The organism is Corynebacterium sp. HMSC035E02, assembly GCF_001836065.1.
GTDB lineage: Bacteria > Actinomycetota > Actinomycetes > Mycobacteriales > Mycobacteriaceae > Corynebacterium > Corynebacterium hiratae.
The window spans coordinates 1-56511 of sequence record NZ_KV827376.1 but is presented as its reverse complement, the minus strand read 5'-3'; the positions used below and the strand labels follow the sequence as shown (position 1 = coordinate 56511).

General features: G+C 62.6%; 53 protein-coding genes (1 of these 53 only partly in view). 23 read left to right on the top strand and 30 right to left on the bottom strand.

The genetic code is table 11. The features are described from left to right. From HMPREF2635_RS11475 to rsmI, 4 genes are all read right to left on the bottom strand, one after another. A protein-coding gene (locus HMPREF2635_RS11475) for an MFS transporter (protein WP_070821797.1) crosses the window boundary here: on the bottom strand, positions 1–227 show its 5' portion. Its footprint begins 967 nt before the window's first position; only the first 227 of its 1194 coding nucleotides appear in the window; its start codon is at positions 225–227; the stop codon falls past the left edge of the window. A gap of 4 nt (positions 228–231) precedes the next feature. Then, the gene (gene metG, locus HMPREF2635_RS11470; protein WP_049154222.1) at positions 232–2064 is read right to left on the bottom strand and encodes a methionine--tRNA ligase; all 1833 of its coding nucleotides are present in this window, start codon (positions 2062–2064) and stop codon (positions 232–234) included. 75 nt (positions 2065–2139) lie between these two features. Then, on the bottom strand, positions 2140–3981 hold the full coding sequence (locus tag HMPREF2635_RS11465; RefSeq protein ID WP_049154220.1) for a BCCT family transporter: 1842 nt from the start codon (positions 3979–3981) through the stop codon (positions 2140–2142). A 305-nt stretch (positions 3982–4286) separates the two neighbouring features. After that, the gene (gene rsmI, locus HMPREF2635_RS11460) at positions 4287–5135 is read right to left on the bottom strand and encodes a 16S rRNA (cytidine(1402)-2'-O)-methyltransferase (protein WP_046646950.1); all 849 of its coding nucleotides are present in this window, start codon (positions 5133–5135) and stop codon (positions 4287–4289) included. A gap of 43 nt (positions 5136–5178) precedes the next feature. Here rsmI and HMPREF2635_RS11455 point away from each other — a divergent pair, with 43 nt between their 5' ends. Beyond that, on the top strand, positions 5179–6786 hold the full coding sequence (locus HMPREF2635_RS11455) for a dolichyl-phosphate-mannose--protein mannosyltransferase (RefSeq protein ID WP_371326326.1): 1608 nt from the start codon (positions 5179–5181) through the stop codon (positions 6784–6786). A 79-nt stretch (positions 6787–6865) separates the two neighbouring features. Here the strand turns inward: HMPREF2635_RS11455 and HMPREF2635_RS11450 are convergent, their stop codons facing one another. Together HMPREF2635_RS11450 and HMPREF2635_RS11445 are read right to left on the bottom strand one after the other, a co-directional pair. Next, on the bottom strand, positions 6866–7555 hold the full coding sequence (locus HMPREF2635_RS11450; protein WP_070545588.1) for a zf-HC2 domain-containing protein: 690 nt from the start codon (positions 7553–7555) through the stop codon (positions 6866–6868). Beyond that, positions 7542–7955 carry a DoxX family protein gene (locus tag HMPREF2635_RS11445; protein WP_046646952.1) on the bottom strand — a complete coding sequence of 138 codons (414 nt, stop codon included), beginning with the start codon at positions 7953–7955 and terminating at the stop codon, positions 7542–7544. Before HMPREF2635_RS11445 ends, HMPREF2635_RS11450 begins: the two co-directional genes overlap by 14 nt. Before the next feature lie 19 nt (positions 7956–7974). On the opposite strand from HMPREF2635_RS11445, the gene HMPREF2635_RS11440 reads away from it, so the two are divergent. Together HMPREF2635_RS11440 and HMPREF2635_RS11435 are read left to right on the top strand one after the other, a co-directional pair. Continuing rightward, positions 7975–8568 carry a methylated-DNA--[protein]-cysteine S-methyltransferase gene (locus HMPREF2635_RS11440; protein WP_347948602.1) on the top strand — a complete coding sequence of 198 codons (594 nt, stop codon included), beginning with the start codon at positions 7975–7977 and terminating at the stop codon, positions 8566–8568. 44 nt (positions 8569–8612) lie between these two features. Beyond that, positions 8613–9230: a DNA-3-methyladenine glycosylase I gene (locus tag HMPREF2635_RS11435; RefSeq protein WP_080975044.1), complete on the top strand. Its 618-nt coding sequence runs from the start codon at positions 8613–8615 to the stop codon at positions 9228–9230. Between the two features lie 12 nt (positions 9231–9242). On the opposite strand, the gene glpR is transcribed toward HMPREF2635_RS11435, so the two are convergent. The 4 genes from glpR to HMPREF2635_RS11415 all read right to left on the bottom strand — a co-directional run bounded on the left by glpR (position 9243) and on the right by HMPREF2635_RS11415 (position 13731). Then, positions 9243–10493 carry a divisome protein SepX/GlpR gene (gene glpR, locus HMPREF2635_RS11430; RefSeq protein WP_070681889.1) on the bottom strand — a complete coding sequence of 417 codons (1251 nt, stop codon included), beginning with the start codon at positions 10491–10493 and terminating at the stop codon, positions 9243–9245. 193 nt (positions 10494–10686) lie between these two features. Further along, positions 10687–11403 (bottom strand): GNAT family N-acetyltransferase, encoded by a 717-nt coding sequence (locus HMPREF2635_RS11425; protein ID WP_083321308.1) that lies wholly within the window; start codon positions 11401–11403, stop codon positions 10687–10689. 17 nt (positions 11404–11420) lie between these two features. Further along, positions 11421–12713, bottom strand: a complete 1293-nt coding sequence (glp, locus tag HMPREF2635_RS11420; RefSeq protein WP_070821795.1) for a molybdotransferase-like divisome protein Glp — start codon at positions 12711–12713, stop codon at positions 11421–11423. A gap of 88 nt (positions 12714–12801) precedes the next feature. Then, a complete protein-coding gene (locus tag HMPREF2635_RS11415) occupies positions 12802–13731 on the bottom strand; it encodes a UTP--glucose-1-phosphate uridylyltransferase (protein ID WP_070821794.1) in 930 nt (309 codons plus the stop codon). A 70-nt stretch (positions 13732–13801) separates the two neighbouring features. Here HMPREF2635_RS11415 and HMPREF2635_RS11410 point away from each other — a divergent pair, with 70 nt between their 5' ends. From HMPREF2635_RS11410 to mscL, 3 genes are all read left to right on the top strand, one after another. Then, positions 13802–14368 (top strand): 5-formyltetrahydrofolate cyclo-ligase, encoded by a 567-nt coding sequence (locus HMPREF2635_RS11410; protein WP_049154209.1) that lies wholly within the window; start codon positions 13802–13804, stop codon positions 14366–14368. 68 nt (positions 14369–14436) lie between these two features. Next, on the top strand, positions 14437–15081 hold the full coding sequence (locus HMPREF2635_RS11405) for an SAF domain-containing protein (protein WP_070510403.1): 645 nt from the start codon (positions 14437–14439) through the stop codon (positions 15079–15081). Positions 15082–15457: 376 nt separating this feature from the next. Beyond that, a complete protein-coding gene (gene mscL / locus HMPREF2635_RS11400) occupies positions 15458–15886 on the top strand; it encodes a large conductance mechanosensitive channel protein MscL (protein WP_070821793.1) in 429 nt (142 codons plus the stop codon). Between the two features lie 91 nt (positions 15887–15977). Here the strand turns inward: mscL and HMPREF2635_RS11395 are convergent, their stop codons facing one another. The 7 genes from HMPREF2635_RS11395 to HMPREF2635_RS11365 form a co-directional block, all read right to left on the bottom strand. Beyond that, positions 15978–16244, bottom strand: coding sequence for a hypothetical protein (locus tag HMPREF2635_RS11395; protein ID WP_070821792.1), 267 nt, complete (start codon positions 16242–16244; stop codon positions 15978–15980). Further along, the gene (locus HMPREF2635_RS11390) at positions 16244–16837 is read right to left on the bottom strand and encodes a MogA/MoaB family molybdenum cofactor biosynthesis protein (RefSeq protein ID WP_046646961.1); all 594 of its coding nucleotides are present in this window, start codon (positions 16835–16837) and stop codon (positions 16244–16246) included. The genes HMPREF2635_RS11395 and HMPREF2635_RS11390 overlap by 1 nt, the downstream gene beginning before the upstream one ends. A 110-nt stretch (positions 16838–16947) precedes the next feature. Continuing rightward, the gene (locus tag HMPREF2635_RS11385; protein WP_246824887.1) at positions 16948–18495 is read right to left on the bottom strand and encodes a S1C family serine protease; all 1548 of its coding nucleotides are present in this window, start codon (positions 18493–18495) and stop codon (positions 16948–16950) included. A 111-nt stretch (positions 18496–18606) separates the two neighbouring features. Then, positions 18607–20217 carry a HAMP domain-containing sensor histidine kinase gene (locus HMPREF2635_RS11380; RefSeq protein ID WP_049154199.1) on the bottom strand — a complete coding sequence of 537 codons (1611 nt, stop codon included), beginning with the start codon at positions 20215–20217 and terminating at the stop codon, positions 18607–18609. Further along, entirely contained in the window at positions 20214–20912 is a 699-nt protein-coding gene (locus HMPREF2635_RS11375) for a response regulator transcription factor (protein ID WP_070701572.1), read from the bottom strand. Before HMPREF2635_RS11375 ends, HMPREF2635_RS11380 begins: the two co-directional genes overlap by 4 nt. Before the next feature lie 266 nt (positions 20913–21178). Continuing rightward, positions 21179–21352, bottom strand: coding sequence for a 50S ribosomal protein L32 (rpmF, locus tag HMPREF2635_RS11370; RefSeq protein ID WP_010187615.1), 174 nt, complete (start codon positions 21350–21352; stop codon positions 21179–21181). 15 nt (positions 21353–21367) lie between these two features. Continuing rightward, positions 21368–21637: a type B 50S ribosomal protein L31 gene (locus tag HMPREF2635_RS11365; protein WP_005530151.1), complete on the bottom strand. Its 270-nt coding sequence runs from the start codon at positions 21635–21637 to the stop codon at positions 21368–21370. Between the two features lie 521 nt (positions 21638–22158). Between HMPREF2635_RS11365 and rpmB the strand changes: the two genes are divergently transcribed. The 6 genes from rpmB (at position 22159) to HMPREF2635_RS11335 (ending at position 24959) form a co-directional block, all read left to right on the top strand. Continuing rightward, positions 22159–22395 (top strand): 50S ribosomal protein L28, encoded by a 237-nt coding sequence (rpmB, locus tag HMPREF2635_RS11360; RefSeq protein ID WP_010187623.1) that lies wholly within the window; start codon positions 22159–22161, stop codon positions 22393–22395. A 2-nt stretch (positions 22396–22397) separates the two neighbouring features. Further along, positions 22398–22562, top strand: coding sequence for a 50S ribosomal protein L33 (rpmG, locus tag HMPREF2635_RS11355; RefSeq protein ID WP_010187624.1), 165 nt, complete (start codon positions 22398–22400; stop codon positions 22560–22562). A 3-nt stretch (positions 22563–22565) separates the two neighbouring features. Next, the gene (gene rpsN, locus HMPREF2635_RS11350; RefSeq protein ID WP_010187625.1) at positions 22566–22871 is read left to right on the top strand and encodes a 30S ribosomal protein S14; all 306 of its coding nucleotides are present in this window, start codon (positions 22566–22568) and stop codon (positions 22869–22871) included. Between the two features lie 15 nt (positions 22872–22886). Further along, positions 22887–23141 (top strand): 30S ribosomal protein S18, encoded by a 255-nt coding sequence (rpsR, locus tag HMPREF2635_RS11345; protein ID WP_010187626.1) that lies wholly within the window; start codon positions 22887–22889, stop codon positions 23139–23141. Between the two features lie 218 nt (positions 23142–23359). Then, positions 23360–24142 carry a hypothetical protein gene (locus tag HMPREF2635_RS11340; RefSeq protein ID WP_070821790.1) on the top strand — a complete coding sequence of 261 codons (783 nt, stop codon included), beginning with the start codon at positions 23360–23362 and terminating at the stop codon, positions 24140–24142. 100 nt (positions 24143–24242) lie between these two features. Next, positions 24243–24959: a TetR/AcrR family transcriptional regulator gene (locus HMPREF2635_RS11335; protein WP_070821789.1), complete on the top strand. Its 717-nt coding sequence runs from the start codon at positions 24243–24245 to the stop codon at positions 24957–24959. On the opposite strand, the gene HMPREF2635_RS11330 is transcribed toward HMPREF2635_RS11335, so the two are convergent. Further along, complete coding sequence (locus HMPREF2635_RS11330; RefSeq protein ID WP_070821788.1) at positions 24956–25636, bottom strand: hypothetical protein; 681 nt, start codon at positions 25634–25636, stop codon at positions 24956–24958. The genes HMPREF2635_RS11335 and HMPREF2635_RS11330 overlap by 4 nt on opposite strands. 136 nt (positions 25637–25772) lie before the next feature. Then, positions 25773–27020, bottom strand: a complete 1248-nt coding sequence (locus tag HMPREF2635_RS11325) for a serine/threonine protein kinase (protein WP_046646971.1) — start codon at positions 27018–27020, stop codon at positions 25773–25775. 144 nt (positions 27021–27164) lie between these two features. On the opposite strand from HMPREF2635_RS11325, the gene HMPREF2635_RS11320 reads away from it, so the two are divergent. Next, entirely contained in the window at positions 27165–27812 is a 648-nt protein-coding gene (locus HMPREF2635_RS11320; protein ID WP_070821787.1) for a hypothetical protein, read from the top strand. A gap of 6 nt (positions 27813–27818) precedes the next feature. Here the strand turns inward: HMPREF2635_RS11320 and HMPREF2635_RS11315 are convergent, their stop codons facing one another. Together HMPREF2635_RS11315 and HMPREF2635_RS11310 are read right to left on the bottom strand one after the other, a co-directional pair. Next, positions 27819–28682, bottom strand: coding sequence for a hypothetical protein (locus HMPREF2635_RS11315; protein ID WP_246824886.1), 864 nt, complete (start codon positions 28680–28682; stop codon positions 27819–27821). Between the two features lie 17 nt (positions 28683–28699). Continuing rightward, on the bottom strand, positions 28700–29581 hold the full coding sequence (locus HMPREF2635_RS11310) for a hypothetical protein (RefSeq protein ID WP_070821785.1): 882 nt from the start codon (positions 29579–29581) through the stop codon (positions 28700–28702). 226 nt (positions 29582–29807) lie between these two features. On the opposite strand from HMPREF2635_RS11310, the gene HMPREF2635_RS11305 reads away from it, so the two are divergent. Further along, complete coding sequence (locus tag HMPREF2635_RS11305) at positions 29808–30626, top strand: flagellar basal body-associated FliL family protein (protein ID WP_070821784.1); 819 nt, start codon at positions 29808–29810, stop codon at positions 30624–30626. 219 nt (positions 30627–30845) lie between these two features. On the opposite strand, the gene purH is transcribed toward HMPREF2635_RS11305, so the two are convergent. From purH to HMPREF2635_RS11290, 3 genes are read right to left on the bottom strand one after another with little or no spacing between them, the layout of a single operon-like run. Continuing rightward, positions 30846–32378 (bottom strand): bifunctional phosphoribosylaminoimidazolecarboxamide formyltransferase/IMP cyclohydrolase, encoded by a 1533-nt coding sequence (purH, locus tag HMPREF2635_RS11300; RefSeq protein ID WP_070821783.1) that lies wholly within the window; start codon positions 32376–32378, stop codon positions 30846–30848. Positions 32379–32419: 41 nt separating this feature from the next. Continuing rightward, positions 32420–33025 (bottom strand): phosphoribosylglycinamide formyltransferase, encoded by a 606-nt coding sequence (gene purN, locus HMPREF2635_RS11295; RefSeq protein ID WP_046646976.1) that lies wholly within the window; start codon positions 33023–33025, stop codon positions 32420–32422. A gap of 40 nt (positions 33026–33065) precedes the next feature. Beyond that, entirely contained in the window at positions 33066–34727 is a 1662-nt protein-coding gene (locus HMPREF2635_RS11290; protein ID WP_246824885.1) for a cell division protein PerM, read from the bottom strand. Positions 34728–35095: 368 nt separating this feature from the next. Between HMPREF2635_RS11290 and HMPREF2635_RS11285 the strand changes: the two genes are divergently transcribed. The 5 genes from HMPREF2635_RS11285 to HMPREF2635_RS11265 all read left to right on the top strand — a co-directional run bounded on the left by HMPREF2635_RS11285 (position 35096) and on the right by HMPREF2635_RS11265 (position 41139). After that, positions 35096–35848 (top strand): M23 family metallopeptidase, encoded by a 753-nt coding sequence (locus HMPREF2635_RS11285; RefSeq protein ID WP_070515944.1) that lies wholly within the window; start codon positions 35096–35098, stop codon positions 35846–35848. Between the two features lie 188 nt (positions 35849–36036). After that, positions 36037–36579: a PadR family transcriptional regulator gene (locus HMPREF2635_RS11280; RefSeq protein WP_070510433.1), complete on the top strand. Its 543-nt coding sequence runs from the start codon at positions 36037–36039 to the stop codon at positions 36577–36579. Next, entirely contained in the window at positions 36576–37292 is a 717-nt protein-coding gene (locus HMPREF2635_RS11275) for an ABC transporter ATP-binding protein (RefSeq protein WP_070515946.1), read from the top strand. Before HMPREF2635_RS11280 ends, HMPREF2635_RS11275 begins: the two co-directional genes overlap by 4 nt. Position 37293: 1 nt before the next feature. Then, positions 37294–39984: an FtsX-like permease family protein gene (locus tag HMPREF2635_RS11270; protein WP_070821781.1), complete on the top strand. Its 2691-nt coding sequence runs from the start codon at positions 37294–37296 to the stop codon at positions 39982–39984. A 399-nt stretch (positions 39985–40383) separates the two neighbouring features. Further along, positions 40384–41139, top strand: coding sequence for a M23 family metallopeptidase (locus HMPREF2635_RS11265; protein WP_070821780.1), 756 nt, complete (start codon positions 40384–40386; stop codon positions 41137–41139). A gap of 4 nt (positions 41140–41143) precedes the next feature. On the opposite strand, the gene pcrA is transcribed toward HMPREF2635_RS11265, so the two are convergent. Then, on the bottom strand, positions 41144–43651 hold the full coding sequence (gene pcrA / locus HMPREF2635_RS11260) for a DNA helicase PcrA (RefSeq protein WP_070821779.1): 2508 nt from the start codon (positions 43649–43651) through the stop codon (positions 41144–41146). A gap of 112 nt (positions 43652–43763) precedes the next feature. Between pcrA and HMPREF2635_RS11255 the strand changes: the two genes are divergently transcribed. The 3 genes from HMPREF2635_RS11255 to pgi all read left to right on the top strand — a co-directional run bounded on the left by HMPREF2635_RS11255 (position 43764) and on the right by pgi (position 46832). After that, a complete protein-coding gene (locus HMPREF2635_RS11255) occupies positions 43764–44126 on the top strand; it encodes a chorismate mutase (RefSeq protein ID WP_070510536.1) in 363 nt (120 codons plus the stop codon). Positions 44127–44193: 67 nt separating this feature from the next. Beyond that, positions 44194–45096 (top strand): trypsin-like serine protease, encoded by a 903-nt coding sequence (locus HMPREF2635_RS11250; protein ID WP_070821778.1) that lies wholly within the window; start codon positions 44194–44196, stop codon positions 45094–45096. A gap of 101 nt (positions 45097–45197) precedes the next feature. Further along, on the top strand, positions 45198–46832 hold the full coding sequence (gene pgi, locus HMPREF2635_RS11245; protein WP_070821777.1) for a glucose-6-phosphate isomerase: 1635 nt from the start codon (positions 45198–45200) through the stop codon (positions 46830–46832). A 159-nt stretch (positions 46833–46991) separates the two neighbouring features. On the opposite strand, the gene HMPREF2635_RS11240 is transcribed toward pgi, so the two are convergent. The 5 genes from HMPREF2635_RS11240 to HMPREF2635_RS11220 form a co-directional block, all read right to left on the bottom strand. After that, positions 46992–48059, bottom strand: coding sequence for an HNH endonuclease signature motif containing protein (locus HMPREF2635_RS11240; RefSeq protein WP_070821776.1), 1068 nt, complete (start codon positions 48057–48059; stop codon positions 46992–46994). Between the two features lie 52 nt (positions 48060–48111). Then, positions 48112–48525: a YccF domain-containing protein gene (locus tag HMPREF2635_RS11235; protein WP_046646988.1), complete on the bottom strand. Its 414-nt coding sequence runs from the start codon at positions 48523–48525 to the stop codon at positions 48112–48114. Positions 48526–48535: 10 nt separating this feature from the next. Next, positions 48536–49357, bottom strand: a complete 822-nt coding sequence (locus HMPREF2635_RS11230) for a DNA-formamidopyrimidine glycosylase family protein (RefSeq protein ID WP_070510449.1) — start codon at positions 49355–49357, stop codon at positions 48536–48538. Positions 49358–49384: 27 nt separating this feature from the next. Continuing rightward, the gene (locus HMPREF2635_RS11225) at positions 49385–50653 is read right to left on the bottom strand and encodes an alpha-hydroxy acid oxidase (RefSeq protein WP_070510451.1); all 1269 of its coding nucleotides are present in this window, start codon (positions 50651–50653) and stop codon (positions 49385–49387) included. Between the two features lie 87 nt (positions 50654–50740). Continuing rightward, positions 50741–55681, bottom strand: coding sequence for an Lhr family ATP-dependent helicase (locus HMPREF2635_RS11220; RefSeq protein ID WP_070821775.1), 4941 nt, complete (start codon positions 55679–55681; stop codon positions 50741–50743). A 34-nt stretch (positions 55682–55715) separates the two neighbouring features. Between HMPREF2635_RS11220 and HMPREF2635_RS11215 the strand changes: the two genes are divergently transcribed. Beyond that, positions 55716–56474 carry a 3'(2'),5'-bisphosphate nucleotidase CysQ gene (locus HMPREF2635_RS11215; protein ID WP_198531364.1) on the top strand — a complete coding sequence of 253 codons (759 nt, stop codon included), beginning with the start codon at positions 55716–55718 and terminating at the stop codon, positions 56472–56474. Positions 56475–56511: the final 37 nt, after the last annotated feature.

The window sequence follows — 56511 nt, the reverse complement described above, 5'->3', positions numbered from 1 at the left end:
CCGCCCCGCCGAGCAATGGGCACGGCGGCCAAACCCATGGCCGCGAAGCACAGGCCAGGAAGCGCGGTCAACAAACCTGCCTGCCCAGAACTGATCCCAAAGAAATTCTGGATCTGCCCCAGCACCGGTGCCACCGAAGCGATACCGGATCGCAGGTTCAGCGCGGTGAGGCAAACAACGGAAAAGAGCAGGAAGGGCGCAAGCGAGCGCCGAAACGCCGAGCCCACGCCTTTACTTCTGAACCGGGGCCCACTCCGGGCCGGTCTCACCAAGCTCCGGGTCGAGCTTAGCCACCAGCGGCTTGGGCTTCTGCAGCGTCGTCCCCGGCGTAATGTCGACACGCTTCCACGCAGCCTGCTGCGCCGCGTAGTCACCGGTGATGATCGGGTACGGGTGATTCTCCGGCGGGAGGTCTACGCCAACGAGTTCGACCGGCATATCATCCACCACGTCTTCAATGCGCGGCTGTGCGGCCCAGACGCCCTCACGTCCCAGGGTCTCGTGCACCTTCTGTGCGGTGAAGGGCAAGAACGGGGTCAACATTACGTTGCAGTCGGAGACCACCTGCAGTGCGGTCCACAGCACGGTGGCCAGACGCTCGCGCTGGGTTTCATCCTTGGCCAGCTTCCACGGCTCCATCGCCGCGACATAGGCATTGGCCTCGCCGACGACGTGCATGATGGCGGTCATGGCCTGCTTGAACTTGGACTGCTCGAGGAAATTCGCGGCGGTGGTGAAGGTCTCCTCCGCCAGTGCCAGGATGTCCTTGTCTGCCTGCTCCAGCGCGGCCGGGGCCGGGACCTCGCCGAAGTTCTTGTGGGCCATCGACACGGTGCGGTTGACCAGGTTGCCCCAGCCGTTGGCAAGCTCGTTGTTGATACGGCGCACGAACTCATCCCAGGTGAAGTCAGTGTCATTGTTTTCTGGGCCGGCAACGGCGATGAAGTAGCGCAGTGCGTCTGGGCCGAACTCCTCGAGGAAGTCCTTGACGTAGATAACGACGCCCTTGGAGGAGGAGAACTTGGAGCCGGACATGGTCAGGTATTCCGAAGACACAATCTCCGTGGGCAGGTTGAGCTCACCGTAGGTGTGCAGCTCACCGCCCTTGGAGCCCTTGCCCGCGTAGCCCAAGAGCTCTGCTGGCCAGATCTGGGAGTGAAAGGTGATGTTGTCCTTGCCTTGGAAGTAGTAGTGGCGTGCCTGCGGGTTCTGCCAGTAGTCCTTCCAAGCCTCCGGGTTGCCGGTGCGGTGGGCCCACTCGATGGAGGAAGACAGGTAACCAATCACCGCGTCGAACCACACGTAGAGCTTCTTCGCGCCGTTATCCTCCCAGCCTTCGACCGGAATGGGAATGCCCCAGTCGATGTCACGGGTCATGGTGCGCGGGCGCATATCCTCCAGCAGGTTGAGGGAGAACTTGAGAACGTTGGGACGCCAGTCCTCGCGCGTCTTCAGCCACTCTTCGAGGACGTCCTTGACCGCAGGAAGATCCAGCAGGAAGTGCTCGGTATCGATGAACTTCGGGGTTTCGCCGTTGATCTTGGACACCGGGTTGATGAGATCTACCGGATCGAGTTGGTTGCCGCAGTTATCGCACTGGTCACCGCGCGCGCCATCGGCACCACACAGCGGACAGGTTCCCTCGATATAGCGGTCAGGCAAGGTACGGCCCGTGGACGGCGAAATGGCGCCCTGGGTGGTCTCCTTAATCATGTAGCCGTTCTCGTACAGCCCCTTGAACAGCTCCTGCACCACCGCGTAGTGGTTGCGAGTGGTGGTGCGGGTAAAGAGGTCATAAGACAGGCCGAGCCCAGCCAGGTCGGTGACAATCTGGCGGTTGTAGCGATCCGCCAATTCACGAACCGTCACGCCTTCCTTATCCGCCTGCACGAGCAACGGGGTGCCATGCTCGTCGGTACCGGAAACCATGAGGACGTCGTTGCCACGCATTCGCTGGAAACGGGCGAACACGTCGGAAGGAACACCGAAACCCGCCACGTGTCCGATGTGGCGGGGTCCGTTGGCATAGGGCCAAGCAACATTAACGACAACTGTCTCAGTCATGGCCCCTACTCTATCGAACACCCCCTCACCGGCAATGCAGTGAGGGGGTGTATGAGAGAAATGCTCGCGCCAGAACTAGTTCTTGTGGCTGTGCTGGCGGCGGCGGGCCTTGTAGGCCTGTTCGCGCTGGAACTCGCGGTGCAGGCGACGCTCACGCGCCAGCTTGCGCTGGAAGGCCTGGGACTCGCGGTACTCGCGGTAAATTACGTCGTTGCTCAAGTCCTTGTAAATAGCGAACATGAGGCCGACGAGGATGAAGAGGAATGGCAGCGCCGCCACGATGGTGACGTTCTGCAGGTTCGACAGGGCATTCTCGCTCGACAGCAGCAAGGTCAGGCCGACAGCCGCAGTGAGCACACCCCATGCCGCGGACAGCCACGGCTTGGCGGTGGTAGCGCCAGACTGGGACATCGAGCCCATGACTGTCGACGCCGAGTCGGCCGACGTAATGAAGAACGTGGCAAGGAGCAGGGCGGCGACGATGCCCGCGATGAAACCACCGGGGAGGTTCTGCAGCAGGTTGAACAGCTCCTGCTCGGCAGACTCACCGGAGATGGAGTTGCCGTTCTGCTCCATGTGGATGGCGGTACCGCCGAAGATGGCAAACCACACCGTGGAGACACCAGCCGGGACGAGAAGCACACCAACGCAGAACTCGCGGACGGAACGGCCGCGCGAAATGCGGGCGAGGAACATGCCCACGAACGGCGACCAGGAAACCCACCAAGCCCAGTAGAAAATGGTCCAGGTAGATAGCCACTCGCCAGCGTTTCCGTTATCGGACTCAGCGGTACGAGCGATCATCTCGGTGAAGTTCGCCAGGTAGTTACCAATGGAGCCTGGGATCTGGTTCAAAATCGACACGGTTGGGCCGAAGACGAACACGAAGATGGCCAGCAGAGCCGCCAAGACCATATTGGTGTTAGAGAGGTACTGAATACCTTTGCCTACACCCGACATGGCCGACAGAATAAAGGCCAAGGTCAGCACGAGAACGATGCCGATGACGACGTTCTGCGTGGGGTTCTCAATAATTCCGGAGGCCTGCAGGCCTGCCTGAATCTGCATCGCGCCGAGGCCCAGCGAACAAGCGGTGCCAAAGACGGTGGCGAAGATGGCCAAGATATCAATGATCTTGCCTGCGAATCCGTCGGCGGCGCGCTGGCCAATGAGCGGCACGAAGGCCTGGCTCAACAACTGCTTGCGGCCAATACGGAAGGTGGAATAAGCGATGGCAAGCCCCACGATGGCGTACACGGCCCATGGGTGCAGGGTCCAGTGGAACATGGCCGTGGCCATTGAGGTTCCTACCTCATTCTCACCATGGCCCGGAACGCCGTTCTTAAAGTAGTTGAGCGGCTCGGAAGCACCATAGAACATCAAGCCGATGCCCATGCCGGCAGCGAACATCATCGCAATCCAAGAGACCGTGGAGAATTCCGGTTCCTCGTTAATCTTGCCCAAACGAATGGTGCCGAACTTCGAGGCCGCAACGCAGATAACGAAAACCACAAAAATGGTCCCGAAGAGCACATAGGCCCAGCCAAAGTTATTCACCACGAAGCTCAGAGCATTGCTGGAGAAGGAGGCAAAGCTCTCTGGAGCGGCCAAGCCCCATGCCACAAAGGCGGCAACGAGCAGGCCGGCGATTCCCACAATGGTCCAGTCGATCGGTGAATCAATGCCGCCTGGGCCAAATTTCTCGTCCTCTTCCTCCTCCACTGGCGCGGGAGCCGCCTCAGGATTGAACGCCTTGTTGGTGAGCATATCCTGAAGCTGGCTCGTGGCCGAGGAAGCCTCGAGGCGCTCGTCGACGGTGCGGTATTCCTCTACCGCGGCCGGCGAGCTCTCGCCTTGGGGCACAGCCGAAGACACCCCCGTATCCTTTACATTGTCTGCATTCGTCGAGTCTGTCATACCTCCCGACCTTGGTGCTGTCTCATCAACTAGTCAAACTAAAACGGAAACAAAAAGACTATTCACCACATGCATTTCGGGCATATAGCGTTCCTAAAGCGTCTCTCACGAGCTTCTTTGAACGACCGCTATTCCACCGCAGCTGCCGAATCTGTACCGCAACTGTGCAGCTTGCCAGCTTGTTCGGAGGCATTTCCGAGGTATGGCATCCCTACCGCGCATGCCGCGGCCACGCCGGGTCACATAACGATGCCATAACGATTGGCCCAAAAGAGACGGGCATCACCAGAATTTATTGTTAAAGCTCAGCCGCGCGCGGCGAGGTATGCATCATAGAGTTCGCGGTTGGACCACTCGGTTCCCGCTGCTGCCTGCTTGCAGGCATCCTTGGCCCGCACGCCCCGCTCAACCTCCGCACGGACCTGCTCCACGAGGGCCTCCAACGACACGGGTGCGGCATCCCCGCCCTCGATGACGACGGTGATTTCACCCCGCGCATTCTCCTGCGCCCACTCGGCAAGCTCGCCCAAGGTGCCACGCTTGATTTCCTCGTAGGTCTTCGTCAGCTCACGGCAGACCGCAGCGCGGCGCTCCGCGCCGAGGATCGCTGAGGCGTCGCCAAGCGTCTGCGCTAGACGGTGCGGGGATTCAAAGAAAGCAATGGCACGGCGCTCCCCCACGAGGGACTCCAGCCAGGCTTTACGCGGTCCGGGTTTGCGCGGCGGGAAGGCATCGAAGAGGAAATGCCCCACCCCCAGTCCGGAAAGTGCAAGCGCAGTCGGCACCGCCGAGGGCCCCGGAAAACAGGTCACAGGCACATCCGCTTCCACCGCAGCGGTGACGATGGAGTGCCCAGGATCGGAGACCAGCGGCATGCCAGCATCCGACACCACGAGAACCGTGCCCGTCCGGGCAGCGTTGACGAGCGCGCGCGAGCGCTCCTCTTCGTTGTGGTCGAAATTGGAAACCACCTTGCCGCGGATCTCTACCCCCAGCGCCTGGGCCAGGTTACGAACGCGGCGGGTGTCTTCCGCAGCGATCACATCCGCGTGGCCCAACGCCTGCATCAATCGGGCAGAAGCATCACCGGGATTTCCCAGCGGCGTGGCGGCCAGGATGACTCCACGCGGCAGGGGTTCAAGCTGAAGACTCATACCCCCAGCATGGCACACGCACGCTAGACTCTTCCGCGTGAGTATCGCAATCCTTACTGATCGATCTGGCCGCACCAGCCGCGCGCGCGTCCCCGCCGCCCGCGGCATCCATAGCCGGCCAGCTCCCCCTGCTCCCCGGCACTACACCTGGACCAAGGCCGACACGATCAGCACCGCCATCATCGCTGTGCTGGCATTCATCACGCGGTTTGCAGGTCTCGCCGCACCGGTCTCCGAGGGAACTCCCGTCTTCGACGAGAAGCATTACGTGCCGCAGGCATGGGACATGGTCACCAGCTGGCACAACCTCTTCCTCGGCGGCATCGAGTCCAACCCGGGCTACGGCCTGGTTGTGCACCCACCGCTGGCCAAGCAGATTGTCGCGATATCGGAGGCCATCTTCGGCTACACCCCACTGGGCTGGCGGGCCATGGCCGCGCTCTTTGGCGTGGGCACCGTGCTACTCACCATGGCGCTGGCACGCCGCTTGTCCGGTTCCTGGCAGGTGGGCTTCCTCGCCGGCCTGCTCGCCGTGTGCGACGGCGTGCTGCTCGTGGCCTCCAAGTTCGGAATGCTTGACATCTTCCAGGTCTTCTTCATCGTCGCCGCTGCCTGGGCCTTGGCGCGGGATCACCAGCAGATGCGCGAGCGCCTGCACGCCGCCTTCCTGTCAGGCACGATGGGGGACTCCGACTTCGGCCCCAGATTTGGTTTCCGGTGGTGGCGTTTTACTGCCGGCGTTTTCCTGGGGCTAACGCTGGCCGTGAAGTGGTCAGGCCTGTACTACATCATGTTCTTCGGTCTCATGAGCGTTTTCTCGGATCTCGCTCTGCGCCGCTTGTATGGCGTACGCCGCTACATCGTGGGCACGCTGGTACGCGATACCCCAGCAGCCCTGGCCTCACTCGTTGCGGTCCCCGTAGCCCTGTATGCGTGGTCTTGGCGCGCTTGGTTTGCCGATGAGACCGCCGTCTACCGCCACGCGAAGGTTGACGGCACGATCGAGGATGGCTCTTGGTTGCTCCACCTCCCCGAGCCTCTTGCCGGTTGGTTCTACTACCACTCCTCTGTGCTGGAGTTCCACGCCTCCTTGACCTCCTCAGGTGGCCACAGCCACCCCTGGGACTCCAAGCCATGGGCTTGGCTGGTGGCCGCACGCCCCATCCTCTACTACTCCTCCACGGACATCTCTTGCGGGGACGGCGGATCCTGCCGCAGGATGCTGTACCTCTTTGGTACCCCGGTCATTTGGTGGCTGGTCATCCCGGCGGTGCTGTGGGGACTGTGGTCCTTGCTCGTGCGACGCAACCGCGCCTTCCTCATCCCGCTTGTGGGTGCCGCGGCGGGTTTCCTGCCCTGGCTCATGGTCTTTGACCGACAGATGTACTTCTTCTACGCCACGGCGTTCATTCCGTTCGTCATCGTGCTGATCTCTCTGGCTTTGGGGCAAATGATTGGACGTGGACGGGTTCTGCAATGGCGCTGGCTCACGGAGCTTTTTGGGGCCGCGATGCCGCTGGGCACCTTCCTTACCGTGTGCTACGCCGCGCTCGTCGTGGCAATGTTTGCCTACTTCTCCCCGATTCTCTACGGCTACCTCATCCCGGATTCTTGGTATCACTCCATGATGTGGCTACCGTCCTGGACCTAAACCCCTGGCCCTACACTCTGGCCCAAGCCACTTAGGCTTGGGCCCTTAGGCTCGGCCTCGTAGACGTGGCCTTTAAGGCTTAGCGCGGGTTAGCGGACAACGTCCTATACACGTCCCGTAGCAAAAAGCCCCGGTCGGCCGCCCACGCCCACCCCAGGCTGGCCGTTGCGAGACCGGTGCCGATGAGGATATAAACCTGCTCCGCGACAACGCTGCCCAAGGCAAAGTCGCGCATGGTAAAGCCGCACAAGAACGCGAATATAGTGCAGACCACCGGCAGCAATCCAGGAGCTGAGGCTGGGCGCCAGGCGGCAAAGGCTAAACCGCTCGCCAGGCCGAAGCGCAGCGCCGCAGCCTCCATCACAAGGTGTGCGCGCTCCGGGTCGGCCCCTTCGGCGAGGGTTCCTTCACTGCCCAGGGTGGTCAAGCCGGAAGCGCTGACGACGACCACGATCGCCCAAATCAGAAACGCCACGGCCAACACTCCGAGAGCTACCCGTGCCAACGTGAGCGATGCCTGCCGTGCGCTGGAGGCCCGCTGCCACTCCGGCTCCACGCCAGCCAGGATGACCTCCGACAAGTCCTGCGGCGGCAGGCCCTCAGGTTCCACGAGGCTCAGTGAGCGAGACAAGGCCGCCGCCTTCTCCCGGAAGGCGGCGCACTCCGGGCAGCCGGAGACATGCGCGTCAATGACATCAGGCGCCAGCTGCGGGGCTTCCCCATCGAGCTGCGCGGAGATCGCCGCTTGCACCTGCTCATGCGTCAGCACGGCTCAACACCCCATCCACACTCGCCCGGCCGGAGCCGAAGACAACGATCATGAGCAGCGACACGATGAGCACCAGCGGGTACTCGATGCCACCATCGGCGGCGAAGAGGCCATTGCCCATATGTACGAAGTACAACGCACAGGCCATAAGCAGCGCCAATGCCCCTGCCACAAAGGTGGTGAGCAGGCCGACTACGAGGGCCGCCCCGCCCAGCATTTCTGCGAAGGCAGCCAAGTACGCCGAGGTCTGCGGTTGCGGAACTCCCCATGCGGAGAATTGACCGGTTACCTCGTCCATGCCGCTAAAGAACATCTTGTCCACACCGTGCGCGACGAAGATAACTCCCAGCACCGCGCGGAAGATGAGCAGCGCGGCATCGCGTACGGCGGGTCTATTCATGGTTCATAGACTACCCTGGATGACCACCTCCCTCCGAAAGGACTCCCCTCCTACCATGCACATGTGGACCTCGCTGGACACTCCGCTCGGCCGTCTTCTCCTTGTCTCCTCTAAGCGGGGTTTGTCACGGGTGTGTTTCCCCGGTGAATCCCCGGATCTCAGCGGTCTGCAGCGCCTCCCCGATGGCCCTACCAGCGCCCGACACCACAGTTTTGCGGACGCTGGTGTTGCGGGAGCTAGTGTTGCGGGGGCCGACGCTCTCGTCGCCGCTGCCCAGCAGATCACCGAATACTTTGCGGGCACGCGTAGGGACTTTGAGCTGCTTCTCGACGTCCCCGCATCCCCACACACCTTCCGCGACCGCGCGCAACGTGCGCTGCGCGATATCCCATTCGGTGAGCGCTGGACCTATTCGCGCCTCGCTGCTGCCGCCGGTAGTGCGCAGGCCGCCCGCGCTGCTGGAAGCGCCTGTGCTACGAACCCGCTTCCCATCGTGGTGCCGTGCCACCGCGTCGTTCCTGCAAGCGGCAGCCTCGGTTCCTATCGTGGGGGCACAGCCGCGAAGCAGATGCTGTTGGAGCATGAGGCCACGCTCTGCGGCACGAGGCCGTGAGAGCCGTGGGGAACCGATGAACCGATTCTGCAGTCTAAAAAGGCATGACTAGTACACAGATGGCAAACGATACGAGACTTGTTTATGACTCCGCAGGGCTTGGCCGCCCCGCCTGGGCAATGACCTCCCCGCTTCTCCAAGAGTATTACGACACCGAATGGGGCATGCCCGTCCATGAGGAATCCGCCCTGCTGGAACGCCTCTGCCTGGAAGGTTTCCAGGCCGGGTTGAGCTGGGAACTAGTGCTGCGCAAGCGCGAAGCCTTCCGCGCTGCCTTTGTGGGTTTTGATGCAGACCTACTGGCCAGCTTCGGGGAGGAAGAAGTCGAGCGCCTCATGAACAATGCGGGGATCATCCGCAACCGTCTGAAAATCAACGCGGTGCTTAACAACGCGAAGGCCACGGTGGCCTTGCGGGAGACAGGCGGGCTCGATGAATTCATCTGGAGCTTCCTGCCCGCTGACACGATTGCGCCGGAAAGCGAAGAGGATATTCCAAAATACACGCAAGAAGCCTTGGACATGTCCAAGGCTTTGAAGAAGGCCGGCTTCAAGTTCGTCGGCCCAGTGACGTGTTTCTCCCTGATGACGGCCATCGGGATGGTTGACGCCCACCTAGTAGGCTCCCATCGGCGCGGCACATCCGGCATCTGGCCGGCCTAGGGGCCGGGTGGATTAACCAACTCGGCGGGCTGCTAGGTCATCGCGGCGCTGGCGCGAAGAGGGATGGGGACCGTCGAAGCCATCGTCGCTATCGCCCTCCGAGTAGACGGGCAGGTAGTCAAAGTCCGGGCTCTCATCATCGATTTCCAAGATGAGTGCGCCCGGGCGGCGCAGGTTGGGTGGCAGCGACTCGGCGGGGTTCTCCGCATTGCGCACACCCAAACGGGCGCGGCGCAGGTGGTAGACGCGTCGGCGCAGCAGCTCCCGCTCGCGGCGCACCTGGGCGCGCAGGGCCACCAGGTAGACCATGGTCATAACGCCGGCAATACCCGCCAGCCACCACGTCCAGCTCCCCACGACAATGCCCAGGCACACCGTAGCTACCACTGCTACCGCCAAGCCGATGAGCGTGCGCTGGCGGCGCTGATAACGCGTGGCGGAGGCTTCCTTTTCCTTCACCGGATCCCAGCCACCGCGGCCCAGGCGGCGCTGGGCGAAGGCCAGTTCCTCGGCGGACAGCTCGGTATCGCTTCCGCTCACATCCTCGTCCTCAGTCTCAGCAGCAACAAGGTCCCCGCCCTGCGGGACTGCGTCCGAGCCTTCCTCTGTGTCTTCGGCATCAGCGCTCTCCGCTTCAACCGCTGCTTCGTCGGAGTTGCTCACATCAGACGCAGCCGGTGCTTCCTCCACCGCGTCGATGGCACCCGGATACATCAGATCAACCGGCGAGGTATAGGTCTCATCGAAGTCATAGGCATCCTCGGCCACGCCGGCGTTGGCAGGAGCCGTGAATACCTCGGCAGCATCCGCCTCAACGTTCTCAGCCTCCTGCTCCGACCCATGATCATCCTCGGCAGCGTCGTCGGAATCGTCCTCGAGCTCGAAGTCCGTCTCGGCGTCCTCAGCTTCTACGACTTCGCCATCAATCGTGTCCGCCACTACGGATTCGGCAGCGCTCTTTCCTTCGCCATCGCCCTGGAGCGACTCCGCGGTATCAGCAACCCCCTCGGCCTCAACCAGCTCATACTCGGCTTCCTCATCGCTGGCCTCCGCTGCTGCCGGGGCGTGCGGGCGGATGTCCTCCTTGCCCAGGCGCGGTTTACGGCGGCCCGGCACGGAGCCGGAATCTCCTTCGAAGAGCACGCGGGTCTCTTCAAAGGCCTCACCTGTGTGGCTCATCGGACGCTGCGAGCGCAAAAGCAACGGAGCGAGGATGAAGAGCCACAGCACGATTACGAGAATGATCGGCACGGCAGTCATCATGTGGCTGAGTCCCACTTTCAGGGGTCGACGAAAAAAGGGAATATAACTAGGCCCCTACTCTAGCTGCCCAACCCCGCCCCGTGGGCACCAACGAACCCCTAAATTACAAGGTTGTTACTCAAGTGAAAGCAGAGGTAGTTGACCTAAACAATCTCCCAACCCATCACCGGCTTAGCAACAGCTAAGCCACCTGCTACGCCCCCGCGATTCGTCCCGCCGCACGGAGGCGCTCCACCGCCCCAGAGGCAAAATCCTCGCGATTAAGAGCCAAAAAGTGATGGTCCCGCCACGCGCCGTCGATATGCAGGTTGCGGCGCAGGAACCCTTCATCGCGGAACCCGTTGCTGTGCAGCACCTTGCCTGAAGCGGGGTTCTCCGGCAGATAGGTCGCCGTCACACGATGCAGCCCCACACGATAAAAGGCATGGTCCACGCCAAGAGCACAGGCAGCAGTAGCCACGCCCGCACCGTGCACCGCGGAATGCACCCAATAGCCAATCCAGCATTCGCTGACCCCTCCATGCTGGATATTTCCTAAGGTCAATTGCCCACAGAAGTGGCCATCAACCTCAATGACCAGCGGCACCACTGTCCCGGCCCGGGCCGAGTCACGCAGAAACATCAGGTGATTCCACCAAGCCGACTGGGAGTGCGCCGCATCCCACCCCGTCGGCAGCGTCGGCTCCACCGGTTTGAGGAAATCCCTATCCTCGATGCGCTGCCGTCGCCACGCCGCACCGTCCCTCCGCAACAGCGGGCGCAAACGTAGCGTCGCCCCGCGCGGGAAGACACGAGACTCCCGCAGCCGTACCGCGGGTGTAGCTTCTGGCCAACCCGGATGATCGGGGTTGACCCCACCGGTGGCGGGAGTAGAAAAGCGCCCCGCGGCGGTACCAAAAGGATCAAGCATGACGTGTGTGCCGGCGGCTAGCTGCGCTGGGTCAGGAACAGGACGTCCACCACGTCCCCGGGACGGATCTCTGTCACTTCCTCCGGAATGCGGATCATCGCGTTCGCTTCCGAGAGCCCTGCGAGCAGGTGCGCCGGCGCACCCGCCGCACCGCCCAGTCCTTCCACCAGATAGTCAGAGGTTTCGGCATCCCGCATGAGCCGGGCGCGGATGTAGCCGCGGCGTCCCGGGCGGGATTCCATGTGGTTGAGCACACGTGCGCGCACCACGCGACGTTGGCCGCTGCGCTTGCCTAGCGAGAGACGGATCAGCGGGCGCACAAAGACCTCGAAGATAACCAGCGCGGACACCGGGTTCGAGGGCAGCAGGAAGGTCGGGATGCGCTCCTCCCCCAACAGGCCGAAGCCCTGGACCGATCCCGGGTGCATGGCTACGCGTGAGGTATCCACATCTCCCAACTCATCAAGGACCTCGCGGATTTCTTCCGAACCCGCGCCACCCACGGCGCCGGAGATCACCAGCACCTCGCTGCGCGCCAGGTAGGTTTCCAAAGCCTCGCGCACGCGACGCGGCTCGCCGGCGGCGATGCCGACGCGGTGCACGTCCGCGCCCGCCTCCTTCGCGGCCGCTGCAAGCGAATAAGAGTTCACGTCGAAGACTTGACCTAGGCCGGGCTCGCGGTCGACGTCGACAAGCTCCTTGCCGAAGGACACGATGGTCACGCGCGGGCGGGGGTACGCCAGCACCTTCGAACGCCCCACCGCCGCAAGCAGGCCAATCTGCGCTGGGCCCAAGATGGTACCGGAGGATACGGCAACATCCCCGGGCTGAATATCATCGCCCACGCGGCGCACGAAGTCCCCCGAGCGCACCGGGCGGTGCGAGGTCACGCGCTTGCGGCCACGGTCGGTCCACTCGAGGGGAAGGACGGCGTCGGCAAGCGTCGGCAGAGGCGCGCCCGTGTACACGCGCACCGCTTGCTTGGGCTGCAAACGCAAAGGCTGGCGCGAACCTGCGGGAACCTCCCCCACTACAGGCAGGGAACGCTCAATCTCCATCTCGGTGGCGGGTGCATCCGCATCCTCAATGTCGTGGCGGGAGCGTGCCTTGAGGGCTTTTTCTCCCCCAACGTCCACGGCGCGCACGGCATAGCCATCAATGGCTGCTTGCGGAAACCCCGGGAGCGGCTGGTTTGCCTGCACCTCCTCCGCGCACTTGAGACCTAGGGCATTCGCGATGGCGATGCGTACCGGCTCGGGAGTCATCGCTGCATCAAGAATGAACGCCATCTGGTCATCGACCGAACGCATGTACCGCCTGCCTTTACTCTGGGGTATGTGGGGCCTAAAGGGATGGAAGTTACTGGAGTAGAGCTTAGCGCGCTAGGCGTGCGAAGGCTTAGCCCTTCAGCCCCTTTTCTTCTTCGTAATCCTCCACAATCTTCTTAATCGCCTTGTAGAGCGCGGGACCGTATTTCTCATCGCGCAGACCAAAGTCCACGTTGGCTGGGATATAACCGCCCGGGTTGCCAAGGTCGTGGCGCTTGCCTTGGTGAACTACGACGTGAACTGGGTGTCCCTCCTTAATGAGGAGCTCGATGGCATCGGTCAGCTGCAGCTCCCCACCCTTGCCCGGCTTGATACGGCGAAGGGCATCAAAAATCTTCCTGTCGAGCAAGTAGCGCCCAGTGGCCACGAGGTTCGAAGGCGCATCTTCCGGATCCGGCTTCTCCACCATGCCCACAACCTTCTTCACGCCCGGCGCGTTGGTGTCCTCGACGTCGAAGACCCCGTAGTTATAGGTCTCTTCGCGTGACACCTCGAAGGCGCACAACACGCTGCCGCCCAGGGCGGCGCGAACCCGGGCCATCTCCCCCATGACGGTGGCCGGCAGGACAATGTCATCCGGCAGCATGACGGCGAAGAATTCTTCGTCATCCTCCAACACGGATTCCGCTAAGCCCACCGCGTGGCCCAGGCCCAGCGGCTTTTCCTGCTCCACGGAAATCGGGTGGATCAACTGAGCAGCACGCTTGACCTTGGCCACTTGCTCGTCTTTGCCGCGGGCGTGGAGGGTCTCGACGAGATCGGGGAACTCATCAAAGTGCCGCATCACTTCCTGCTTGTTCGGCGCGGTAATCACCGCAAGGCGCTGGGCGCCCACGGACGCGGCCTCTTCCGCAATGAGTTCAATACCCGGCGTATCAACGACGGGGAGCAGCTCCTTCGGTACGGTCTTGGTGGCGGGCAAGAAGCGGGTGCCCATGCCAGCAGCGGGGACAACGACCGTAGCGATCCCGGTGTGGGAATCCTCGTGTGCAATAGCCATAAGTTCCACTTTACAATGCGCCCTTCCCGCTCCCGTGCTGCGCTACGCCGTCTCGCTATGATTGACAACCATGACGACCTCCCCCAAGGACGCCTTAAGATCCTCACTCCTTAACGCGCGGCGCGAGCGCAGCGCCGAGCAGCGCGCTGATGACAACGCCGCGTGGTGCGCCGGTGTGGGTGAATTACTCACTCCTGCGATGCGTGTTGCCGCCTACCATCCCCTGGGCACAGAGCCGGGTGGCCCCGACTTCGTGGAGACCGTGTCCGCACTCTGCAAGGAGGTCTACCTTCCCATTTCAGGCAAAAACGGTGAGCTCTTGTGGACGCTGTATGGCGGGCCGGAGGCCATGCGCCCAGGGGCATTAGGGATTGCAGAGCCCGTCGGGCAGCGCCATAGCAGCGAAATCCTGGCGCACCTCGACCTCATCTTGGCGCCCGCGATGGCGGTGAGCGAGTCAGGCATGCGCCTCGGAAAAGGCGCCGGCTACTACGACCGCGCACTCACCCCGCTTCCCACTGGGAACCCGCCTGTCGTGGCTCTCGTCCACTCCAGCGAGGTCCGGGACGTCCCCTTCGAGGAACACGACCGTCCCGTCGATGGCATCCTCACCGAGCGCGGGATGCGCTGGCTTTAATCGGCCCCTTCTCAGATTCCATGCCGCCGCCTGGGAACCGCGCGGGTCGGAGCGCAGTCTAAAAAGGTATGGACTTTCTTCACGTTCTGCGCACCCCCGGGCATCGCCGCAGCGTTCTTCTGCGCCGCGTAACGGCCGCAGTCTTGCTCGTGGCCGCGGCGGCCAGCGCGCTCGCTTCTACCCGTGAGCAGCCGCGCGTGGTGGTCATGGCCCGGGACGTCGCCGCCGGGGAGACGCTGGCACTTGGCGATGTCTCCGTGGCCCGCGTCCCCTCCTCCGCTCTCCCCGCCACGGCGTTGGGGAGCAACCCGGAAGATGCGGTGGGGCGAGTTCTGGTGGCGGCGGCCAGCGCCGGCGAAATACTTACCACCACCCGGCTGCTCAGTTCGGACCTCATCGCAGACTTCGGGATGGAAGACGGCCACCTTATCCCACTCACGCTCGCCGAGCCAGACGTTGCCCGCAACCTCCATCACGGCGATACGGTCAATATTGTCGGTGCCCTCGACGGTGGTGACGACGCTTCCCTCCCCGCCCGCGGTTCAACGATTGCCCGTGGCGCACGCGTCGTGTCGGTGGGTGCCGGCGGAGAGGATGCCCGCACGCACACACTCCTCGTTGCGCTACCAGCCGAAGCAGCCGAAGCTGTGGCAGCCGCGTCACTGGCACAACCGCTCACGGTTGTCATTGTGGGCGATCGCGCCCACAGCTAGCTTGACCTGTGAGAATCGCCGCATTTATGTAAAAAGGTTGTTAGAGAATGTTGCCGTGACACGAAAACTCTGCCTACTATAGGCACATCCACTCAGGCGCTTTATGCTCTTGCAGTCTCGCGACTGCCGCGCGACCCCGCGGCACCACCTGCAGGATGGCGCACAAAAGTGGCTTTCGCTATTCCAGTATTTCCACATGCTTCGTCTTACGTTGGCGCCCCTGCGCATCTAGGGCCTCTCTTAGAGAGCATTATGGCTCTATGCCTGCTCTTCTCCGACTTTTCTGAACAGCGTTCGGGCGCACAGTCCGGACTACACAGAGCAGACGCTTAAGACACAAGAAGCACCTACCCCCGTAGATAGGACAACCACCACCATGCTCAAGGGCTTTAAAGATTTCATCCTGCGCGGCAACGTCATCGAGTTGGCCGTAGCGGTCATCATCGGTGCCGCCTTCACCGCGATCGTCACCTCCATCACCGATCACATCATCCAGCCGCTGATTAACTCCCTCGGCTCCCCAGACTTTGGTGGCCTGGGCTTCGCAATTACCGATAACCCGGAGACCTTCCTGGACTTCGGTGCAGTCATCACCGCCCTTATCAACTTTCTCATCGTTGCCGCTGTCATCTACTTCGTCATCGTTGCTCCGATCAACGCCGTCACCGAGCACGCTAAGCGCCGCCAGGGCGTTGACCCGGAGGAGCCGGCTCCGACCACCGAGCAGCTGCTCGGCGAGATCCGCGACCTGCTCGCTGCTGAAAACGGTGGCACCACCACCAACAAGCCTGGCTCCAGCATCTAAGCCAGCAGCCCCAAGCCTAAAAATCCCGCAGAACCGGCATTTCGCCGAAGTTCTGCGGGATTTTCTTTTGCCTCCGCCCGCTGCTCACGCACTACTGCGTGGTGCCAAAATGCGGCGGCATGTTCTCGCGGTAGAAGGCCTCTCCCGTGGCCTCGTCCTCGCTGTCACCACCGGGGCCGCCTGCGTCCGCCTCAAAGCTCACGGTGCGCAGCTCATCGGCCCCTGCGGCGGAAGAAGAGCCAGCGGCCCCAGACATTGGCCCGTGAGGAACATCGAAGCTGCGATCGTAATTCTCGGCCGTCGAAGGACGCTTCGCGCGACGGCGCGCCCGCGGGGTACGCGGTGTGGAATCAGCCATTAGACGCTGGACTTCTGCAGCTGATCGACGAGGTGGTGCACCAAGGGGGTCAGCGTAGCCATGCCATCGCGTACCGCCGCGCGGGAAGATGCGACGTTGACAATCACCGTTGAACCAGACACTCCCGAAATGCCGCGGGATGTGCACGCATCCACCGCACCGCATGCTTGGCCGGAGGAGCGCAGGGCCTGGGCCACGCCAGGGACCATTTGGTCCAGCACCGCGCGAGTCGCCTCTGGGGTCTTATCGCGCGGGCCAACGCCCGTGCCGCCAATCGTGAGGACCAGGTCAACGCCCCCGACCACGCCGGTTTCAATCGCCTGCCGGATTTTGGACTTCTTGGAACGAACGATTACTGCGCCGTCGACGGTGAAATCAGCTTCAGCCAACAGTTCGCCCGCCAAGCGCGACGTGTCCTGCGCTGCATCATCTGGGTGGTCGGTGACGATCACGACGAGCGCGCGGCGCGGTGCTTGCACACTTTGTTCTTGTTCGCTCGCGATGAGGAAGGCGTCATCTGGTTCGGTGACATCATCGAGTTCGCGTGAGGCATCGCGCCCCAGCAACTCAGTTGCGTCGGTGTTTTCTGCCACGGAGGTTCTCCTTAAAGATAGGGGCGGAATCTTCCGGTAGTGGTTTCTTCACAAGGTCTCAGGGTGCGGTGTTCGTGCGGCGCTCACGCACCGCCCAAGTATTTGTTAACTTACTCGCTTGCCAGAGTTACCTCTACCTTTCTCACATCTTCGCTGTCTCGGCTCCGTACCTCCAAGGTCACGGTCGCGCCGAACTCCTGGGAACGGGTTGCCGCGATGAGGGCATCAGAGCTTTCAATAAGCCGATCGTTGACGCGGGTGACCACGTCACCAGACTTGAGCCCTGCCTTATCGGCTGGGCTATCGCGTTCTACATCGACGATCTCCGCACCAAGGGTGTCGCTTTGCGCGCGGACCTTAACGCCCAAGGTTGGGTGCTTGACCTTGCCATTGTTGATGAGCTCATCGGCCATCCGCTTGGCAAAGTTGGAGGGAATAGCGAATCCCAGACCGATGGAACCGCCCTCGGAATTCGAGCTACCCGATAGCGAGGCAATCATCGAGTTCATTCCAATGATGTTGCCTTCCATGTCCACCAAGGGACCACCGGAGTTGCCTGGGTTGACGGCGGCGTCGGTCTGGATGGCGTCGATCAGCGAGGACTCCCCACCTTCCTGCGAAGCACGGACGGGACGGTTCTTGGCCGAGACAATTCCGGAAGTCACCGTAGCGTTGAGTCCCAGCGGGGAACCGACGGCAACGACCTCTTGCCCCACCGCGGCAGCGTCCGAATCACCGAACTGCAGGAAGGGAAGCTCGTTAACGTCATCAATCTTGATGACAGCAACGTCCGTGGTCGCATCCGAGGCCACAAACGTGGCGCTATGGCGGGAACCATCATTCATGGTCACTTCCAAGCGCCCGCCTTGATCCGCGCCGGCGACGACGTGGTGATTGGTCAACACGTAGCCGTCCGGGGAAATAATCGAGCCCGAGCCCTCGGCACCGCCGGAGCGGGTAATGGAGTAAATGGATACCACTGCTGGAAGTACCTTCGATGCCACGTCCTCGACGGAGCCGTCGGCAGGCTCTTTACCGGTGCTGTTGGCCACCGGCTGGCGCTCCAAGACCTCATTGACCGTCGAGGTGGAGGACTTGTCCTTGCCCACCGTTCCGACCACCACGCCGGTAACACCGCCGGCAGCGATGAAGGCTACGAGCATCATGGACAGCGCGGTGCCCAGGCCGACCTTGCGCTTGGCCTTAGGCTCATCGCTCGGTTCCACGACCCGTACGCCTGCCCCCTCTTGGCCGCCGAAGAACTGGTTCTGATTACCAGCATGCGCCGCAGTGTAGCGCTGACCGGCATAAGGCTGTGTTCCCTCCTGCGAGTGCTGCCCTGCCGAAGGCTGCTGTGCTGCCAAACGCTGCTGACCTTGTTGACCGAATCCATAATTCGAACCGCCATACGGCGCCTGCGCCCCGTAAGGCGCCTGGGAAGGCTGGTTGCCAAAAGAAGAAGCCTGGGCTCCCTGCCCCGCCTGGCTTCCGTAGGGCGACTGTCCGCCTTGCCTCGATGTATCCGACCGCGGCTGATTCCAGCCATTCGATTCACTTCCCGCAGAAGGTACCTCGCCTCGCTGCTGTGATTGTCCCCGTCCGTCAAAGTTCTGCGGGCTATCCATGGGGTTATCCATGTTCGAATTCCTCATATTCATGTCAGGTAGTGTGCACCATCGCGCTGGCGCGTATCTGATACTAATCTGCCAGTGTGCTACGAGAAGCTGGACGTTTCCTGTGCGCCTTGAGCTGGGGTGATCCCTGGCACACTAGCCCTGATTGAACCACCGCTCCGCAAAGATATGGCCGCGGTCGTTGCGCTCTTTCGGTTGGCTGACCGCGGGGTCGTGTAGCTGCCCCGCTGACTGCTGCTCAGCGGAGAGTTCGGACTGGAAATCGTAGGGCAAGTCTTCCAGCCCGTCCACCAAGGCATCACCTTCGGTGGGGTGCCCGGGCAGGATAACCTCCATGCGCGTTCCGCCGTCCGCGGAATCCTTGATGGTGATCTCTCCATTGTGCCTCTCCACCACGGATTTCACGATTGCTAGGCCCAATCCTGATCCCGGCATGGCACGGGCTTCAGCAGAACGGTAGAAGCGCTCAAATACCTTGTCCCGTTCCTCCGGAGCGATGCCGGGGCCAGAATCGTCAACGCGCAGGCGCACCTTGTCAGGGGCGATTTGCCGCATGGACACGCGCACGGTCCCCGTCGGCGGGGACCACTTCGCAGCATTGTCCATAAGGTTGAGGGTGGCACGGCCCAGCGCAAAAGGATCGCCGTCGATCATCCACGGGATAAACCGCACGCGGAAGTCCACGTCAGGACGGCGGCGCTTGGCGCGGTTGAGCGAATTCTCCAACACTTCGTGCAGCTCAACGGGCTCCGGCTCCTTCTCAGTGGCGTCCTCGCGCGCTAGGTCAACCAAGTCACCGATCAGGGTGGCCAATTCCGACATCTGCGCCATTACGTCATCTTCGAGGTCGCGCCGGTCTTCCTCACTGATGCCAAACCCGCCACCGGACTTATTGAGCATCATGAGAAGCTCAATGTTCGTCCGCATGGACGTCAGCGGGGTCTTAAGCTCGTGGCCGGCATCAGCCACAAACTGTGATTGCTGCACGCGCGCGTGCTGCAGGGCGGAAAGCATTCGGTTAAAGGACACAGTAAGTTGTGCCATTTCATCGTTGCTCTCCACGGCAATCGGCCGCAGGTCATTGGTCTGCGTCACGTAATCAGCAGCCCGCTTGAGGCGAGCGATCGGCTCCATGCCGGTCTTGGACACCACCATTCCCGCGAAGACGGAAAGCAGCACGCCAAAGGCCACGATAATCAGCAGCGCGGAGCCCACCGCGGACACAATCTCCTCCGTGGGACCAAGGTCCTTGGCCAGGACTACCGTGGCGCCACCTTCCTGGGACTTGGCCAGCACGCGCTCACCACCCAGGGTGCGGATGGAGCTTTCCATGGTGTCCCCGTCCGGTTTAAAGTCCCCACCCACCGGCAAGGCGTCACCATAGGAAAAGGTAGCTGCTGGCGGAGAGATAGAGACCCGAGTCGAAGGATTGTAGAGCTTAAAAGAAGCGATCTCCTGATCGATATTCTCCACGAAGCGCGGATCCTGTGCCTGCTCCATCAGCACGTCCGCTTGCTGCATGATTTGCTTGTCGACGCTCGCCGTCATCGACGCCGCAACCAACCAGTAGGTCACCAACGTCATCACTGCCACCGAGACAGCGACAACGACACCAGTAACCAAAGAAAGGCGCCACCGAAGCGGCGCCCGCGAAGCCCAGCCGCGACGACCTGACAGGCCCAACCACGCCGTGGAATCTAGGTCTTCAGAAGGCACCGCGTCGGGCGCGGGCCTCCGCAAAATCACGCGATAGCCTCCCTCATGACATAGCCGACGCCACGCACGGTGTGGATAAGTCGCGGCTCGCCATCTTCTTCGGTCTTCTTACGCAGGTAGCCGATGTACACCTCGAGAGCGTTGCCTGAGGTAGGGAAATCATAGCCCCATACTTCTTCCAGGATGGTGTTGCGGGAGAGCACCTTGCGCGGGTTCTCCATGAGCAAGCGCAACAAGGCGAATTCGGTGCGCGTCAGTGAAATCTGACGGTCACCACGGGTGACTTCGCGCGTATCGGCATCGAGCTTGAGGTCCTCAAAACTCAGCTGGGTTTCAACGGGCTGCTGCTTGCCGATCGACTCCGCAGCAGCACGACGGACCAGGGAACGAACACGAGCCAAAAGCTCTTCAAGAGCGAAAGGCTTGGGCAGGTAATCGTCGGCACCCGCATCGAGGCCTGCAACGCGGTCAGACACGCCATCACGAGCCGTGAGCACGAGGATTGGACGGTCCCAACCCTCACTGCGCAAGGTTCGGCAGACTTCCAAGCCGTCCATGTTCGGCATCATCACATCGAGGATGAGCAGTCCTGGGTTCTCCCTGTGGACCATCTCGACGGCCTCTACGCCATCGGCGGCCAACATTACGTCGTAGCCATTAAACTTCAAGGAGCGGCGAAGCGATTCGCGTACGGCCTGCTCGTCATCCACGACAAGAATCTTCATGTTTCCAATTATGTCCTATCTAAGGCGCATTCACGAAGTGGGCCTAGTTCTTTCGCCCCCTTAAATCACCCCTTAAGATTTTATTCACCCCACTACCCGTGGCATCAGCGAACGCCCAGACAAGAAAGGCACCGCAGCCAAGCACTGCAGCCTCGAGAATGAGTCACTGCAGCGGGCAACTAGGCCAACACAAATGCCCCGAGGGATTCACTTAGAAAGGGTGAATCTCTCGGGGCAATAATTGCAGCCTTGAGGCTTAGAAAGCCTTAGAACTGCTCCACGTCGACCAGGCCGAGCTTGGCGGCCTTCACCAGACGGCGCGGGATGCGCACGGTCTGGCCGTCGATGGTGACTTCCTGGAGGGCGACGTTGTCAGCCTTCCACTGGGAACGGCGAGAGTGGGTGTTCGCGCGGGACTTCTTAAACTTAGGAGTTGCCATCTTTTCCTATCCTCCTTACGCGTTCTTCTTCTTGCGGCGAGCCATTGCACCGAAGCGCTGGTTGAACTTCTCAACGCGGCCAGCGGTATCCATAACGCGCTGGGCACCGGTCCAGAACGGGTGGGACTCAGCGGTGACGTCAACGACGATGAGCGGGTACTCGTTGCCGTCTTCCCACTCAACGGTGCGATCGGAGGTAGCGGTGGACTTGGTCAGGAAGGAGTGGCCGGTACCGGCATCCTTGAAGACCACCGGGTGGTAATCCGGGTGGATATCTTTCTTCATATGTCGATTCCCTCAGGGTTGAACTACGGGTCGGTTCCTTCCGCAACACATCTCCGGCGTGGAAGGAAGTGTGAAAGGATCGTGCCCGAGTTGGGTCTCTATACTTACAAACTGTGCGGCTCGTGCCGACAACTTGACATATCCTACAGGCCACCAGCATTAAAACCGAAATCGCTCTGGCCTCCACCGCCGCGCTCCGACGGACAGAATCCACAACCACACCCCTCACCTGCCCCTTCGGCAGGAACGCGCGGTAGATCAGGTATAGATCAGCCGTAGCTCAGGTATAGATCAGAGGTATCCACACCGGCCCGCACGCCGGCGGTGATTAGGTTCTGCAGGCTGTGGCATGTAAGATTTCCCCTTGCTGTTGTCAAAGTAATCGTTTTACGCCCCCATCAACTGGTGTTCAACGGATTAAGCCTCCTGCTCAACCTCACTTTTTCGAGCGCCGCGCCTCACCGCGGAAATAGGCCTCCGTTAGTCGCTTTCGATGTGGGCGGCTAGGAGAAAGAAGACCCATGTCGGCTATTTGCCAGGTAACGGGCCGCAAGCCGGAATTCGGCAAGCAGGTCTCGCACTCGCACCGCCGCACCTCGCGCCGTTGGAACCCCAACGTGCAGCGTCGTCGGTACTACCTGCCCTCTGAGGGCCGTACCATCACCCTGACCGTTTCCACCAAGGGCATGAAGATCATCGACCGCGATGGCATCGAGTCCGTCGTGGCTAAGATTCGCGCACGTGGGGAGAAGATCTAAAGATGGCACGTAATGACATCCGTCCAATCATCAAACTGAAGTCCACTGCGGGCACCGGTTACACCTACGTGACCCGTAAGAACAAGCGCAACAACCCGGATCGCATCACCTTGAAGAAGTTCGATCCGATCGTCCGCAAGCACGTCGAATTCCGCGAGGAGCGATAATTTATGGCTAAGAAGTCAAAGATCGCCAAGAACGAGCAGCGCAAGGAAATCGTCGCCCGCTACGCGGAGCGTCGCGCTGAGCTCAAGGCAATCATCAAGAACCCGAACACCCCGGACGAAGAGCGCCTCGAGGCGCAGTTCGAGCTGAACCGTCAGCCGCGCGACGCCGCCCGCGTCCGCGTCCGTAACCGCGACTCCGCTGATGGACGTCCGCGCGGTTACCTCCGCAAGTTCGGTCTGTCCCGTGTCCGTATGCGCGGCATGGCTCACCGTGGTGAGCTGCCGGGCGTTCGCAAGTCCAGCTGGTAAAGGGGTACCCATACAATGGCTGTCAAGCGTAATAACCACAAGAAGTTCCGTATGGAGCAGACCCGCCGCCCGAAGAAGAACCCGCTCAAGGCCGAAGGCATTGAGAAGGTTGACTACAAGGAGATCAAGACCCTGCGTCTGTTCATCTCCGACCGCGGCAAGATCCGCTCCCGTCGCGTCACCGGTCTGACCCCGCAGCAGCAGCGTCAGGTTGCTACTGCCGTCAAGAACGCACGCGAAATGGCTCTCCTGCCGTTCACGTCCCGCTAAACACTAGCTGGTTTCAACAGCGCACTTTTGCCGCTGTACTCGTGACTCACTAGGACAGGACAAAAGAGCTTTCAGGCCGCCGCCTCCTTCCCCACCTCGGGGCAGGTAGGCGGCGGTCGTCGTTTTCGCGGTTAGGGCAGTTGCTCTGCCGCCCCGCAAATTCCCAGTGCTACATTGAAGAGCTAGAAAGCCCCTGACGGAAAGGCAACTAACACCTGATGCCGCTGCACGAATCCCTTACCGATCTCAGCGAACTAGCCGCCCACTGCCACTCCCCCGCCCATGCGCGTGGACTATTGGAAGAAGCCCAGGACCTTCTGCGCAATGCCACCGCCCACCGGGCTGACGGGGTCGAGCTTGCGGCGTGGTTTTCCCGCGTGGTCACCGATATTGTTCGCTCCCCAGGCCTTGCTAGCCCTGTGCGGCTGACAGGCGCTGCCGCCCGCGGGGATCTTCTCCCTTCACTTCCCATCACCTGGCTGGGCGCCGACGAGCAGCTGGAGCAGGTCATCATCGAGGCTGGCTTGCCCTGCGGCGCAGTCGCGGAATGCGCCTCAACTCGCGCTGACGCCGGCCTGCCGCTGGGCACCGGCGGCGAGGAGGAACTCTATGCCGAGGCTGTATCGCAGCGGCCAGCGCCCCTCAAGCTCGTGGATGGGCTGCCGGACCGCTCCGCCGAGGTGTCCATTCGCCGTTCCCTACTCGCCCCCGTTTCGGCCATCGCCCGCTGGGCAGCGCCGGCACCTCGGCCCACCCCTGACCGCCTTGCCATTGGCGTGGAGCGCGAATTGCTCACCGCAGCCGAGGCAGAAGGCCTGAGCCTGGCGTGGGGCACGGGCATCGCGCTGGAATTGGGGCGGTGGTACGAGGGCGTCGACAAGCACAGCGTTATTCTCGAAGACCTTCCGCCATTGGACCGCACCGCCTACGGCTCGGCGTGCCGCACAGTCTCCGCTGCCGTCGAATCCATAATGATCCGGCACGGTAATGTGGTTAGCTGAAGTCAAAGCTACGCTTTGACGAACGCCGTTCGCGGCGGGGTGTACGATTACTGACTTGCTGTCAGTTATTACATGAGTTTTATCGAAGGGAGTCCGCCTCATGGCAGGTAGCGTTGGCAGGCCAAGGAAGAATAGCCCACGCCGCCGGGGAAACACCGCGCGCGAGGAAATCCTAGATGCCTCATCCGAGCTCTTCACCACCCAGGGCTTTGCGACAACCTCGACGCACCAAATCGCCGATGCCGTCGGCATCCGGCAGGCATCGCTGTACTATCACTTCCCTTCCAAGACGGATATCTTCCTCACGCTGCTGAATTCCACCATCGAGCCCTCACTCGAGCTGGCGGAGGAGCTCGCGGCCTCGGATGCCGCGCCGGCGCAGCGCCTGTGGTCCCTGGTGGCCGCGGAGTCCCGTCTGCTCTTGACGTCGGCGTGGAACGTGGGCCGCCTGTACCAGCTTCCGGTGGCTAACTCCCCGGAGTTCGGCGAGTACCACGAGCAGCGTGATCGCCTCAAGGAGCACTTCCGCACTGCCGCCGCTGGCATTGTTGGTGATGATGACCCGCGCGTGGAGCTTCCTTTCCACATCGCGCTTTCCGTCATTGAGATGCGCCCCAACGATGGCACCGCGCCTTTCGACGCCTCGCAGCGCGTGCCGGAGCAATCCGCCATGCTTGCCGACGCCGCCCTAGCCGTCCTCGGCACCACCCCTCCCGACAACGCCGAAGCCACTACCTTGGAGCTGCTGAAGAACCGCAACGACTCCATCTCGGCATCCGCCGCTGCCGCGGCCGACCGCAAGAAGACGACGCGCTAACGACCGTGCCGGATGGCGTAATGCGCCAAGAAAGTCTTATACGGTTTATAGGCCTTTTCGCCGTCCGCCCGAAGACTGTCCACGAGGCGATCCATCTTGTGGTTGGTTTTCTTTTCGGTCCAGTCCAGAGCCTCAGCAATCTCGCGCACCGAGGGAATATCGGCATCAGTTGAACCCGGCTTCTTGAGGTAGCTGGCTAGCTGGCGCAGTAGCTCCTCCTGCTCATCGTTGGGCACATGGCGGGTGCGGGTGCGCTCTTCATCAAGGTCCTGCTCGCGCTTAGTCCGGCGCGAGTAGTTGCTGTTTTCGACATCGATATAGAGCTCGTAGGGGCATTCCGGGGTTTCAAACGTAATTCGTGACGGGCCCGGCGGCACGGCCGCCACCGAGCGCGGGCCGAGATCGATGCGGGAGAATCCCTTAACCCCGCGCAGCTCGATGCGCAGCGGAATGTGGCTGCCTACGTTGCAGATCATCCAGCCTTGACCGCCGTACCACAGTTGGAAAAGCTGACGGTGCAGGGTGAGGTCCCCCTCGCCGACCCGGAAGTCACCAGCGCGACCGACGACGACTTCCTCGCCCGGTGCCATGACCAGCACGCCGCCGATCAGGTCATCGATGCGCAACCTGGGCCCTCGGGGCGCGTCGTGCGATGGGAGTGGCTGTTGCTGGCTCATGGACACCTCCGTAGGCGGCTGGAAATTCGCGCACATCGCCTTTCGGCTCGGCGATATGCCTCAACAATGCCCTACAGTGTAGCGGCTCTCACCACAGTACTGCGGGGACAAGCCGCTTGCCCCAGCTTGTTGGGGACTAGGACACGATGGCCCATGTCACCACGAAAATGAGGATGATGACAACAACGGTGACTGTGATGATCAGAGCGTTCTGATTATCCTTTGTGGCTGGTTTGGCAGCTCTAGGCTCTGCCGCGGCACGCTTGTGAACGGTAGCCCCCGGTACCGCAGGAGTCACCGGCGTGGAGGGAGATACCGTCCCGGGTGAGGCGACAGGGTTAGCGGGAGCTACAAAACCGGTCGGCATAGCCTGCTCGACAGACCCAAAGGAACCGGCAGGTCGCGGCCAGTATTGCGTCGGCTGCCCAGGGGTTTTTGCCTGCCGTGGCTGCGCGGGTTCCGTCGCCTGGTTGGTGGTGGGCTGGGAACGGGAGACGTCGTCAAGCGCGGCAATGAAATCCCGGGCGCGCGCATAGCGTTGCATGGGCACGCTATCCAGCGCCTTGTTCAGGACAGTCTGCACCTGAGTCACCACCCGTGCGGTGTCCTTCGCCAGGAACGTCGTGAAAGCATCACTAGACAAGTCCGGGATGCGCCGCTGCCCTTCCCACTCACTGCGCGGCATCGTGTCCTTAAGGTGATGCAGCGTGAGCATCTCGAATGCAATAAGCGCTAGCGAGTAGTCATCCGCGCGCGCCGACATATCGTCATCGCCATAGGCATGACCATTATTTTCCGGGGCCAGGTACTTTTCAGTGCCCACGATGTGGCCAACCTTCGTCAGACGGGATTGCCCCTCTTCGATGCTGATCCCGAAATCGCTGAGCACGGCAGGCGGCAGGCTGCCCGGGGTCTTGCGCAACAGGATATTTGCGGGCTTGATATCGCGGTGTACCCACCCGGGATGTAGCTCGTGGTGCATGTAGTCCAGCGCCGAAGCAATCGGCGTGAGGTAGTAGACCACCTCAGCCACGCTAAACCCCCGGCCTTCCTGCGCGCGTTCCCGGATGGCGTGCGCCAGGGTTCCGCCGTCGATGAACGCCATCATCATGACGTCGTCACCGCGCGGCGTGGACTCCTTGGAATAGAACTGGACCACTCCCGGGTGACTGCCAATCTTGGTCAGCGCCTTCATTTCGTTGTTGAAGCGGGCGCGGGAGGCTTCATCGCGGACATCATCCAGCAGCACCTTGACGGCAAGCTCACGAGAAAGATCCGGATCGGTGGCATGGAAGACCTGCCCCATGCCGCCTTCACCCAGCAGGTACACGTTGGTGTACCGCTTCTGCTGGGTCAGCCATTGCACGAAGTAGGAATTAGTCACCGCCCCATTGCACCATATGCACAACCAAGCATGAGGGTGCCATGTCCCATCGCCCCCAAATGGAGGGGACTTCACCGTGGTTCAGTCAGGCATGCGGGAGCCAGTTATGCTACCTGTTGTTCTCTATAGTTTTCCAAGGACCCTATGACCACCCCAGGATTTGGCACTAACCCCTACGAGCACACGAGCCCTGTGCACGGCGGGCCTCAGCAGACCCAGCCCGACCAGCGCAACCTCGTTCCGATCATCTGCGCGATCGCCATCCTTATCGCACTCCTGATTTCCGGTGCCGTGATCTGGAATCACGTCCGCTCCACCGGCCAGGAAACCCCCAGTACCGCCGAATCCTCGGAGCAAGCGCAATCCTCCGCGGAAGAAACCGCACCAGAAGACGACGAAGAAGAGGACACGGAAGGCGCGCCGAGCGAGGAAGCACCAGAGACCTCAGCCAGCCCTGGAGCTGCTGACGTCCCAGAGGGCCTAACCGCGGCCGGCTGGTCCGACTACCCGGAGGCGCGTTGCCAGCAGGGCGAGGACATGGTCTTCGCCGCCGCAGGTTCCGATCCGGTTTCGCACATCGTTATCTGCGAAAAGCAGGACTCGCTCTTCTACCGCGGCGTGTGGTCTAACGGTGCCGCTTTCGGACCGGCCCGGGGTGAGGGCAGCTCCTATACCGCCTCCATCCTCGACCCCACCAGCGGCGAGGACACCGGTTCCGTGCTCACCATCCGCGGCACGGACTATGACATCGATGGCGAGGCGGGGGCCTTCGAGGACTACTGGCCGCGCTAGGGGTCCTTAGACCGCGCCTTGCTGACACCCTGCATCGGGCCATTCCACCTCGGCGGCGGCGAGCTGCTTGACTAGGTGCGTGAGCATCTGCTGGGCTTCTCCGTAGTCCCCGGACTCGGCCTTGGCATAAATGGCAACCGCCACCGTGTTCCCGCCCAGCGGGATAAGCCCCATCTGGCGGGCTTCATAGGCCCCGTCCGCGGCTGGGCCCCAGCCGCCCTTCATGACTGATCCTTCGAGGGTGCCCAGCCCATACTGCTGTGCGGGATCGGGCTGTCCCATGGCTGCCAGAACGGGGTCAGTGCCCTGCTGGCATCCCAGGTCGGCGACAAACTCTGCTTGCTCGGCTACCGGCCACTGCGTTTGGCCAAATGCACTAAAGCCGGGGCGCGGTGGCGTGGCGGGGACAGTTGCCGTGCCGATGATCTCCTGGGTTGCCTGCGCGGCGTGATCTCCCCCGCCGAGTGACTCCCAGAGGGAATCGGCCGCGGCATTATCGGAAAAGGTAATCGCCCGCGACACGGTCTCCGGATCCGCCACGCCGGCGCGCTCGGCAGCAATGGCCAGCGGCACCTTCGCTGTGGACCATGCGGACTGCGGGTCTGTGATGCCTGCTGCGGCGACGGTATCTGCGCCGGCCACCGCGATTCCGGTCCCCGGGTTGTCGGCCGCGATGGCTTCGAGGGCTTCGTGGATGTCGGAGGCCTCAATCACGGGTGGCTCCTTTTCGGGGGTGGACTCAGGCAGGGTGGGCTGGGGGCTGCTCGCTGCCGTGGGTTGCTCCGGCGCGGAGACATCGCCGATGGTGCAGGCGCTTAGCGACGCCACCGCAATCCCCGCGATCACCACTCGTGCTGCTGCTTGTTTCATCGTTGACCGCCTGCGCATTAGAGGATGTACACAACCGCATTGTTGCCACCTTTGCAGGTGACAAATTCACCGTTATCGGAGCAATCCATTGTGTAGTTCTGCTTGGTGGTTGGGCTGTAGGCCTCAATCGTGGCGTCATACTCATGGGTATCCACCCAGTGCTTGACGTACTCGTCCCGCACAGCGTTGGCGAATGGCTCCGACGTCACCTCAGTGCCGCGGTAGACGCTGTTGAAGTTGCCGCCGGGCTCATTTTTCCGCGCGGCGTCGTTCGCCGGTATCGCCCCCGCAGGCAAGTCGGGGTGCTCCGGGCGTTTCTGTGAGGCGGAGCTCGTCGTAGTCTCCTCCGTGGTCTTTTCCGCCTCATCCGCCGCAGAAACCGTCTCTTGGGTGTCGTCGTTGTCCTCGGTGAGCTGCGCCGCGGTGGTCAGGGGTGCATCAGCCTGAGTTCCCATGCCGCTATTTTTAAAGAAGATAAGGTAGGCCAGCGCGGCAATGACGAGCAGCACCGCCAGGATCAGCACGGCGATGAGCACATACTTTCCGCCGTTGCCGGAACCACGGTGCGCCGGCGCGCTCTCCGGGTAGGCAGTGGAATAGGCAACCGGTTGTTGTTCGTACTGGCCGCCGCCCTGCGCTGCTGACTGGGGCGGGAATTGCTGGGTGGGAAACTGCTGCTGGGCGTAGTTGCCTTGCGCTCCGGAGTGGGCGAAGGGGTTGGAGTAATTGCGCTCACCTTCCTGTGGGAAGGCCCGAGGGTGCACGGGGCGTTCCTGGGTGGGCGGGGCCTCAAAATCCACAGTGTCCGGGTGAGTTTCCTTGCGGGAAGGCTGTGGCTGGCCACCATTTCCCTGCGAGTGCTGGGAGCCGAATCCGTGGTTGCGATCTGAATCAGTCACCGGGGCCTCCGTAGATCTAGACATGTCAAGTGCGCCCTGTGGGCACGTTTCTATCTTTACTATCTTTACACAGCCGCACTGGTGACGGTGGCGTTCGAACGTGGCGGGGAGTACTCCCACGGGAGTGTCCCTCACACCACACAGACGGTGTCACAGAGTTTAGATTGTTAGAGGTACCTCTTATACTCCACCTTCCTGCGCACGGAAAGGCTGTTATTCTCCCGCCATGACTTTTCCTACCGGCCCTTCGGGCACGCCGCCGCATAACTCCGGCCCTTCCGGCTTCGGTTCCCCCGGGTTTGGCCGCCCCGGCGGTTCTCCCGTTCCACCCGGCCAGCCACAGGCTCGCCCGGGTGGCTTTGGCAACACACCGCCGTTTGGTGGGCAGCCCACTGGCACCCCGGCGCAGCCTTCCTTCGGTGGTGGCGCACCTACACCGCCGCCCCAACCCCAGCCGTCCCAGTACTCCGCGCCTGCTCCTCCACAAGGCAAGGGACGATTCAGCGGCGCTATTGCGGCGCTGATCTCCCTATTCATCGTGCTGGCTGTGGTCCTCGGTGTGGGCGCGTGGTTTATCTGGGGCCGCGAATCCTCCGACGATTCGCAGACCGGTGCCTCCTCTGAGCCGACGACGACCGCCTCGCTCGCGGGAGCTCCAATCACCACGTCCGCGCGCATCGACACCGACTTGGAAGCAGGCGGCGTAGTCATTGCCCGCACGTTCTTCCCGGATTCCTATGTCTCGCAGTCCGGCAGCACCAACATCGCTGACGTGCAGCTGAGCGAAGGACACAGCCAACTTATCGCTGTCTTTGGATTTAGCGATGACCGCGCAAATACGAACGTTGCCAGTGCCACCGTTACCGTCAACGGCGCTGACGGTGCTGAGCTGGCCTCCTTCGAGGTTCCAGCAGAGGAAGCTCTCGAAATGCCCATCAACATCGCAGACCACCAGGAACTGCGCTTTACTTTTACTTATAAGGACGCCCGCGGCAATCCCGCGGACAACACTGGCTTCGCGGTGGCTTCCCTCCACGCGCAGTAGCGCGCACCGCCGGGCCATCACGCCGTGGCGCCGAAGCTGCCCTTGTTGCCAAAGTTATAGGCTCGCCCGGTGGCGGCGCATAACTTCGTCGTTTAGGGCAGTTGTTGTCCTCGAGGGAAAGCTCCCGTGTACGCGAAAGCCGCCTCCCGTTCCCACGCAGTGGTGCGCAGGAATAAAGGAAGCGGCTGTGTGCTGCCCATGGCAGCGCCTTTGCCAGGCTTAGTGGAAGAAGTGGCGAGTGCCGGTGAAGTACATGGTCACGCCAGCCTTCTTGGCGGCCTCGATGACCTCTTCATCACGGATAGAGCCACCCGGCTGCACGACGGCCTTCACGCCGGCTTCGAGGAGAACCTCGAGACCATCGGCAAATGGGAAGAAGGCATCGGAAGCAGCGAAGGAACCTTCGGTGCGGTTGGCGCCGTCGGCCAGCGTGTTAGCGCGCTCGACTGCCAGCTTTGCAGAGTCCACGCGGTTGACCTGGCCCATGCCCACGCCCACGGTGGCGTTGTCCTTGGCCAGCAAGATGGCGTTGGACTTCACCGCACGAACGGCGCGCCAAGCGAACTCCAGCTGCGCCAGGTCGGACTCATTCAGAGCCTCACCAGCAGCCAGGGTCCAGTTGGCCGGGTTATCGCCCTCTGCCTGGTAGGTATCCGGCTCCTGGGTGAGCATGCCGCCGGAGATGAACTTAACTTCCTCCTTCGGCGCTTCATGCTCTGCCTGCAGCACGCGCAGGTTCTTCTTGGCCTTGAGGACCTCGATGGCGCCTTCCTCGTAGGACGGAGCCACAATAACCTCGGTGAAAATCTCCTTGACCTGCTCGGCCATCTCCACGGTGACCTCACGGTTCACAGCGATGACTCCGCCAAAGGCAGACATCGGGTCGCAGGCGTGAGCCGCGCGGTGAGCAGCCGCGATGGACTCCTCAGACACCGCGATGCCGCACGGGTTGGCGTGCTTGATGATGGCCACGCACGGGCGCTCGTGATCCCAGGCGGCGCGCCAGGCGGCGTCCGCATCCTGGTAGTTGTTGTAGCTCATCTCCTTGCCGTTGAACTGCTTCGCGTTGGCCAAACCAGTGGTACCGATGCGGGTCACGGTCGCGGACTGGTGAGAGTTCTCGCCGTAGCGCAGCGGGGTGGTCTCCTCGCCCTCGCTGAGCTGATCGACGAACCATGCGGACACCGCGGCGTCATAATCAGCGGTGTGCAGGAAGGCATCGCGGGCCAGACCGCGGCGCTGCTCCAAGGTAAAGCCGCCATTGGCCACAGCGTCAGCCACCTCGCCGTAGCGAGCCGGATCCACGACCACAGCAACAGACGGGTGGTTCTTGGCAGCCGCGCGCACCATGGACGGGCCACCGATATCGATCTGCTCCACGCAGCCATCAAAGTCCGCGCCGGAAGCCACCGTCTCACGGAAGGGGTACAGGTTCACCACGACGAGCTGGAACGGATCCACCTCCAGCTCCTCCAGCTGCTTCAGGTGGTCCTCCTTGCGGGTATCCGCCAGGATCCCCGCATGCACGCGCGGGTGCAAGGTCTTGACTCGACCCTCGAGGCACTCCGGGAAGCCGGTGAGCTTCTCGACGGGCGTGACCTCAATGCCCAAGTCCGCGATCTTCTTCGTGGTGGAACCGGTGGAAACGATCTCCACGCCGGCCTTATCCAGGGACCGGGCAAGGTCCTCCAAACCGGTCTTGTCGTACACGCTGATGAGTGCGCGCTTGATGTTCTTACGATCTTCGCTCATGGTACGGGGACTTAAGCCTTCCTTGCGGTAATGAGAGGTAGTTAGAGCTGAATACTGAGTTCCTCGCCCTTCACGCGCGTGGCGCGAAGGACGGCAACGATGAGTTCTCTTTCGACCACTTTGATGCGCTCGTGCAAGCTGGCCTCATCATCCCCCGGCAAGACCCGCACGGGCTCTTGGGCAATGATGGCGCCGGTATCGACGCCGGCATCTACGAAGTGGACGGTCGAGCCTGTGACCTTGGCGCCGTAGGCCAGCGCATCGCGCACGCCGTGCGCGCCTTTGAAGGCGGGCAAGAGCGCGGGGTGGGTATTGATGGTGCGACCTTCGAAGCGATCCAGAAAATCCTTCCCCAGGATCTTCATAAAACCTGCAGAAACAACAACGTCTGGTTGCGCAGAATCCACTGCGGCAACCAGACGCTTATTCCATTCGGTGCGGTCAGCACCCATCTCTACGACCTCGGTGGCGATTCCCGCCGCCTGCGCGCGCTCGATGCCTTGGCAGGGCACGTCCGCGACGACCTTCACGACGCCATAGCGCTCATCCTGGCCATCGAGGATGGCCTGGAGCAAGGAGCCGGTTCCAGAAACAAGTACCACGACGTTAAGGCGGGCAGAAGCAGCGGGCTGGTGCGGTGTAGTCACGCGCTACAGCCTAGCCGCTGCCGCCCTGAACCGGGGAATTTTACTCCTTTGAGGGGGCCTCGTCCTCTGCCTCAAACACATCTTCTTCCTCTGGTTCTGCCTCCTCGACTGGCTGCTCGTCGTCCCCCTCGGTCTCGTCCGATTCGACGACTTCGGCGTCAATCACCTCAGCATCCGCATCGCTGCCGACCTCAGGCTCGGCTTCAGGCTCGGCCTCGGCCTCGGGCTCGGGCTCGCTGTCCTCGTCCACGTCATCCTCGGGTTTAGTCTCGGTCTCGGTCGTGGACTCTGCGGCAACGGCTGTGTCGGGGGCGTCGTCAAGCAAGGCAGAAACCGGCACAGCGTTCGCCGCGTTGACGGGTGTGTGCACGGCCTCTTCAGTCTCTGTGGGCGCTTCAGGGGCAGCCGCGCGGCGCGCACGCCACGCCGTCACTGCCTGTGCCGTTGCGAATGCACATCCCACGACTAGGCACCACAGACAGCTCAGACCCACTGCGGTCCATACCTCGGGACCGGTGTAGCCGTATACGCCCAGCGCGCCGGACACGCCGTACACAGCCACGAGTGCGGCTACCGCGGCGGTGACGGTGGCCACGAGCGCAACCTGGAAGGAGACCAGTGCGCGGCGACGGTAAAACGCCACCACCGCCGCAACGGCGGGAACAATCAGCAGGACAGCAGCCCAGGAACTAATCGACGGTGGAACTGCGGCAGCCAACGGCAGCGGTGGAAGCGGAACCACGTGGCCGCTAAAGAGGCTCACGCTGGTGCCTTCACCGATGTGTAGCTCCGAACCGCTCAGCACCGCTCCCGCAGCAACGGCAGCGTTCGGGAGGTAGAGAACGCTCAGCAGGAAAAGACCGGCGGTTCCCAATGCATTAAGGACTGGATACTCGGCGAGCATCTCTGATTGACGCGTCCAACCGACTCCCCACAAGACCACCGCGAGAATGAAACCAGCAGCAAAAAGGTATCCGAGGTAGCTCAAGCCTATCTGGGCGGCATCGACGAACACGCGGGGGACCCCGCTGCGCTTGGCCAGGGCCTTCCACAGGCGTGGGCCCATTCCACCAATGAGGGCGACCGCATGCAATAACAACATACGGGGAAGCACACGGTACAGCTCCGGAGGGGAAACATCGTAGACCTTGCCAGCGTCCCACAGCATCAGCCATGCGATGACAGTAAGGGCTAAGGGAACCAGCAACACGCACACGCTCAAAACGATGAGGTCATTAATGCTTGCCTTATCCTTAACCGCCGCCCGCACGCGCCGCCCCACCAGCCAGGTTAGGAGCAGCGCAGGCAGAACCGGGATAAAGCCCACGTCAACACCGCCCGCGCGGATAGGCGCAAGGTTAAAGACCATCCATGCTTCCCCGACGATGGTGGGCAGCCATGCCGACGGGGAACTTGTCAGAAGCAGTGCCGCGATAGCGACCACGAGAATGCCCAGCACGACGACGAGGTTCGGAACGCCGACGACAATGAGCATGCGGCGAATACGCCCGCGGAGCGTGGTAGGGGCCTGCGCGCGGCGGGCGCGAGCTTTGTCGGACTCGACCCCTTTGATGCGCTGCGCTGGATCTCGACGATCTCTGCGGTGCCCGCGCTCAGAGTGCTCAGCACTATCACCGCGCCCACGCACGTGCGCGCGTGGGCGAGCTGACGACCTGGACTGGGGACTCGTGTTCTTATTCATCGGCGTCCACTTTGCCACGGCCCCCTCCCCCACCGGGGGTGGCGCGGCGAGGTAAGCGCTAAATGGTGCGGTGCACCCCCGAAGGAAAACTTCACGAGTGCGCACTACTCATGCCGACAACGGAAAGCCCCGACGACTCCACGGAGATCGATTCACTTTATTCACAGGAATCAGCTGTCGTTTCATTATGTGCGGCTCTTCCCAGATATCCAGAAGAAAAACCGCAATCTGGGTTGCTCTGCATTCGCCGAGACGCTACTGTTACATCTCGTTGGTAACAGGAAGGTCACAATCGGATAACCACCCAGATTGAAACGTAACGTTTGCTCTGGGCGGGCGATAGTGAATTGAGGACGGAAGAAGAGTTCATGCGAAGCAAGACTCAGCGAAGCGTAGGACGCCACCGCAAAATCACCACCGCACAGACCGCGAAGGGACGTCTGGCAGTGATGACTGTTGCGGCAGGCGCCGTATCCACCGCAGGCGTTGGCGGCGCAGCAGCAGGTACTATCCAATCCGCTGGCGCCGGGGAAACCAAGGCACAGTCCGTCGACTACACCCTGCAGACAGATACCGATCCGCTGAAGAACGCGCAGGCTGCCGTCGAAGACGCAGCCCCGCAGATCCTCGCCATCGCCGAGTCCAAGCCGGTCGCCGACTTGGCTACGCAGCTCGACAAGGCCATCCAGGCCGCCGATGCCCGCGCCGCCGCCGATGAAGCCAACCGCGCGCCGACCATCGCCCGCCCGGCAGAGGGCACTTTCACCTCCGGCTTCGGCCCCCGCTGGGGCTCCTTCCACTCCGGCATTGACATCGCAAATGCCGTGGGCACCCCCATCCTTGCCGTTATGGGCGGCACCGTCATCGACTCCGGCCCGGCATCCGGCTACGGCCAGTGGATCCGCATCAAGCACGATGACGGCTCCATGAGCGTCTACGGCCACATGCAGACCCTCGACGTCGCCGTGGGCGAGCGCGTCCACGCTGGCCAGAAGATCGCCGGCATGGGCTCCCTGGGCTTTTCCACCGGCTCCCACCTGCACTTCGAAATTCACCCCACCGGTGAGGGCGCCGTGGACCCGATTCCGTGGCTCGCAGAGCGCGGCATCAACATCAGCTAAGCCACGCTTTTAAATCCTTCCTCCAGCGCTAAGGCGGTATAGGGCACTGTTGCCCTATACCGCCTTGTGCATTCCCCCACCTTCCACCCCCGCCTGCCCCAACCGTTGACCGGACAGAAGGTTACCCAGTAACTTACTGGGTATGTACCGAAAGATTTCCTCCCTTGCCCTCCACCAAGGAGGTGACCATGTCCGTCAAACATTCCGTGCTTGCGCTGCTGAGTGAAGAGCCCGCTACTGCCAGCCACATCAAAAACCGCTTTGCTGAGACCTTCGACAACCTCTGGCCGCTCAACATGGGCCAAGTCGCCCAAACGTTGAGCCGTTTGGAGCGCGATGGTCTCATCGCCACCGACGGTGAGCTCACCGGCCCCACGGGGCGGCGCGCCACCAGCTATGCCATCACCCCCGCCGGCCGCGAAGAACTCTCACAGTGGTGGATGTCCACCTTGCACAACGACGCCATCGAGCGCGATGAGCTCGTGCTCAAAGTATCGCTTGCAGCGCGACGCTCCGACGTCGACGTCATTGCCGTCCTCGACGCCCAGCGGTTTGCCACCGTCCGCCAACTGCGTGAGCTCAACCGCCAAGCCTCGGAACTGCCTGCAGAGCGCAGCGCCCAGCGCTTGGCTGTTGAGCGCCAAATCTTCGACCTGGAATCTCTCTCACGCTGGCTCGACCGCGTGGAATCCCTAACCAACCCAACCACCACCGAGGAGGCCCCGCGATGACCCCCAACTCCGTGCCCACGACCCAGCACTTGCCGTTTCCTCTCGAGCTCGAAAACATTACCTGCGTCTTCGGCAGCGGTGCCCGCCAGGTAACTGCCTTGGATTCCGTGAACTTGCAACTGCAGCCGGGCGAACTGGTAGCTGTCATGGGCCCCTCCGGTTCCGGCAAGTCCACGTTGCTCAACGTTGCGGGCCTGCTGCAGCCGCCAACATCAGGGCGCGTGCTTCTCGACGGCGCCGACGCCTCCCAGCTCTCCAAAGCTAAAGCGGCCATCGCCCGCCGCCGCCACTTGGGACTGGTGTTTCAGCACTTCAACTTGGTCTCCTCCCTCACCGTGGGAGAGAACGTGTCCCTGCCCCTCGAACTGGACGGACTTTCGCCTGCGCAGTGCCGCGAGGCCGCCGAGGAAGCTCTCAGCGAGGTTGGCCTCGACGGCACCATCGACCGCTTCCCGGAAGAAATCTCCGGCGGCCAGGCCCAGCGCGTGGCCATTGCCCGCGCGCTCATCGGACCGCGCAAGGTGCTGCTTGCGGATGAGCCCACCGGCGCCCTCGACACCTCGACGGGCGAAGAGATCATGAAGGTCCTGCGCGCGCGTATCGACGCCGGCGCCTCCGGCATTTTGGTTACCCACGAGCCGCGTTTCGCGGGCTGGGCCGACCGTGTCGTCATGGTTCGCGACGGGCGCCTAACCGGCGAGGAGGTGCGTTAGTATGTCCGGCATTAATGCCGCCACCCGCCCGACGAGGCGCGACTTGTGGCGCCACCCGTGGCGCACGCTAGCCGCCGTTTTGCTCATCGCGCTGCCAGTGGCACTCGTGATTGGAATGGCGCTCTTTGATAATTCCTCCGGTCGGCTCTCCGCGGCCTTGAGCTCACCCAAGCGGCAGATCAGCGCCGAGCGCTCGGACATTAGCAACGAAGACGTACCACGCTTGGCTGCCGAGGTGCTTCCTGAGGGCCTCAGCGTCAGCCCGGTCACCACTTTTTCTAGCACGTCACTAATCCATAATGGGAAGTCAACCAACTCCTGGGTAGATCAGTTCGACGCGGAGAATCCGCCAGAGCCGGCGCAGGAGGCCGTCGACAAGTTCAACCTTGGCCCCAACCAGGCAGTTCTATCGCGTTCGACCGCGCGCAAGATCGACGCCTCCGTGGGGGACGTTATCACCGTGCGCACCAACGCCCTCAGCAGTGACCACCAAGCCACAGTCGCGGCCATTGCTCCCGAAAACTTTGATTTTGTCACCTCCCCCACCCTCAATGAGGCCCTCAGCGACCCTTCTTTTACAACACGCACCACCTGGGCCATCGTGGGTGATACAACGCTGACCGAGGAGGATGCCGACCGCGCCCGTGAAGCTGGGCTGGAAATCTGGGCAGCGGAGCTGCGAGATACGGACCGCCCCGATTCTGAGCCGGATTCCTTTGGCGGAACCCTGAGCAGTATTCTTTTCGTACTCTTCTTCGTCGGTCTCTACGCCATCGCCGGATTGCTCATCCTTTTCCTTCTCGCGCCCGTCTTCACGCTGGCTACCGGACGCAATACCCGGCTGTACGCGCTGATGTCGAGCCAGGGCGCACTACCACGCCACATCATGTTCGCGGTGATGGCTTATGGCTTGCTGATGGGGCTTATCGGCGCCACCATCGGCGTGGTTGTTGGACTCACGGCTTCGTGGGTGTGGTGGGCAGCCCGCTACCCGGACTTTGCTGCCCACCCGCCCTTCCTAGCTATTGGCCTTGCATGGATCGTGGCGGTGGCAGGCTGTGTCATTGTCTCCATCGTTCCCGCGTGGTTGGCGCAACGTGGTGCCCTATCCACCGCAATCCAGGGCGCTGCTCCCGACCGCCTCTTGCGCTTCCGGCGGTGGATGGCCATCGGCCCTGCATTCCTGCTTCTGCTCGTGCTATTCAGCTTCACCCCCTGGGGACAGTACATCCCCACGGTGCTGGCTCTCTTCGGAGTCATCGCGGTTGCCGCGTCTGCCCCGGCCTTGGTCTTCTTGTGCTCCCTGCTGTCGCGCCGCGGCCCCCTCGCGTTGCGTCTGGCTGGACGCGGCCTGACCCGGCGCAGCATGCATGCCTTGCCGACGTCCATCGCTCTCGTTTCAGTTGCCTTCGTAGCCTCCCTGTTTGGTGTGGGCATCATGACGGATAGCGCAAAGACCACCGCCGAAGAAAAGCTCGTCATGCCGCCTACTTCTGCGCTGATTGAGGAGGCGACGTTTGAGCAACCAACGCAGGTGTCCACGCCGGAAGAACGCGCAGCGGTAGAGGCCATCCTGGAGACCACCACTGCCCGTACCTACCCCTTCTACACTTTCCCCTCGTGGACGACGTCCTACAGCCTTCCAGAGGATGGCACTTTTTACGAGCTCACCACCGAGTTTGATTACCAGTGCGAGCAGGTCGATCTCAGCAAGCCGGTTGAGAGGGCAGTGTTCGTGGATAATCAGGGGCGGCGCACCGATGAGTCCGAAGAGGCTCGCCAGGAGTGCGCCCACGAGTTGATGACATCGTTCCCCTATAACCCGCTGATCTATCAAAGCAGGATGGTTCAAACGGATTCTTCCCAGCTCAATCTGTGGCAGTTCGACTCAGAAGAAGATCGACGCGCAGCGGCACAAACGCTGGATGCTGGCGGCATCGTGCTTCCCCACAGCAGCCACGTCGGCGATAAGACTCATGGCACGGTGACCGTAAAATCCTATAACCGCATTGACAGCCAAGAACCGAGCGGGGCACAGGACGCGGATCTGCCGGTTGTAGAGGCACTACCCACCGCGGCCCGCGACGTGGTCTTGATTAGCCAGCAGGCAGCAGAAAAGCTGAACATGGAGCCCTTCTACGTGGGCCAAGCCCTCGCGTTCGACGAGCCACCGAGCGAGTCAGAGCGTGAGGAGCTACAAGACCTGACAGCGAGCGCCTCGCAATCGCAATACTCGCTAAGCTTCGCCGTCTCTACTCCCGAGAGCTTCCGCTACTACCTGGGCCTCGGAATGGGGATCGTCTGCCTCATCGTGCTCGCACTCATCATTGCCAACGCAGCGAGCAGCATGCGCCAGGAAAGCACCGTGCTGCAATCCATCGGCGCCGACCCTTCGCTGATGTCCAAGGTGGCAGCATGGCAGACGTGGATGCTGGCCACCGTAAGCATGCTCTTTGGTGTGGTTGCCGGACATCTCGGCACGTACTTCTTTGCCGATAGCTCAGGATACGTTTTCTCGACGCCGCTCCATGGCTTGCGCCCGCAGGACTACTTCACCCCGGATTGGTGGCAATTCCTCGCCGTGCTCGTCGTGCCACTGTTGGCTGCCGCCCTCGCGGCTGCGATCAACCGCAGCGACAAAACGGCCCCGCTCACCGCGCGGGATCGCAGCGAATCACGTTCCCTAACTTAAAAGCGTTGACCTAGTAGCAGCGCCCACAACCCCAGCGCTCTCGGCTGAAAGATTGGCCGGGAGCGCTGCACTTTTCACCCCCCAAATCTCACCCCCATTCTTTAAACCTCTACTTTACCCCTGTAACAATTTTCACTCCTTTCACACGCGCAACACGCTGGGCTGTTCGATAGTTTTTCGAACAATTCCTGGATTTACCTGCATTTTTAAGCGTTGCGCAGGGTGGTCCCGCGGGATAGTTTGTATCTCGTTGCCACACAGCCTCAGCACTCGGTTGCAACCGCACCGGCGTGTCGCGGGCTTTAAGGCGCACTGCGGCTGATACGGCCGCTCCCCTATTGCTCACAGGCTTCCGCCGCATACCCAGCGGGCCACAGCAGGACTTAAGGACGTGAAGTTATGAAGCGCACGCTCAGCGCACTCGCCGCCGTGGCGGTTAGCACCGCCACCGTGACGACCCCAGCGTTCGCCGCCGAACCGGCAGCAAGCGTGGACGTCTCCGACGGGTCCTCCAAGGACCCGTCCGCTGCCGACGTCGAAGTCAAGGAAGAATCCAAGGCCGACCTCTTCAAAGCCGTCTCGGGGCTGCTCATTTCGACAGCCGGTGCCCTCAACGGGGCATCCGTCCCAGAGGTCAACACCACGCAGGACGGCTTCGAGATCGCCCTCGATCCCTCCAGCATTCCTGGTCTCGCCGAGGCCTTCGCCCCGCAGGGCGATCACTCCGGCCTCACCCCTACTCGCGGCCAGGACGCGGACGGTAACACCGTGGTCTTTCCGACCTCCGGAACTTTCACCTCTGGCTTCGGCCCGCGGTGGGGTTCCTTCCACAACGGCATCGATGTGGCAAACCCCATTGGCACCCCCATCTACGCTGTCATGGACGGCGAGGTCATTTCCTCCGGCGCTGCCCAAGGCTTTGGCAACTGGATCCGCATCCAGCACGACGATGGCACCATCACCGTCTATGGCCACATGCCCAGCGACCAGCTGCTGGTCGACGTCGGCGACCGCGTCGAGGCCGGCGACCAAATCTCCGTCATCGGCAACGAGGGCCACTCCACCGGCCCGCACCTGCACTTCGAGGTTCACCCGGGCGGCGGCGCGGCCGTCGATCCGGTGGACTGGTTCAGCGAGCGCGGCATCCTCATCTAAAGCATCAGAGCTTTTCCATCGGCACTCCGCCGATGAGCATGAGGCGAACCTTGCCCGCTGAACCGAAGTCCACGGTGACCGTCGCCCGCGCGCCGGTCCCGGAGGCCTCGATGACCGTGCCCAGCCCGTATTTCGCGTGGTTGACGCGGTCCCCCACAACTAAATTGAGATGGTTATTCTTCGGCATCGACGTTGCCGAGGCCGGCTTGCGCGAGCGCTGCGAAGGGGAAGACGCAGCGCTCCGCGAGCCATAGCCGCCTCCACGGAAGAACCCGCTATCCGAGCCAAAGGTTCGCCCGTATTGGTAGGAATCATCTCCGCCCCACGCGCCAGACAGCGAGCTGTCTGGTTCTTCACGGCGCCAGTCGATGAGGTCCTCTGGGACCTCGGCGAGGAAGCGACTGGCCGGGTTCGTCACCGGGTTACCCCAGGACGAACGAAGAATCGCGCGCGTGAGGTAGAGCTGTTCCCGAGCACGCGTAATACCCACGTAGGCAAGGCGGCGTTCTTCGCTCAGCTCCTTCGGGTCACCCAGGGAGCGCATGTGCGGGAACTGTCCGTCCTCCCAGCCAGTGAGGAAGACGACGGGGAATTCAAGGCCCTTCGCAGTGTGCAGCGTCATCAGCGTGACCACCCCGGATTCGTGGTCCGGAATCTGGTCCGCATCCGCCACGAGTGAGACCTTTTCAAGGAACGCCTGAAGCGAGCCCGGCGCGGCTTCACCTTCTGCTAGCTCGGGTGCTTCTTCTGCGTCCGCACCCATGAATGCCATCTCATTAGCGGCCTCAGAGCTGAACTCGCGGGCCACCGAGACCAACTCGTTGAGGTTATCCAGGCGCGCACCATCCTGCGGATCGTTGGAGTTCTCGAGCTCCGCGCGGTAGCCGGTGGCGTCAAGAAGCGCGTTGAGCAACTCCCCCAAATCCGGCTGGCCCGTCACCTCATTGACCATGCCCGGGATCTGCGCTCGTACGCCTTCCATCATCTCGTTGAATTTGGTTACGGCATTCACTGCCCGCGTGCCGAGTCCGGCTACTTTGCCCTCCGCCGCATCACGGAGAGCAGCACCAAAGCTCACGCCAAGGTTCTCCGCGTGCAGGGCGATCTGCGCCTGCGCTTTATCACCAATAGCGCGCTTCGGCACGTTAATGATTCGGCGCAGGCTCACGGTGTCATCCGGATTATCCATGATGCGCAAGTAGGCCACCATGTCCCGGATCTCGCGACGCTCATAGAAGCGCGTGCCACCGACCACCTTGTACGGGATGCCCGAGCGCACGAAAATATCCTCCAGCGCGCGGGAGGCATTGTTGGTGCGGTACATCACCGCAATATCGGAATACGCCGTACCTTTATCCGCCAGGGAATCAATCTCCGAGGCGATATACCGTGCCTCATCGTGCTCATTATCCGCCACGTAGCCGACGATCTGTTCGCCCTGGCCGTGGGCGGTCCACAGGTTCTTCTCGCGGCGGCCCTCATTCTTCGCGATGACCGCGTTCGCCGCGTTCAGAATGGTCTGCGTCGAACGGTAGTTTTGCTCCAGCAAAATCGTGTGCGCCTGCGGGTAATCCCGCTCGAACTCCTGGATATTCCTGATGGTGGCTCCGCGGAAGGCATAAATCGACTGATCCGAATCACCCACCACGCACAGTTCCGGAGCATCCGGCGGCAGCTCGCCCCGGCCCACCAAAGCCGAGACCAATGCATACTGCGCGTGGTTGGTGTCCTGGTATTCGTCGATAAGCACGTGCTTAAAGCGGCGACGATAAAACTCCACCACCTGCGGGTGCTGATTAAAGATGCGCACTACTTCCCCGATGAGGTCATCGAAGTCCACCGCGTTCGCCGCGCGCAGGCGGCGCTGATATTCCTCGTACACGCTCGCCACGGTGAGCTCGAAAGGATTCTTCGTCCTCTCTGCCTCCGCGCGCGCCTGCTCCGGGGAGATGAGCTCGTTCTTGCGGTTGGAAATCTGATTAGCCAGAACACGCGCCGAATACTTCTTCAGATCCAGCTGCATGTCCTTCGCAATCATGGTGAGCAGCCGGCGGGCATCATCGCCGTCATAAATGGTGAAATTCGTGTTCAAGCCCGGTACGAGCTGGGCGTTATTGCGCAAGATACGCACGCAAATCGAGTGGAAGGTGGACACCCACATCCGCTCCGCGACGGGGCCGACAAGCTGGCCGACGCGCTCCTTCATCTCCGCGGCTGCCTTGTTGGTAAAGGTAATGGCGAGGATCTGCCAGGGGGCCACCCCGCGCTCCCGCATAAGGTACGCAATGCGGCGAGTCAACACTGCAGTCTTGCCCGAGCCCGCGCCGGCCACAATAAGCAGCGGCGAGCCCGAATGTTTCACGGCCTCTTCCTGCTGCGGATTTAAGCCCTCGAGCAACGGATCAGAGCCCTGACCGGAAGGGGCGTCGACGTTGCTCTCGGGCACAGGAAACAGGCCGCCGGCGGAAGAATCGGAAGACGAACGGGGGACGAAAGGAGATTTGTTATTCATAATGCTCTCCAACCTACTAGCACCACCGGACATTGCCCCTCACCGCACTTCTGGTCGACGTGAAAGCTGGTAATTCCCCTTTTCTCCCGCCGTGGTGGCACAATCTGATGTCATGAGCTCTTCACATCCTGGCAACGCAGACTCTGGCTTGAGCCCCGAGCACCAAGACCCCAACGTCGTGGACAATGGGCTCGACATTCGCATGCCGTCGGGCACCGATGACCCGCTGAGTGATGCCGAGATTCAGCGCTACCGCGAAGAGATCAACCGCCTCGACCGCGTTATTCTCGACGCCATCAAGCGCCGCACCGACATTTCGCGCACCATTGGTAAGACGCGAATGAGCTCAGGCGGTACCCGTTTGGTGCATACCCGCGAAATCGCGATCCTCAACGAGTTCCGCGACGAGCTTGGGGAGGAAGGCCCCGCTATCGCCTCCGCTCTCCTGCGCTTAGGCCGCGGCAAGCTCGGCTGATCAAACGCCGCACGGACTAGTCCCCAGCCCACGCGCCCTTAAACATGCGGTGGGTTAGGCTCGCGCCATGCGCTTTTCCTCTCGCCTGGCTGCGATTCTCGCCGCGGCCACCGCTGCGTTCGTGTTATCCGCCTGCGGCACCTCTTCTTCCGCTGGGACCACCATTTCCACCACGACGCTCAATCTTCCCGCCGTCAGCAACTCCGACCGCAGGCAGGGTTCCGCAGCATCCGGAACAACGCAAGGCTTCGAGGAGCCCCTCGACGGCGATGCGCTCTGGGATAACACCATCGAAATCCCTCAAGCGGAGCGACCGGAGCCCCGACGTAACCTGATAGCTCCTGAAGCTGCCGATTACTTCATGAGCCTGGGGGTGTTGACGCCGGGTGCGCCCATCTACAACGGCACAAACGGTGGCCGGTGCTCCACCGGTCATTTCGCTGGCGATGGGCAGCGCCTCTTTATCCTCACCGCCGGGCACTGCGGGGACACGGGCGACACCTTCTATTATGAGGATCAATCCGGCAGTACGGTAGAGATAGGCCAGATGGTGAAGAAGGCCCGCAACACCAACACCGATAGCATCAACTCGGCCGACATTGCACTGATCGAAGTGTCCAACCCAGCCGCCGAAGTATCTACCGCACCGGCCTTCAATGCGCCTTTGGCCGGTTGGATGAGCCTCGAGGATGTCACGCACAAGAAGCCCACGATGTGTTTTGCCGGTTCCGCGGGAGGCGCTGCCTGCGACGATTTCATTGACCGCTTCGAAAACCAAGGACTCTTCACCTTTGGCAGCGAGAGCGTACCCGGAGATAGCGGCGGTCCTGTCTACGCTTCCATCGACGGCAAACTGTACGCGGTAGGTGTCTTGTCCTTTGGCAACTACGATGATTACACCGGCCCCGAAACTGGTGCCATGGAGATCGGAAACACGATGGAGCAATTCAACCTGAAGCTCTACTCCTAGCTCAACGCAGTACGGTCTTCTGCCTCGGCAGCGAAGGGATTTCTGGACTACGGTGGACACAGTAAGTTTCATGTCTGCTACCTGCCAGAAAGGCTTTTGCAATGGACATCACCGCTCAGCCGCAGTGGGCCGCGCTCACCTCGCTTTTTGAAAGCAAGAAGGACCTCAACCTGCGTGAGCTTTTTGCTAACTCCGCTTCCCGCGCCGCAGACTATTCTTTCGACGCCGCGGGCCTGCACGTGGATCTGTCGAAGAACCTCATCGATGAGGAAGTAGTCACCGCACTGGTGGACCTCGCCCGGGCTGCCGACGTCAAGGGGCGCCGCGACGCAATGTTCGCCGGCGAGCGCCTCAACAACACCGAGGATCGCGCCGTGTTGCACACCGCGCTGCGCCTGCCCGTGGAGAAGGACTTGAGCGTCGACGGCCAGGACGTCGCTGCCGACGTCCACGAGGTGCTGGGCCGCATGCGCGACTTCGCCACTGCGCTGCGCTCCGGCAAGTGGCTTGGCCACACCGGACACACCATCAAAAAGGTGGTCAACATCGGCATCGGCGGCTCCGACTTGGGCCCGGCCATGGCCGCGAAGGCCCTGCGCTCCTACGAAGTGGCGGGCATTAGCGCGGAGTTCGTCTCCAACGTCGACCCGGCGGATCTCGCCGCGACTCTCGACGGCCTCGACGCCGGCTCCACCCTCTTCATCGTGGCCTCCAAGACCTTCACCACCCAGGAAACCCTGGCCAACGCTCACGCCGCACGCCGCTGGCTGATTGAGCAGTTTGATGGTGACGAGTCGGCCGTCGCCAAGCACTTCGTTGCGGTGTCCACCAACGCGGAGAAGGTCGCGGAGTTCGGCATCGACACCCAGAACATGTTTGGCTTCTGGAACTGGGTGGGTGGCCGCTACTCCGTCGACTCCGCCATTGGCCTGTCCCTGATGTGCACCATCGGCCCGCTGGACTTCATGCGTTTCCTCGAGGGCTTCCACGCCATGGATGAGCACTTCCGCACCGCGCCCCTGGAGCAGAACGTTCCGGCGCTGATGGGTCTGCTCGGTGTGTGGTACTCCAACTTCTTCGGCGCGCAGACCCACGCGGTGCTGCCCTACTCCGAGGACCTCGGCCGCTTCCCCGCCTACCTGCAGCAGCTGACCATGGAGTCGAACGGCAAATCCGTGCGCCGCGACGGCACCGCTGTCACCACCGGCACCGGTGAGATTTACTGGGGCGAGCCGGGCACCAACGGCCAGCACGCTTTCTTCCAGCTCATGCACCAGGGCACCCGCCTCATCCCGGCGGACTTCATCGGCTTTGCCCGCCCGAAGGAGGACTTCCCCACCGCCGACGGCACCGGTTCGATGCATGACCTGCTCATGGGCAACTTCTTCGCGCAGACCAAGGTCTTGGCCTTTGGTAAGACGGCGGAAGAGATTGCCTCTGAGGGCGTAGACGAAGCCCTCGTTCCGCACAAGGTGATGCCGGGCAACCGCCCCACCACCACGATTCTGGCGGAGGAGCTCACCCCGCAGACCCTCGGCGCGCTGATCGCGCTCTACGAGCACATCGTGTTCACCCAGGGCATCATCTGGGATGTCAATTCCTTCGACCAGTGGGGCGTGGAGCTGGGCAAGCAGCAGGCCAATGACCTGGCACCGGCAGTCTCCGGCAAGGAGGAGGCCGCATCCGGCGACGGTTCCACCGATGCTCTGATCGGCTGGTACCGCAACCACCGCTAAGCACTGCTTGGCGACGTCCCCCCGGCCAAACGGCCGGGGGTTCACCCGTTTTTGACGCGCAATCGACATGTGGGATCGCCAACGCCGCGGAGGCCCTGTGGGCGTCCACGTGACGATCTACCTGTCGGGCGGCCCCTGTGGGCTCGCCCGCGCGGCGGTTTACCCGCCGGGCGGTCCAAGTCCGCGTTGCGCGGCTTGATACGCAGCCTGGGCGGTTATCGGTTCTCCCCAGGGAGGGATGTAGTCCACATCGCCGCGAATCCTAAACACGTAGCCAGCACCTGTTGGTTTCTCCGGGTCATCGTCATTAATGCCGTTGTGATAGGCGCACAACATGGTCAGGTTCGGCGGGTTGGTAGCCCCTCCTGCCTTCCACGGCACAAGGTGATGCACCTGAGCATAATCAGCGGGCTTATTGCATCCCTTCCTGGCACAGGTCGGATGTTCGGCACTGGCCATCATGCGCTGCTCAAACCCGGCTAAGCGCTTCATCCGGTGCAGCCATACCGGCCCGATCGTGGGGTGGATGAGGGTTACGTAGCCGATCTCGGCAAACTTATAGTTCAGAAATTCCGTGCCGGTCATGCGGCCGCCATTGGTCAGCTCAAGGACGATGTCATCGCCGTCGCCGCTCACAATCTTGTCGAGCTTGTCCAAGGTGACAACGACGCTGGTGAGCACGGCTGGTTTGGTTCCGCCATGGGATTTGTTGAAGAAGACGTGGTTGGCTGCTTCCAGCAGGTTGTTCTGGTTGATGGATTCCAGCACGCCGCGCATCTCGGTCACGGTCATGGGGTCATCGGTAATGGTCAGCGAGTGCGGACCATCAGCGCGATAGGTCATGCGCACACCAGGTGTGGGCACGCGTTTGGGCTTGAGCTCTTTTAAGCGCTTGGCCGCCACGGCTGGGATGTTCAATGCTGATGTGCCGGCGAGCTTGATCCGTAGGTTCCAGGCATGCAGCTGGTTCTTCAGCTTCTTCGTGTAGGACTCAATGAGGCTTAACGTGGCCAGATCATGGCGCTGTTCGGCGGCTCGGCTGCGGGCAGTGCGTTGCTTACCCGTGAACTTGGTAGCGCCGAAGTAGATGTGGTTCAAGCCAGCCAATTCGGCGGCATCGGCAGGTGAAGCGCCGAGTGCGCGCAAGCGTTCCTCGCCTCCTACCGCCTGCTCCACCAAAGAAATCCCCGAGTTGCGGTAGGAGAAATAGGTCTCTAAATCCCCCATGCCTCAGAACACTAAAGCACCCTAGGCAACCCCGCAACCGGAGACAGAGATTTTAGAGCTTGATCATCGACTCCCAGCCGAACGGAATGTGGTCAGAGTCCACAATCTTGCGGCCGAACGGGAAGCACGTCACCGGGATCATCTTCAGGTTGGCCAGAGCCACCGGGATGCCCACGATGGTCACTGCCTGCGCCGCTGCAGTGGTGACGTGGCCGATAGCCAACCACAGGCCAGCGACAAGGAACCAGACAGCGTTAGAGAACCGAGACATGCCACCGGTGCCTTTGACCGGTTGAATGACGGAGCGCCCAAAGGGCCACAGCGCGAAATTCGCCATACGCATCGAGGCCACACCGGCAGGAATCGTCACGACGGGGATGCAGGCCAGGATGCCGAGGAGGAAGTAGCCCAGTGCGAGGACAAGGCCACCAGTTGCCAACCAGATGATGTTCAAAATGATCTTCATGCATCCCAGCCTAGCGACGCGGCTGGCAGTGCGGGCACCACCAGATGATGCGCTCTAACTCCCCTTCATCGCCGCCGGCGTCCACACCACCCAGCGTGGATTTCTCAATGAGCGTGCCGCAGCGTCGGCAGCGCTGACGGTTGCGTCCGAAGACATAGGTGGTCTCCCCTGCCCTTTTCACGCCGGTGGTCACACGTACCGGCGAGTCTCGATTGGCCCAGATGAGGCGGCGGGAGATGGTGAGGATCTGGGGGACGTCGACAAGCGCTACAGGTGTTGCTGGATGAACGCCGGCCAGGAAGCAGACCTCGGCGCGGTATTCGTTGCCCAAGCCTGCCACGTTGCGCTGGTCCAGGAGGGCCGCGCCGATGCTGCGCTCGGGGCGCAACTCGATGCGGTGTACGGCCTCCTCAAAGCCGCCTTCCGCCCATTCTGGCGCGAGGATGTCGGGGCCTAGGTGCGCCATGCGCTGCTCAAACTCGCGGGTGGGGAAAACCTCCACCAGCCCCAACCAGTGCCCCACCAGCTCAATATCACGCGGGGTGTTTTCCATCTGCAGCACCACGCGGGCGCTGTGGCCGGGCTTGCGCCAGCGGTCCCCGGCGTAGTGGATGGCCCACGTGCCTTCCATCTTGAGGTGGGTATGCAGGATGAGCTCGCCGCCGAAATCCATGAAGAGGTGTTTGCCATAGGGCCAGACTTCCTCGCACACCAGCCCGTCGAAACGCACGGTGGCATAGCGCGGCACGCGCAGGGAGGAGGAGGTTACGCGCCGGCCTTCCATGAACTGCAGCCGATTCGACAGCTGCAGTACGGAATCACCCTCGGGCACAGCAGAACCTCCTCACCAAACGGGTGCCTACTCTACCGGCGTGTTCCTTCCTTCACCGAATGCCAGCGCACCCGGCTCCCACGGGGTGACCACGTGCTGGCGGGAAAGGTCTTCGATCTTCTTCACGCCGAGCAGCTGGAGGGTGTTCTTGAACTCCTCCGCGAGCAGCTCAATGACGCGGTCGACGCCTTCCTTGCCGCCGGCCATCAGCCCGTAGAGGTAGGCGCGGCCGATGAGGACGAAATCCGCACCCAGAGACAGCGCAATGGCGATGTCGACGCCGGACATGATGCCGGAGTCGTAGATGATTTCCACGTCCGGGCCTACCTCCGCGCGCACGGCCTCAAGGGCTTGGAGGGTGTTGACCACGCGGTCGAGCTGGCGCCCGCCGTGGGAGGAGACCACGATGCCGTCGGCGCCAAGGTCGATGACCTTGCGGGCGTCCTCGGGGTTGACGATTCCCTTGACGAAGAGCTTGCCCGTCCACTGCTTGCGAATCCACGCTAGGTCCTCGAAGTTGAGGCCTGGGTCAAACATGGTGTTGACCAGCTCGCCTAGTGTGCCGGTGGTCGAGGTCAGGGAGGCAAAGGTGACCGGGTCCGTGGTGAGGAAGTTGAACCACCACTCGGGGCGCCATGCGGCATCGAAGACGGTGCCTGCGGTCAGGCGCGGCGGGATGCGCATTCCGTTGCGGGTATCGCGCAGGCGCTGCCCGGCTACGGGCGTGTCCACGGTGACCACCAGGGTGTCATAGCCGTTAGCCGCCGCGCGCTCGATGAGCTCCTGACAGGCGGAGTGGTCCTTCCACAGGTAAAGCTGGAACCAGCGGCGCCCGCTAGTGCCTTGCGACGCCGCGACCTCCTCCACCGAGCGCGTGCCCATCGTGGAGAGCGTGAACGGGATGCCTGCGTCGCGGGCGGCTTGGGAACCAGCGTCCTCGCCTTCGGCATGCATGAAGCGGGTAAAGCCGGTCGGCGCGATGCCGAAAGGCAGGGCCGCGGGCTCTCCGGCGATCTCGGTGCTCAAGGAGATGTCGTGCGCACCATTGAGCACGTTGGGCATGAGGCGAACGTCGCGGAAGAAATCGCGGGATTCGCGGTAGCTGACCTCATCGCGGGCGGCACCGTCGACGTAGTCGAAGGCAGCCTTGGGTGTGCGGCGCTTGGCAATCTTGCGCAGATCCCACACATCAGCGGCCTCTGCCAGGCGTGCTGTCCGGCGGTCGAGGTTGGGTGCTTCGAACCGCATGAGGTTCTTGAGCTCGGACACGTTGGGCAGTTGGCGCTTTAGCCGCATGGAAACAAGACTCCTTTTTCTATTGGGCTATCAACTTCTGAGGTTAGGCCTCTGAAATGCCCACACCCAAACGCTGAGGTTTAACATTCAGCGGCGTCGACGGCGCGGGCGGAAACCACCTGGGCTTCCCGGCGTAGTCGATGGGCCACCAGACTCAGTGGAATCCTCCGGATCATCGAAGGACAGCTCCTCCATCGCCTCGACGGCGCGGCGCCCACCGCGACGTGCGGGACGGTAAGGTTCAGCGGAGCGCGTGGCTTCTCCAGATTTGCCGTGCTGTCCTGCACGGCCGGAAGAGGCGGTGTGGGCAGAGCCAGTAATCCGCACGCCCTTCGGGGTCAGTGCCGCGCCCAGTGCGCGCAGCTCACCGCCCAGCTTCGACTCGAAGATGGGCCGCCCGTTCGCTTTCTCAATGACCAGCTTGTTCAAGCGCCCGGCGGCCACCAGCTCGTTGAGGCCTGCAAGCACTGCGGCTAGTACCTCGGTGCGCTCGATTCCCTCGGGCAAAGCGTTGAAGAACGTGGTCAACGTCTTTCCGCCCCGGGTCAGGTGAGCCACCGGCAGTCCATCCATGAGCACCACCAAGGCACCCGCGGCGCGGATGGGGCGGGCCGCGGATTCGCCGGCATCGGTAGTGGGCCAGGGCAGCGCCGCACCATAGGGGTTGGCAGGGTCGGTCGCGGCCAGGACATAGGCCTGCGGCTCGCGGGTTCCGGAGGGCCAACCGGTGACGTCCGGCGAATCATCCACCCCGCGCAGGCGGTCAATGACCGCGGGTGTGGAGAACTGCGCGGCACCCAGTCCTTCAATGACATAGCCGCGCATCGCCTTGCCGGATTCCTCGAAACCGGAGAGCACCTTATAGGCCAGGGCGAAACCTCCCAGGACGTCCTCGGCAACCACAGAGCCACGGGTAAGCACGCCGTAGCGGTCCAGCCAGGCCTCGCCGTGCGCGATGGAGCGCGACGTTGCATCCGTGGCCGCGGGAACGGATAGCGACCACCGCCCCACCACGTCTGGTGCGGCCTGCGCACCAGACACATTGAGCGATTGCGCAAAGGACGTGCGCCCCATGCGCAGGCGCGAGCGCGATGGCCGACGCCGCGCGCGATGCGCCGTACGCCCCGCGTTCCCCGTCACCAAGTGCGCGCGGATAGGAGCGAAGGAATCGGGGCTGACTAGCCCTGCCTCCACCAGACCCCAGAGGGCCTCGCGAACCTCCTCGGCCGTACCGCTCAGCTGCGGTTGGATATCGGAAATGAGGTAGCTGCCGCCGCCCTGCAAGGCCTCCAGCAGCTGGGTTTGCAGCATGGACAAGCCCGCTTCCTCCGCAGAAACCTGCGGGGCAAGCTGCGCGGCATAGTCCGCCGGCAGCAGCATGATCCACGGGTCGTTGGAGCCAGCCTTACCCGCGCCCACGATGAGAACCTCGCCGCTGGCGGTGAGCTCATCCAGCATCGTCGGCGAATAATCCCCCACTCGCGCAGGCAAGATAAGGCTCTCCCAGGCAGAGGCCGGCAGGCGCACGCCGGCCAGCTGCTCAATGACGGCAAAGACGCCGTCCACCCCGCGCAGCACAGGGCGCCGACCTACCGCGGCCACCTGCTGCCAGTCCGGGAGGAAGCGCGCGAAGGCCGCAGGCGAGACCGGCTGCGTGGCCGCCCGGGCTGCCGCCAGCGAGCGCGAGCGGATGACCTTGAGAACTTCAGCCGCGCAGTATTCCTGCTCCTCCACGCCTTGCCGGTAGTGCCCCGCCAGGATGGAGTCCAGACCGTTGAGCGTCGAGTGCGCCACCGCAGCCGAGAGGCCAAAGGCCTCCTGCACATCGCGCGCCACAAACGGCCCGCGCGTGCGCGCCCAGCGACTGACCAGCTGATCCACGGCATCGGTAATCGTGGCCTGCTGGGCGGGGATGCCGGGCGGGACGGGGATGCCCAGGCCGTCGCGAAGCAGCGGCGCATCCAATGATTGCGCCACGTGCTCGCAGCCGTTGATGCGCACCTGCATGATCCGCGCACCGAGCGTATCGAGTGCACTCAATGGCACCGTGGCGTGCGCGCCGAACTCATCGACCGGGATGGGGCCCAGCACGCGCAGCAGGTCCGCGACCTCCTCGGTGGTGCGCGCCTGGCGCTCCGGGGTGGTGCGCTGTAGCTGGGCATGAACCTCGGCGATGATGGAGCCGTCGAGAAGCTCGCGCAGCTCCACCGTCCCCAACAGCTTCGCCAGCAACGCCGGGTCCAATGCCAAGGCCGCCGCGCGCTTTTCCGCCAGCGGCGAGTCGCCCTCATACATGAACGCGCCGGTGTAGTTGAACAGCAGCGAAGACGCAAAGGGCGAAGGCTGCTCCGTGGTGACCTCAGCGATGCGGATGCGGCGGTGCGCCAGCTCCCGCATGACCTCCGTGAGCGCCGGCAGGTCATAGACATCCTGCACGCACTCGCGCACGGTCTCCAGGATGATGGGGAAAGAAGGGTAGTTGCGGGCGACGTCGAGAAGCTGCTCCGCGCGCTGGCGCTGCTGCCACAAAGGCGCGCGCTTGCCCGGGTTACGCCGCGGCAGAAGCAGCGCTCGCGCCGCGCACTCCCGGAAACGAGAAGCAAAGAGCGCGGAGTTTCCCACCTGGTCGGTGACGATGTCCGCGATCTCATCAGCATCAAACAGGAACAGCGCGGCATCCGGGTCCGCCTCCCCCTGCGGCAGGCGGAGCACGATGCCGTCATCGCCCGCCACGGCCTGCGCATCCATCCCGGTACGCTCCGCCACGCGCTGCCCCACCGCCAGCGCCCACGCCGCATTCACCGGCCGGCCAAACGGGGTGTGCAACAGCACGCGCCAATCCCCCAGCTCATCCGTGAAACGCTCCAGCAGCAGCGTCTTCTCATCCGGGATGAGCCCGGTGGCCTCGTTCTGTTCCTGCAGGTAGGCGGAGATATTACGCCGCGCGTTCTCGTCAGCGTCGCGCACGATAGACGCATCCGCGTGCGCCTCACGCCGGAATGCGCCCAGCGCCTTGCCTAACTCATAGGGCCGCCCAGCTTGGTCACCGTTCCAGAAAGGCAAACGCCCCGTATGCCCCGGCGCGGGTGTCACCAGCACTTGGTCACGCGTAATCTCCTCCACGCGCCAGCTCGTTGCGCCGAGGGTGAAGATGTCCCCCACCCGGGTTTCATAGACCATTTCCTCATCGAGCTCACCCACGCGGCGCGGCGCGGAACCGGCCTCACCAGTTCCCACCAGGAACACCCCGAACATGCCGCGGTCCGGAATGGTGCCGCCGTTGGTCACCGCCACACGCTGTGCGCCGGGGCGCGGGGTCAGCACGCCCGTCACACGGTCATAGACCACCCGCGGTTTCAACTCCGCAAAATCCGTCGAGGGATACACACCACTCACCAGGTCCAGCACGGAGTCGAAAACCTCGCGCGCCAGGTCCTTATAAGGCCAGGCGCGGCGCACGGTGTCGTACCATGTGTCGGCCTCTAGTCCCTCACTCGTGCCCGCGCTTGCCGACGCCACCACCGCCGCCACCGTCTGCTGTGCCAAGACATCCAACGGGTTGCGCGGGGAGTGCATTTCCTCGATGAGGCCCTCCTCCATGCGGGCGACGGTGAGTGCTGATTGCACGAGATCCGCGCGGTGCTTGGGATAAAAGGATCCGTGCGAGACCGCGCCGACGGAGTGCCCGGCGCGGCCCACGCGCTGCAGGCCCGAGGCCACCGAGGGCGGCGATTCCACCTGCACCACCAGCTCCACCGCGCCCATGTCGATGCCCAGCTCCAGGGAGCTCGTGGCAACCACGGCCTTGAGCGTGCCTTCCTTGAGCATCGTCTCCGTCAGCGCGCGCTCGTCCTTGGACACCGAACCGTGGTGCGCCCGGGCGATAACGGCAGGTGCCTTCCCGGCGACGTCGACCTGTTTCATCAGTTGGGCCGGGTCGCGCCGGGTGGCTGGGCTCAAGGAATCTGGATCGTGTTCCTGGGCATAGAGCTCGTTGAGCCGGCTGGTAAGTCGCTCGGCGGTGCGGCGCGAGTTGACGAAGACGAGGGTGGAGCGGTGCTCCATGACTTCGGCGTAAAGCTCTTCCTCGATGAAGGGCCAGATGGACTTCGCCGTGGGCAGGGCGGAGTCTCCCACCCCGCCTTCTTCCTTGCGGTACGCGTGCACGCGTACCGCGTCTTGGGGGCCTTCGGTGATGCCCAGGGGGTCGTCGACAGTCGCCTCCCCGATGGGCGAGCCTTGCTCCGGGGTGGGCAGGTCCGACATGTCCTCGACCGGCACGTGGACGTCGAGCTGCCATCGCTTCTTCGCCGGTGGCGCGATGATATCCACGGGGCGGTCGCCACCCAAGAAGTTGGCGACAGCACTCAGCGGGCGCACCGTCGCCGACAAACCAATGCGCTGAAACTCCCCGGCGATGAGCCCGAGGCGCTCCAAGGTCAGCGCCAGGTGCACGCCGCGCTTGGTGCCGGCCAAGGCGTGGATCTCGTCGATGATGACGGTATCCACGGTCTTCAAAATCCCCGCTGCCTTGGAGGTGAGCATGAGGTAGGCCGATTCCGGCGTGGTGATGAGGATGTCCGGTGGCTTGCGCACCTGGCGGGCGCGCTCAGTCTGCGGGGTATCGCCTGAGCGCACGCCGACGGTGATATCCGGCACCTCCAGGCCCAGCCGCTCGGCGGTGCGGGCGATGCCGTTGAGCGGGGCGCGCAAATTGTTCTCGACGTCCACACCCAAAGCCTTGAGTGGTGAGATATACAGCACTCTCACGCCATCATGCGCGCCCTCGCGGGAAGGCTCATTGCTCAGCGGCAGCGCGGTCTGGCCTTCGCGCTCCACCAAGGAATTCAGGGCCCACAGGAAAGCCGCGAGCGTCTTACCGGAACCGGTTGGCGCGACAACCAGTGCATTCGCACCACCGGAAATAGCCTGCCACGCTTGTTCTTGTACTGGGGTGGGGGCGGCGAAAACGTCCTGGAACCAACCGGCCACCTGCGGGCGGAACTTCGCCAGAACGTTTTTAGACATGCCCTACTCTATCGCGCGCGCTAATCTGGTCACTATGACCGTTGAGATTTCTGATTCCCGTCTAACCAACTCCCTCGCCGAAGGCTGCGGCGAGATCCTCAAAGGCGTACGCAACGGTGGCCTGCTGCGCGGCTTGGCGCTGGGTGATGCCGGTGATGAGGCCGCTCAGGAATGGATCGCCCGCGTCCTAGAGCAGCACCGCCCGCAGGATGGCGTCCTGTCGGAGGAAGCTGCCGATGACTTGAGCCGCTTGAAGAAGGAACGCGTGTGGATCATTGACCCGCTCGACGGCACCAAGGAGTTCGCCACCGGCCGCCAGGACTGGGCCGTCCACATCGCGCTGGTCGAAAACGGCACCCCTACCCACGCGGCAGTCGGCATGCCGGACATGGGCGTGACTTTTAAGTCTTCCGACGTGCGCGCGGTGACCGGCCCGCTGTCGAAGAAGTTCGTGGTTTCCCGCAACCGCCCGCCGAAGGTGGCGGATTACGTCGCGGAGAAGATGGGCTTTGAGACGGTAGGCGCGGGCTCCGCAGGCGCGAAGGCCATCCACGTGCTCTTGGGTGACTATGACGGTTATATCCACGCCGGTGGCCAGTACGAGTGGGACCAGGCCGCCCCGGTGGGCGTGGCTTTGGCTGCGGGCCTGCACTGCTCGCGTCTGGACGGCTCCCCCATCAAGTTCAATAACGAGGACACCTTCATCCCGGATCTGCTGATCTGCCGCCCGGAGCTAGCAGACGAGATTCTGGAACACGCCGCCGCCTACGCGGAGGCCAACGGCGGTTACTAGGTTTCTCGTGTGATGTCTATGGAGTTTTTGGACACGG

Bases quoted from the DNA above. Each gene is read 5' to 3' on its own strand.
- metG (WP_049154222.1), bottom strand. From the start codon at position 2,064: ATGACTGAGACAGTTGTCGTTAATGTTGCTTGGCCCTATGCCAACGGA.
- HMPREF2635_RS11465 (WP_049154220.1), bottom strand. From the start codon at position 3,981: ATGACAGACTCGACGAATGCAGACAATGTAAAGGATACGGGGGTGTCT.
- rsmI (WP_046646950.1), bottom strand. From the start codon at position 5,135: ATGAGTCTTCAGCTTGAACCCCTGCCGCGTGGAGTCATCCTGGCCGCC.
- HMPREF2635_RS11445 (WP_046646952.1), bottom strand. From the start codon at position 7,955: ATGAATAGACCCGCCGTACGCGATGCCGCGCTGCTCATCTTCCGCGCG.
- HMPREF2635_RS11440 (WP_347948602.1), top strand. From the start codon at position 7,975: ATGACCACCTCCCTCCGAAAGGACTCCCCTCCTACCATGCACATGTGG.
- HMPREF2635_RS11435 (WP_080975044.1), top strand. From the start codon at position 8,613: ATGACTAGTACACAGATGGCAAACGATACGAGACTTGTTTATGACTCC.
- glpR (WP_070681889.1), bottom strand. From the start codon at position 10,493: ATGATGACTGCCGTGCCGATCATTCTCGTAATCGTGCTGTGGCTCTTC.
- HMPREF2635_RS11425 (WP_083321308.1), bottom strand. From the start codon at position 11,403: ATGCTTGATCCTTTTGGTACCGCCGCGGGGCGCTTTTCTACTCCCGCC.
- glp (WP_070821795.1), bottom strand. From the start codon at position 12,713: ATGCGTTCGGTCGATGACCAGATGGCGTTCATTCTTGATGCAGCGATG.
- HMPREF2635_RS11415 (WP_070821794.1), bottom strand. From the start codon at position 13,731: ATGGCTATTGCACACGAGGATTCCCACACCGGGATCGCTACGGTCGTT.
- HMPREF2635_RS11410 (WP_049154209.1), top strand. From the start codon at position 13,802: ATGACGACCTCCCCCAAGGACGCCTTAAGATCCTCACTCCTTAACGCG.
- HMPREF2635_RS11405 (WP_070510403.1), top strand. From the start codon at position 14,437: ATGGACTTTCTTCACGTTCTGCGCACCCCCGGGCATCGCCGCAGCGTT.
- mscL (WP_070821793.1), top strand. From the start codon at position 15,458: ATGCTCAAGGGCTTTAAAGATTTCATCCTGCGCGGCAACGTCATCGAG.
- HMPREF2635_RS11395 (WP_070821792.1), bottom strand. From the start codon at position 16,244: ATGGCTGATTCCACACCGCGTACCCCGCGGGCGCGCCGTCGCGCGAAG.
- HMPREF2635_RS11385 (WP_246824887.1), bottom strand. From the start codon at position 18,495: ATGAATATGAGGAATTCGAACATGGATAACCCCATGGATAGCCCGCAG.
- HMPREF2635_RS11375 (WP_070701572.1), bottom strand. From the start codon at position 20,912: ATGAAGATTCTTGTCGTGGATGACGAGCAGGCCGTACGCGAATCGCTT.
- rpmF (WP_010187615.1), bottom strand. From the start codon at position 21,352: ATGGCAACTCCTAAGTTTAAGAAGTCCCGCGCGAACACCCACTCTCGC.
- HMPREF2635_RS11365 (WP_005530151.1), bottom strand. From the start codon at position 21,637: ATGAAGAAAGATATCCACCCGGATTACCACCCGGTGGTCTTCAAGGAT.
- rpmB (WP_010187623.1), top strand. From the start codon at position 22,159: ATGTCGGCTATTTGCCAGGTAACGGGCCGCAAGCCGGAATTCGGCAAG.
- rpmG (WP_010187624.1), top strand. From the start codon at position 22,398: ATGGCACGTAATGACATCCGTCCAATCATCAAACTGAAGTCCACTGCG.
- rpsN (WP_010187625.1), top strand. From the start codon at position 22,566: ATGGCTAAGAAGTCAAAGATCGCCAAGAACGAGCAGCGCAAGGAAATC.
- rpsR (WP_010187626.1), top strand. From the start codon at position 22,887: ATGGCTGTCAAGCGTAATAACCACAAGAAGTTCCGTATGGAGCAGACC.
- HMPREF2635_RS11340 (WP_070821790.1), top strand. From the start codon at position 23,360: ATGCCGCTGCACGAATCCCTTACCGATCTCAGCGAACTAGCCGCCCAC.
- HMPREF2635_RS11335 (WP_070821789.1), top strand. From the start codon at position 24,243: ATGGCAGGTAGCGTTGGCAGGCCAAGGAAGAATAGCCCACGCCGCCGG.
- HMPREF2635_RS11330 (WP_070821788.1), bottom strand. From the start codon at position 25,636: ATGAGCCAGCAACAGCCACTCCCATCGCACGACGCGCCCCGAGGGCCC.
- HMPREF2635_RS11320 (WP_070821787.1), top strand. From the start codon at position 27,165: ATGACCACCCCAGGATTTGGCACTAACCCCTACGAGCACACGAGCCCT.
- HMPREF2635_RS11315 (WP_246824886.1), bottom strand. From the start codon at position 28,682: ATGAAACAAGCAGCAGCACGAGTGGTGATCGCGGGGATTGCGGTGGCG.
- HMPREF2635_RS11305 (WP_070821784.1), top strand. From the start codon at position 29,808: ATGACTTTTCCTACCGGCCCTTCGGGCACGCCGCCGCATAACTCCGGC.
- purH (WP_070821783.1), bottom strand. From the start codon at position 32,378: ATGAGCGAAGATCGTAAGAACATCAAGCGCGCACTCATCAGCGTGTAC.
- HMPREF2635_RS11290 (WP_246824885.1), bottom strand. From the start codon at position 34,727: ATGAATAAGAACACGAGTCCCCAGTCCAGGTCGTCAGCTCGCCCACGC.
- HMPREF2635_RS11285 (WP_070515944.1), top strand. From the start codon at position 35,096: ATGCGAAGCAAGACTCAGCGAAGCGTAGGACGCCACCGCAAAATCACC.
- HMPREF2635_RS11280 (WP_070510433.1), top strand. From the start codon at position 36,037: ATGTCCGTCAAACATTCCGTGCTTGCGCTGCTGAGTGAAGAGCCCGCT.
- HMPREF2635_RS11275 (WP_070515946.1), top strand. From the start codon at position 36,576: ATGACCCCCAACTCCGTGCCCACGACCCAGCACTTGCCGTTTCCTCTC.
- HMPREF2635_RS11270 (WP_070821781.1), top strand. From the start codon at position 37,294: ATGTCCGGCATTAATGCCGCCACCCGCCCGACGAGGCGCGACTTGTGG.
- HMPREF2635_RS11265 (WP_070821780.1), top strand. From the start codon at position 40,384: ATGAAGCGCACGCTCAGCGCACTCGCCGCCGTGGCGGTTAGCACCGCC.
- pcrA (WP_070821779.1), bottom strand. From the start codon at position 43,651: ATGAATAACAAATCTCCTTTCGTCCCCCGTTCGTCTTCCGATTCTTCC.
- HMPREF2635_RS11255 (WP_070510536.1), top strand. From the start codon at position 43,764: ATGAGCTCTTCACATCCTGGCAACGCAGACTCTGGCTTGAGCCCCGAG.
- HMPREF2635_RS11250 (WP_070821778.1), top strand. From the start codon at position 44,194: ATGCGCTTTTCCTCTCGCCTGGCTGCGATTCTCGCCGCGGCCACCGCT.
- pgi (WP_070821777.1), top strand. From the start codon at position 45,198: ATGGACATCACCGCTCAGCCGCAGTGGGCCGCGCTCACCTCGCTTTTT.
- HMPREF2635_RS11240 (WP_070821776.1), bottom strand. From the start codon at position 48,059: ATGGGGGATTTAGAGACCTATTTCTCCTACCGCAACTCGGGGATTTCT.
- HMPREF2635_RS11235 (WP_046646988.1), bottom strand. From the start codon at position 48,525: ATGAAGATCATTTTGAACATCATCTGGTTGGCAACTGGTGGCCTTGTC.
- HMPREF2635_RS11225 (WP_070510451.1), bottom strand. From the start codon at position 50,653: ATGCGGCTAAAGCGCCAACTGCCCAACGTGTCCGAGCTCAAGAACCTC.
- HMPREF2635_RS11220 (WP_070821775.1), bottom strand. From the start codon at position 55,681: ATGTCTAAAAACGTTCTGGCGAAGTTCCGCCCGCAGGTGGCCGGTTGG.
- HMPREF2635_RS11215 (WP_198531364.1), top strand. From the start codon at position 55,716: ATGACCGTTGAGATTTCTGATTCCCGTCTAACCAACTCCCTCGCCGAA.